The following is a 57,671-nucleotide window of genomic DNA, read 5'->3' on the forward strand; positions in this document are numbered from 1 at the left end:
AAACTTCTTATTCTGATGGTGCTTTCCACTTCCCCATTATTTTGTTATGCAAATAACACAATAATGATAAGAGGAAATATTGTTGAAGATACATGCTCAACACAACATAGCGAGATAGAATGTGTTGAGGTAAACAATTTAAATATTAAGCTTGATAGTGAATATTTAAATAAAAATAGTCTTTCTAATTTAGCTCAACATACTGAGAAAATGGACACTAGCATTGAAAGTATAGGTTCTAACCGCAAAGTGGTGGTTATCAACTATCACTAACTTAATAAAGCGTAGCTTTTGAGGCTACTCCTACAATAAGTATGATTTAAGAGTGATTTGTCGAATTCATCGCACATTTTGATGAATTAAATGATGAGTCGCTCTTTTTTCATAAAAATGACTATTTGTATGTTTTTTCTATATACATATGCATAAATTATTCTATATAATTGTATTGTAAGAATTTAAGCTTATTTTTCACATAATTTGTTCAATTCTTTTTTATTTACATAGTGTTCTTATGTAACTTGCTTATCTCTGTATCTCTTCTTTTTTAGAAAAAACAAAAATTATTTATAAACAGCTATATAGCCTGTAAAAGGCAGTCATTAAGCATTTATTTTTAGTGTGATTTAATTTTTATTATGAAAAAATAATGTGATCTAGTTTGCATTTTGTTTAAGAAGTGTTAATATCGCCGCATTACTTTTCAAGATGTCAAACACTGGAAAAGTAAGGAAATAAACTTTTATCCAGACTTTTGAGAAAACACTATGAAAAAACTTGCTTTGATCGCTGCTCTTTCGGTTGTAGGGATTGCGAATGCTCAAGCTGCTGATGGTACAATTACAATTAATGGTTTAGTTACAGACAAAACTTGTGACATCGTTACTCCAGCTGGTAAAGACTTCACAGTTACTCTTCCAACTGTTTCTAAGCAAACTTTAGCTGTTGCTGGGGATGTTGCTGGTCGTACTCCTTTCCAAATTAAATTAGCTAACTGTTCTGAAGGTAAAGTAGCTACTTACTTCGAACCAGGTGCTAACGTTGATTTTAATACTGGTCGTTTACTTAACAAAGACGCTACTGGTGCTAAAAACGTTAACGTTCAACTTTTAGGTAGCAACAACAACTTCATCCCAGTTCTTGCTGCTGGTGCAAATGGTGCTCAAGCTAACTCTCAATGGGTTGACGTAGCTGCAGCTGGTAGCGCAGACCTTAACTACTATGCTGAATACTATGCAACCGGCGCTTCTACTGCTGGTAAAGTAAACACTTCTGTTCAATACACTATTATCTATCAATAATTGATGGATGAGAGGGTTTCTATGTTTACATGGAAACCCTCTTTTTGTGACGCTTTCCCGAATCTTTGTTGGTTGAGAACTCGAAAAATGAAATTGAACAGTTATAATTTTTTGTTAGGTCTGGCATTTGCTTCAGCAGTTGTTGCACCTGCTACTCAAGCAGAAATTGTAATTCATGGCACTCGTGTGATTTATCCTTCGGATGCTCGCGAAGTTACACTACAAGTTAGTAATAACGGTTCAAAACCAGCACTTGTTCAAGCATGGCTTGATGAAGGCGACTCAAAAAGCACTCCGGACCAATCAAAAGTACCTTTTATGATTGCTCCACCTATTTCTCGTGTTGAGGCTACAAAAAGTCAGACCCTTCGTATTACTGCTCTGCCAACAGCTTCTCAGCTAAATCAGAAGCAAGAAACAGTTTTGTGGTTAAACGTTTTGGATATTCCTCCAAGACCAACTTCAAAAACTGAAAATACGACGCCTGATAATTTCCTGCAATTAGCAATTCGCTCACGTATTAAATTCTTTTATCGACCAGCTTCGATTAAAGACGATGCGAATTTAGCAGCTGATAAGCTTCAATGGGTTAAATCTGGTCAAAACTTAACGGTAAAAAACCCAACTCCTTTTCATATCACGATGACTTCTGTTTACCAAAAGGCAGGTGATAAAAAAGTTGATTTATTACCTCAAGGTTTAATGATTAAACCTTTTTCTGAAGAGTCTGTTCAGCTTAAGAATGGCAATCTTCAAGATATGAGTTTTATGAATGTCAATGACTATGGTGGTCGAGTCGAACACCAAATAAAACTTCAGTAATCAGATTTATCTTTTTAATAAATTTAAGCACCTATTATGTGAGTAGGCGGACTTAGTTATGCCAAAAAAAAGGCAAGAATCTTATAAATTATTAAAACGCCATATTTGTTACTACTTGGCTTCTGGTGTTGTCACAATGACAATGCCTGTATTCGTGCACGCTGAAGAAACAGTCGCGAGTGCTCCTGTAGAAGCTGAATTTGATTCTGCTTTTTTAATTGGCGATGCTCAAAAAGTTGATATTTCTCGTTTTAAATACGGTAACCCTGTTTTACCAGGCGAATATAATGTTGACGTTTATGTAAATGGCCAATGGTTTGGCAAACGTCGTATGTTCTTTAAAGCATTAGAATCGAATAAAAATGCTGTAACCTGCTTTACAGGAAATACTCTTGCTGAATATGGTGTAAAACAAGAGATTTTAGCGCAACACGCTTCTCTTCAAAAAGAAAATAGTAGTTGTTACAAAATTGAAGAGTGGGTTGAAAATGCATTTTATGAGTTTGATAACTCTCGCTTACGTGTAGATATCTCGATTCCACAAGTTGCTTTGCAAAAAAATGCGCAAGGCTATGTCGACCCAAGTCTATGGGATCGAGGGATTAATGCTGCCTTTTTATCTTATAACGGCAGTGCTTACAAAACATTTACTCAGTCTAATGACCAAAGCGAAACAACAAACGCGTTTATGGGCGTAACTGCTGGACTAAATTTAGGCGGTTGGCAATTACGTCATAATGGTCAATGGCAATGGCAAGACACCCCTGCCGAAAATCAATCTAAATCAAGTTACGAAGAAACAAGTACTTACTTACAGCGCGCATTTCCTAAATACCGTGGTGTTTTAACCTTAGGTGATAGCTTTACAAACGGCGAAATATTTGACTCATATGGTTATCGTGGTATCGATTTCTCAAGTGATGATCGTATGTTACCAAATAGTATGCTTGGTTATGCTCCGCGTATTCGTGGTAATGCCAAAACCAATGCAAAAATTGAAGTTCGTCAACAAGGTCAACTTATTTATCAAACAACGGTAGCACCAGGTAACTTTGAAATTAATGACCTTTACCCTACTGGTTTTGGTGGCGAGATTGAAGTTACTGTTATTGAAGCAAATGGTGAGATACAAAAGTTTGCTGTGCCTTACGCATCTGTTGTGCAGATGCTACGTCCTGGCATGAATCGTTATTCATTAACTGTAGGTCAGTTCCGCGATCAGGATATTGATCTCGATCCTTGGGTAGTTCAAGGTAAATACCAGCAAGGTATTAACAACTACCTGACAGGTTATACGGGCATACAAGCAACTGAAAATTATGCCGCTGTATTGTTAGGTGCTGCTTTTGCTACGCCAATTGGTGCGATTGCACTTGATGTTACACATTCTGAAGCTGAGTTTGAAAAACAGTCTTCACAATCGGGGCAAAGTTTCCGTTTAAGTTATAGCAAACTAATTACTCCGACTAACACAAACTTAACACTAGCAGCTTATCGTTACTCAACAGAAAACTTCTACAAATTACGTGATGCTCTACTTATTCGTGATTTTGAAGAAAAAGGTATTAATACCTACTCTGCTGGTCGCCAACGTAGCGAATTCCAAATTACCTTGAACCAAGGTTTACCTGAAGGTTGGGGTAACTTCTATGTAGTAGGTTCGTGGGTTGACTATTGGAACCGTAGCGAAAGTACTAAGCAATATCAGCTTGGTTATAGTAATAATTTCCATGGCTTAACTTATGGTTTATCTGCAATTAACCGTAAAGTTGAATATGGCTCAACGAATCAAACACACGATACTGAATATTTAATGACATTATCGTTCCCGATTGATTTCAAAAAGAATTCAGTTAACGTCAACGTTACTGCTTCTGAAGACAGTCGTACTGTTGGTGCAAGTGGAATGGTTGGGGATCGCTTTAGTTACGGCGCTTCAATGTCGCATCAGGATTATGCGAATCCATCATTTAACGTAAATGGTCGTTATCGTACTAACTATACAACTGTTGGTGGTTCCTATAGTGTGGCTGATTCTTACCAACAAGCAATGGTTAGCTTAACTGGTAGTGTGGTTGCACACTCAGAAGGTATTTTATTTGGACCTGAACAAGGCCAAACGATGGTACTTGTGCATGCGCCAGAAGCTGCCGGAGCAAAAGTTAATAATGCTGTTGGTTTGAGCGTGAATAAAGCGGGTTATGCGGTAGTTCCTTATGTTACTCCGTACCGTCTTAATGACATTACCCTTGACCCACAAGAAATGTCGAGCGAAGTAGAACTTGAAGAAACAAGTCAACGTATTGCACCTTTTGCTGGTGCAATTGCTAAAGTAGATTTTGCGACTAAAACTGGTTATGCAGTTTACATTAATAGTAAAACTGCTGATGGCAACAGTTTACCGTTTGCAGCTCAAGTATTTAATCAGAAAGATGAAGCTGTCGGTATTGTTGCACAAGGTAGTATGATTTACTTACGTACTCCACTTGCTCAAGATCGTCTCTATGTGAAATGGGGTGACGAAAGTAATGAACGTTGTTCAGTTGAGTACAACATTAGTAATCAGTTGCAAAATAAGCAACAAAGCATGGTAATGACTGAGGCTGTCTGCAAATGAAAAGAATATTATTAACAAGTTTCTTATTTACGGCTGGCCTTGGTGTGTATGGTGAGGCTAATGCTGCATGTCGTATATATAATTATGAGGCAAATGATGTCCTTATGTCTGTAGGGCGTGTTGTTGTACGCCCTAGTGACCAAGTCGGGGCAGTTTTAAGAAAAGCGACTTTTCCTATTAACCGTACTTCCACTGAAGCGCGCCTATGCGATAATTACGATACAGTAATTGCTGAATTAACCCAATCTTACCCTTTAAGTTCTTTAGGTAATAGCATCTATACCACGAACATTCCGGGTATTGGTATTCGCCTCTATCGTGAAGCAGACAATAATACGAATTTCTCGGGCTATTATCCTTATGTACGTGGTGGAATATCTGGTACTCGTTATTTAGGATCTGGTTATTTTGTGGTGGAAATTATTAAAATTGCTCCACAAACTGGCTCTGGAACGTTAGTACCGGGTAGATATAGTAGCTATTATGTCCGCGGTTTTCCAAATCAACCATTCTTAACAAGTACTGTTAATGCTAATGCGATTACCATTGCATCCTCTTCATGTGAAATTCAAGGGAATATTAACAAGGTAGTACAGCTTCCTACAGTTACAAAGGCTGGATTCAAAGGCGTTGGTTCTACTCAAGGCGAACAAACTTTTGATATGAACATTCTTTGTAATGGTGGTATTAACCCAACAGGTTATGAAGAGAAAAACCTCATTAGTTTAACTTATGACTTTACACAAGACGGCACAAACAATCAGGTTTTAACTAATACAGCTGCTGCATCTGAAAAAGCCAATGGTGTGGGTGTACAATTATTGTGGAATTATCAAAATAAGAATCAGGTCATCAAAAAAGGCGATAAATTAGCCCTAGGTACATTGTCTTCTAACCAGACACTTCAATATAACGTACCAATGACTGCTCGCTACTATCAAACAGCAGCAAATGTGACTGCTGGTAAAGTACGTGCAATGGCTACTGTAACTATTGAATATGATTAATCATATTCAATAGTTTATAAACTTAATAATTTCAAATATTTAAATATTAATAATAAATTTTACTTCATCGCTACTTTCTAAAAATTTAATACTTAACTTAATAGGAATATTTATGAAAAAAATAGGTATAGTTGCTGTTAGTGCAATTACATTATGTTGGGCAATGTATGAAGTATCTTCTGATAATACGAGTATCAGACCGCGTGATGAATCTAGCCAAAAAGTAGCATCTAAAAACTTTTCATCATCTGTAAAAAATGAAAAATTAGCACCTCAAATGCTCTTGGCCCAAACTAACTCACTTAATTCTTCTGCTCCAGTCTGCAAATATAATTTTGACTCGACTCAAGAAGATTATGAACTTTGGAATAATGAATACCCTGATTTTCCTAAAAAAATATTCCCATCGATAAATGGTCAAAAATTTGTTTTTACAGTGGAGCCTAGGTTAGAAAGTGAGTATGGTTACGTAGATTATATAGCTAGAAGTAAAGCTAGTCTTAATTCTACTAACGATATTGGTGATTTAACGATACCTCACACAGGTATTATCGCATTAGAAATGGAGCTTAAAGTGCCAACATCAGCTCTTGGCAACTCATCATTTGGTAACTCTTCTTATATTTCTAATATTGGTTTTATGGGTGTAACAAATAATGGTTACACAGTTAGATCCAACTATTGGTTTGATATGGGGACTTATGATCCAGATTTTGGTGAGAATCCCCCTAGATTAAGCTATTCTGTAGATTACCGACTTAGTGATAATAGCGGACCTGATAATCCTTACATCAAAAGTCAGAATATGACAAATAATACAAAGGAATACCAACGTTTAGGTATTTATATTAATCAGAATACTAAGCAAGTTGGCTTTATTATAAATGGGGTTGATCAAGGTTATAAAACTACATTACCTGCTCCACTTGAAAATATAAGTTTTTCTGTTTTAAGTGGTATATCAATTTATTCTCAACAATTATTTGGGAAAGAGTTTTCTAATGAACTCATTACTGACCGTAATGCGCTACAATTTAGCTATCCTCAGGGTACAACTGACATGTGCGGTAATGCTATTTAAGATATAAAACTATAAGTCGTAAAAAAGGGCTGAATCACAGCCCTTTTTTTATTTCATTTAGAAATGAATGACTGTACGGATTGATTTGCCTTCGTGCATTAAATCAAAAGCAGTATTAATGTCTTGTAAAGGCATGGTATGTGTTACAAAAGGTTCAAGTTGAATTTCACCTTTCATGGCATCTTCGACCATTTTTGGAAGTTGTGAGCGGCCTTTTACCCCACCAAAAGCAGTACCTAACCATTTACGGCCAGTAACAAGCTGGAATGGACGAGTCGAAATTTCTTGACCTGCACCAGCAACACCAATAATGACTGATTGTCCCCACCCACGATGTGCACACTCTAGAGCCGAGCGCATAACATTGACGTTACCAATACATTCAAATGAGTGGTCAACACCCCAGCCTGTCATTTCTACAATAACTTGCTGAATAGGTTTATCGTAATCTTTAGGATTTAAGAAATCTGTAGCGCCAAATTGCTTAGCAAGTTCAAATTTATCTGGGTTTGTATCTACCACAATAATTTGCCCAGCTTTCGCTTGACGTGCACCTTGTACAACAGCCAAACCAATACCACCTAAGCCAAATACAGCTACAGAATCACCTTCTTGTACTTTTGCTGTGTTATGCACCGCGCCAATACCCGTAGTTACGCCACATCCAAGTAAACAAACTTGTTCGTGATTCGCTTCAGGATTGATTTTAGCTAAAGATACTTCTGCAACTACCGTATATTCACTAAATGTTGAACAACCCATGTAATGGTAAATCGGTTCGCCATTATAAGAAAAACGTGTGGTTCCATCTGGCATTACACCTTTACCTTGAGTAGCACGTACTGCAACACACAAGTTGGTTTTTCCAGATTTACAAAATAAGCATTCTTTACATTCAGCTGTATAAAGTGGAATCACGTGATCACCGGGTTGAACGCTTGTTACGCCCTCACCGACCTCAACCACAACACCTGCACCTTCATGACCTAAAATGGCAGGAAAAACACCTTCTGGATCATCGCCAGATAATGTAAAAGCATCGGTATGACATACCCCTGTATGGGTAATTTTTATTAAAACTTCACCTGCTTGAGGTGGTGCAACATCAACTTCAACAATCTCTAAAGGTTTTCCTGGGGCAAAGGCGACAGCTGCACGAGATTTCATCTTTGGGTTTCCTTTAAATCATTCGGTATTTATAGTCGAGCAAAATAGATTATGTAACGCTAATACAAGAGCTTAATTTTGCTTAAATTAAAATTGGCTTTCATGACAATCCATCACAGCATAGCCAGTCATGTACCTCTAAGCAAGCTTCAGTTTCAAAAATAAGAAAACCTCTTACTTGAAGAGGTTTCTTATCAAATCACTTATCTTATAAAAGGGTTATGTTTACTTAGAGGTAAATATCTGGTGGATATGGTGTGTTATCGCTAATTGGCGAATACAGCGTGTTTTCAACAAAGAAGCCATTTGGAGCTTGAGTTGTATCGATCGTAATTGAATCAAACATAACCTGTGGATAGGCCCAAATAAATTGCTTCATCAAACCTAAAGAAACATTGTTTTTCATATCACCAAAAATTCTTTGCCAGATAGGCGTTCGATATGGCTTGGTTTTATCAAATCCATAAATATAGGCAATAGATGCATCAGGAACGAATCCGGATAGATAGATGACTTTATTGGCAGGATAGCCTAGTCCTTGTATTGGTATTTGTGAAACTGCCTGATGTGCTAAGTCTAAACGAGCTTCCAATAGCCAGTCATAAGCTTCTGTCATCATGTAATCAAAATTAGGATATGAATAATGTTGGCTTGGATAGTTAATATAAGTGGCTAAAGTCTGAATCGGAGATTGAATAGAAGGAAAGAAAATAAGGGGGCTAACTTTGGCAGCGGAGTATTTCGCTTTAATGACCGTGCGAATGTCTTGGCAGGTTTGACCTAATTTATTTCTGAGCCATGTTTTAAACTCATCATATGGCGTTCCTGTTTTATTCATTGCTTCATAGATTGTTCCCAAATCTGGTGCATATAAACCTGTATCTGCATTAAAGGCTAGTTTTGTTGGATAGTCATATACACAAGGTAGATTCGTATCGGTGTTATACCACCACCAAGGTTCCCCAATCTGCATGTTTACATCACATCCCCCTACTACCATTGCATCTGCAAATTCAATAAAGACTTTACGTAGATATGCCAAAGCATTCTGATGACTTAAACTAAAAAAATAGCTTGGTGGTTGGTAGCCTGTTTTACCCAAATTACTGTTCCAGTCACGCTGTGCCCAATATTCATTGGCCCCCAAGGAATACATTTCAAAACTTACCCCAAAGATGGGTTGCAGACTGGCGCTATGTAACGCCTGCGCATATTTCTCATGCCATTTACGCGTACATGAGTTAACGACCGCGTCACCTGTTACCAATGTATCCGGTATTTGCCATTTATTAATATCACTTTTCCATGTCATTTCAGGATAATGTGACATTCCACAATAGTGGTTAACCAAACCCTTATATCCCAAAGTCACCATATTGTTGACCAAGCGCTGAGGGTTTAAATCATAGTGGTCGTCATAGCTCGTACAGATACCATAATTGTGTTGAGGGACAACCACACGGCTCAAATTTAACTTCGCATTTGTACCAGTTACGACTGAATTGGTCAGACGAATGTAGCCATCTTCAGGCTGGCTTAAAGGTATGGCTGATTGGCTATTATAATGGCTCGTGAAACCTGAAAATGAAATCCGTTGAATGTTAGTTACAGGGAAGCTATCTGTAGCAGAAAAGCCAGCTTTTACTGTATCCCAGTTAATATGAATATGTGCCGTTCGCGATGAAGGATTATTTGCATAGTTAAATAAGACAACATAGGCAACTTTATCTACACCATTTTCATTATAGTACACCGTTAAAGTGGGCGTTAAACTTGGATTGTTAAGCACTGGCATCGTGGCAGATAACTCAATATCGAAGTCCCAAACCACCCCTGCATAACTATATTTGGTTTGGTACGCTAAAAATTTATGATCTTTAGTATCACTAGAATCCCAACTAATTCCTACTAGATCATTTGCCATTCGGGCTTTAAAAGATGCTTCGAAACCATTTCCATAATTCGTAATAGCAAAAGACATCGTTTGCGGACCGTCTATTCTCCAATAGATAGGACTAAACCGATCAATAAGTGTATTTTGAGTGATTGGATGTGGTGATGAATTAGAATTATTTTGTACATTTTGTGAGTTAGTTATCATGTCTACATTCTCTTAATGTATTAAGAGATTTTATATTAAATAATAATTTTTATTTTATTGTTCAGATAAGTAACAATGACGTTTAAATTATTTACAGTTAATATTTTTTATAAAGCTCAAAATATAGTTAAACAATTAAACTTAACATTATCCTAAAATATTTTTGCACCGAGGAGATAATAAATGTCAAATTTTATGCAGCCTACTCATTTTAGGATATTGTTTGTATTTACTCCTCTTGTTTTTGCGCTAACAGGTTGTAGTGACACTTTATATTCTCAAAGAACCACACCAGTAAAGACTTCTTCGGAAAATGTTATTTATCCGAAGATCGATTCATTTTTAGGAGAAAAGTTACAACCTAATGAGGAAGTGCTAGCTCAAAACATAGCTCAAGTCATTGAAAAGTCAATTCGTGAACAATACACGGCAGGAAATGCTTTGCGTGATGCACATCCAAAAGCGCATGGTTGTGTGCGAGCCGAGTTCCATGTCTCAAAAAATATACCTGCTCAGTTTGCTAAAGGGGTTTTTATCCCAGATCAAAGTTATCAAGCATGGATTCGTTTTTCGAATGCATCTAATGACGCCACGAGTGCCGACATTGACAAAGATGCGCGAGGCATAGCCATAAAACTTTTAGGTGTTTCTGGAGACAAAATTTTAGAAAGTGAAAAACAAGCGACCACTCAAGATTTTATTATGATTAATCACCCTGTCTTTTTTGCCAATGATGCAAAAAGATATCTTTCTTTTATGAATGATGTGAATAGTCATAATATGATCAGAAAACTTCATATTCCTTTTGCCTTAGGTTTTAAAGGAACCATGAATGCACTGGGAGCACGTAACTCACAAATTGCAAACCCACTCTATGCACGTTATTGGTCTATGGTTCCCTATCAGTTAGGACGAGGCAAAGATCGACAAGCAGTCAAATATTCAGTACGTGCTTGTTCTGTAACACCAAATAATCTACCTAAAAACCCTAGTCATGATTTTTTAAGAGAAGCTTTAAAAAATACTTTGCATAATAATGATGCTTGTATGGAGTTCCTTATTCAGCCGAGAACTTCAAGGAAAATGCTAGTAGAAGATGCAATGACAGAATGGGATGAAAAAGCAGCTCCCTTTTATCAAGTAGCAACTATTCACATTCCAAAGCAAAACTTTGATACACCTGAACAAAACCAGTTCTGTGAAAATCTTTCTTTTACGCCGTGGCATGCTTTACCTGAACATAAGCCATTAGGTGCAGTAAACAGAATGCGTAAGGTCATTTATGAAAATATAAGCAGAGTTCGACATGATATGAATTCAGCCCCTAGACAGGAACCTTAAATATTTTATCCCTCATGGTTTGATAATTTGAAATGGTTTTGCCTAAGCTAACTACCTTTAGTCAATTCCTTTGCTTGTATCTATAGTAATACGATCAATAAAATCTGCTAACCATAAAACAAAATCATCTTCACTTTTATGCTTTGGAATCAAACTCATATCTAATGTAATAGGTAGTTCATTTTTAAAGCTAACAACTGCACCCTCGAAATTCACAAAGTTATATAAAAATTTTAATTCTGTACCTGCAATGGCTTTTTTGATTTCTAAGATGAGATTATTTAAGTTTTTAAAATGATTGCTAGAGTATTTATATTTAATATTTTTATTAATTTTTTCTGCTAATAGTAAGTATTTTGGCATTTCTATCTCCTTATTAATTATTTATAAAATATAAGTATAATTTCAAAGTTATAAAAATAAGTTTTTAATTTTTATTAAATTGTTTCTGTATTTTTAATTTCAATTGATCAGTTATGCCGATAATAACAATATATTGCTTAAAAATGTGATTTCTTTTTAACTTTTTATTCTGATTAAATTAGTAGGTATTAATATCGACTAAAACACTCGGCTTTAAAATTTATACTAAATAGGCTCAATATATTTAAAAACACCATTAAAAAACCGCCCCAGAAGGCGGTTGCTGAATTTACAGCGACATATAGAAGTGTAGTGGACGATCACTTCTATATTTTTTGAACTTATTTTTCTTCTTTTATAATTTTAGTAAAGGCATCTGATTTGAAGTAATTAATAATCATCTCCCCATCATCACTTGTCGATGATGACACTTTAGGAGGTTCGTCATAGTTAAACTTAAAGTCTGGAGGAATAAATTTCGAGATTGGTGGAAGCTTGGCCTCTCCTCCCGTTGTAATTCTTTCGATAAAACCCGCGAGCCAAAGTATATATTCATCTTTATTTTTATGGTTGGGCATGAGGCTCATATCCAACTTAATCGCGCACTCTTCTAGTGGCTTGGTTAAGCACTCTTCAAAATCTATAAAATTATATTTAAGTTTAAACTTGGTTCCTTTAATTTCTTTGCGGATTACACTAACCAACTGATTTAAGTTCTCTGCTGAGCTTTCAGAAAATAAATTTTTGTCCTCAATTTTTTTATACACATTCTCAGCAATGATTAAATATTGTGGCATTTTATTTTCTCCCTTTTATTGTCAGGCTACTCACTCAGCCCTTTAAGGAAGTATGATAGATATCATGTTTTCTAATGTAATTGTTGTGCTGCCAATTGTAATTAGTGTGTTTTTGTGAAACCTGCAAGCATAACCATCCGAAAAAATTAAACTTAATGCAAACTGAGTCTCGTTTTTAGATAAAAATTTATTCTAATCAAAAAATATTTTTAGCTCATCTAAAGTTGGAAGCTGATTATAAGATTGATCTGCAATTACGGTATTTGCCCAGTTTGTCTTTGAAACTATACAAAAATTAAGCTTCTTTAGGACCTGAATGTCTTTATCTAATAGACCTAATGGAATCCACATAAAATGAGTAGTTCCTACCAAATTAGGTACAGGCGATCCACATTTACTACAAAATGAAGATGTGAAGCCTGTTTCTTTTTTATAAGTATGGATAAGCTCAAAACCTGAGAGCCATTCAAATTTATCCTGACTCACTAAAGTTGCTGCATTCGCGCCTGTTCCAGTTTGTTTACGACAAAGACTACAGTGGCAATGGTACACCGTCTTGATTTCGTTAATGACAGAAAATTTGACTTCACTGCATAGACAAGAACCTACATGACTCATCTCAAGCATCCTTCGAAAATAATATTAAATATAGCATTAGCCTTAAAAAGGTTAAATTTAACTTTATATGTTTAAATGGATAGGCTCTCTTAGAAGTACCTATAAATATAAGGAATTGCTAGAGTTGAGGCTTGGCAGAATGCATTTATACCGTTTAATATGAATTTTGACATATAAATTGAATATAAAAATGCTGTGATGTGCTTATCTTGGATGCGACTTAAAAGCTTACATGATTAATCAACTCTATCAGCACTACAGTAGTATGGCATTAAATGCCTGGGGCTTTACACATACACCTTCGTATAGCGCTACATACGACCCTGATGAGAATGATACAGTGACAAATAGCTTTAATTGGTTGAATGATGAACAAGCTACAGAAAAAACTAAACAAGGATTAACTGCTTTTGTTGCATTAGATGATGCTTTTATCAGTATCGCTTCTCGTATGTATCTAATTAGAAATGCAAAAGAAAAAATCGATTTACAATACTATATTTGGACAAATGATTTTGTTGGGAACCTAATGCTGCACGAGTTATTAACGGCGGCAGATCGTGGTGTAAAAGTTCGGTTACTCATTGACGATCAAAATGGAGTAAAACTTGATGGTGTTCTAAGAAGCCTTCTACACCATCCTAACTTTGAAATTCGTTTATTTAATCCATATAAATTCAGATATGTAAGAATTTTGGACTATATTTTCCGGTTCAAGAAAGTAAACCATCGTATGCATAATAAATTAATTATTGCAGATGGCGTGATTGCTGTAACTGGCGGTCGTAACATCAGTAGTGAATATTTTGATGCAAGCAGTAAGTTTCAGTTTACAGATCTAGATATTCTATTTTATGGGCATACAGTACGGCATGCTCAAGCAGTTTTTAATGATTTCTGGCAAAGTGAGTTAAGCCAAGATGCGACCAAGCTGGTCGGGACTTGCGCTGTCCACCACTTGCAATCGTTACGACAGCATTATCATGATTTGCTTCATGAAAGTGAAAATCATACTCAAACCGAAGACAAGCTTTATGATGCTCAAACTTATTTAAAAGAACTTTTAGAGCATTATCCAATTCAATGGTCAAAAGCATATTTTGTTGCAGATTCACCGAAAAAGATCTTAGGAATAGCCTCTAAAGAAGAAATGCTTTATGGGCAAGTTATGGCCATTATGGGTGAACCAAAGCAGCACATCGAATTGGCTTCAGCTTATTTTGTTCCTACACAACAAGGCTCTTACTATTTAAAACAGTTAAAAGTTCAAGGTGTTAAAGTCAGGGTTTTAACGAACTCTTTTGCTGCAAATGATGTAGCAATTGTGCATGCTTTTTATAGTCAATATCGGGTCGAAATGCTGAAAAGCGGTGTGGAACTATTTGAGTTTAAGCCATTTTTAGAACGCAGACGTAGAACATGGTATGAAGTGGTAACTGGAAGTGTGATTCCAGCAAAAGGTAAAAATAAATCGAGCTTGCATGCCAAATTTTTTGATGTGGACGGTAAAGTATTTATTGGTTCTTTTAACTTTGATCCACGTTCGACTTACTTAAATACTGAGGTTGGTCTTGTTATTGAGTCAAGTCAATTACAAGCTCAAATTTCGGTCATGCTTGATCAGCATTTACCTCAAGTCGCTTATCAGCTTAAGTTAAACAGTGAAGGTAAAATTATTTGGTTAGATTATCAGTCGAATGGACAAGTTGTTGAATATGAAAAAGACCCAGATACGAGCCTTTTCCAACGTACAATGATTAAAGCCGTTTCATATTTGCCAGTTGAATGGATGATGTAAGAGACTTCAAATTGGCTTATAAGATTCCAATCTCTTTAAAGAATTTTTGATAAGCCTCAGCTTTTTTCTCTAGTGCCAAAGGATAAGCTCGAGAAGAAGATGGTAAACGATATAAATTAATATCTCTTCCTGCAAAGTAAGTCGATGTAGATGTCCCTATAAGGGGTTTTTCAGTGTTCTCGGGTAAAACTGAAATTAAGGTATCAGTTGCTTTATCACCTGTGGTCATGATGGTCTGACATAGAGGAATCTGCTGAAGCAAAACCGTAAGATCTGTTGGGGTTACGATTTCAAGAAATTTATCTGCGGCATTCCCCTTCAACCGCTTAATTTGATAAGCCGTGTCAAAGATTGCAATACCTGTTTCAATTAAGAAATTTCGGATACGTTCTTCATTAAAATTTTTTTGGTTTTCACTTAAAAAGTAAGTTTTATCTTGGAAAAAGATTAAACCAAAAATTCGCCACATATCATTTTGGAAATTTGGATAGTAAAAATCCATCTTCCATTTATTACGCGGTGGTGGAAAGCTACCCAACATGAGTAAACGCGCATTTTCAGGTAAAAATGGTTCTAGTGGATGTGTTTCTATCTCAATTATCATAAAAAATCAGTGTTTACTTAAAAACTTTATAAACAAATTACCCTATTTTTTAGTTAATCACGAGTCATGAAATGCAATTTCTCTTAATTAAAGCGTTAATTGGAAAAATCAGCTCTTACTGAAAGACATTAAGGTGATACCTCTTTAGAAATCACCTCAATAATTTGTAACGTATAAGTGAGCTGGTGAACTCAAACTTATTAAGAGTTCAAGACTTTAAAAACCTTACCTGTTCTTGGATGAGCAAAACTGTTATCCGGATCTAAATTAATGACTTTATCCGAAATCACAATTTTAGAAAGTGGTAACCAGCTTTGCTCTTGTTCAGCTTGAACAAAGTTTTTTTGGTAAATATTTTCATAAATTTGTTCAACTACAATTTCCATACCACACATACTTTTGGCATTTACTTCTTTTAAAATATGGCGCTTTGACATTCTAGTCTCCTTTTTTATTATCCGCATCGCTAATAATAAAGACTCCACTGATACAATATGTAAATTTTAATAATGAAAGTGTTTTTTTTGTTTTAATCATACTTTTGTAATAATTAAATGAATAGTTGAGTAATTATTTAATTTAAATATTATCTTTAAGTTAAGCTATTTAAAATAATTATGAGTTTTAATAAAATTAAAGGGTTCATGATTTGAACCCCTTTTTATTTAATTTTAAACTTGTACAGCGTTATCAATTGAGCCGTCATCTTGATTTTGGACCCTGTCTTTACTGGTCACTGAGTCGCTATCGTGATCTGTGTTAAAACTCTTACTATTCTTTTGCTTCTTCTTGTAAACACACATCCCAATCGCAATACCTGTTCCTATCACTAAAATTGACTTTAACATTTTGCACCTCTTCGATTGACGGAGTAACTTTTGAAAAATCAGCTTTAATTAATAGCACATAATTTGTTATTTAACGGCTTTCATTTGCTCCGCTTTTGTAAGGTATTTAATTTTTATGTTAATTGAATAGTGTAATAGTTAAAAAATAAATTTTGATACAAAGCAAAAAGCCTATTCTATATTTTGAATAGGCTTTTTACTGTATTTCAGGATTAAGCAGTATTATGAATTGCTTTAAGCAATCTTATTATCTTTGAATACACTACAAATGTATTTAATGCTGAAGTTTTAGTCAAGATGGAGTTGAGTGGTTATACCAATAATTAGTAGTTCTTGTGATGGATATCACGTTTATTTGTTTCAGATAAGAAAAAACCCATTTCTACTTCTCATGAAGAAATGGGTAATGTGAAAACCACAAAAGACCTGAAATACCAAATGTTCTTACATTCAGTAAGGTTGAGTGTAGTGAATATACCGAATGGTTGACAATTAAACTATTTGTATTTTTTTTAGTCATTTCGGCCAATAAAAAAACTGTTATGATTCTGTAGATTAACTCTGTTTAGTCATTCATTATTAAGCCAAAATTCTATCAAGTACCCTCACCCAATTATTAAGACATATATTTTCAATCAGTGTTTTAGAATAACCACGCTGTTGCATACGCTCAATTAAGCGATGTAGCCCTGTCACATCTTCAAGTTCAGTACCAATAAGTGCACCGTCAAAATCAGAGCCAAAGCCCACATGTTCTTCGCCTAAATGATCCATTAAATATTCTAAATGTTCTAAAATTACATTGATGGGTGTATCAGCATTGCGCTGTCCATCTGACCGTAAAAACGCGACATCAAAATTTACACCTACCATACCTTTACTTTCTCGGATTGCTTTAAGCTGCTTGTCAGTTAAGTTACGTGCTTGAGCACATAAAGCATGCGCATTTGAGTGCGTTGCTACAATTGGCTGCTGCAATATATCTACCGTATTCCAAAAAGCTTGTTCATTCATGTGTGAAACATCAATCACCATCTTTTTATCGGCACAGCGTTTTATAAAGTCTTTGCCATCGCTGGTAAGACCCGCTCCGGTGTCGGGTGAATGAGGAAATTTAGCGTTTAAACCATGTCCAAAGCGGCTCGGTCTATTCCAAAGTGGGCCAATACTACGCAAGCCTCTTTCATAAAATACATCGAGTAAATCAGGGTTGTGTTGTAAAGCCTCTGCACCTTCCATATGCAATACAATTGCTAGCTTTTGCTCTGCTAAGCAATCCTGAATATTTTGAACTGATGTGCAAATTTTAATATTTTTAGAATGCTGAGCGAGTTGATGTGCTAAATCGAGTTGTTCCAAGCAAATTTGTTCAATTTGCTGTTGGGTAAAATCAAAAGCATTTTGATCAAATAGCTTATTAGGATGATGCTGTTGAACATAGCCATACGGAGGTAAAAAAATCGCAAAAATTCCTCCTATAAAACCAGCTTGTTGACAGCGGTTTAGGTCCAGATGACCCGCTAAGCGTTCATGAATAAAAGCATGTACAGGATCTGGATGTTCACTTAGCCATAAGCGTGTTAAAGCATCATTATGTCCATCAAAAACTGAAATATGGCTAGGCTTCATGAGCATTCCTACTTGCTATATGTCTGTAATTGTGTGGACTGGAATATTTTGTGTGCCGCTTAAAGATTTAGAGTTTCTACTATTACGGAAAACTAAATTTTGCAGTGGTGCGGCCAACTGACTTTCTGTACGTGCTTGTTCAATCATTTGATGATATGGCGATTTTCCACATACAGGATCAGCATTAGCTGCATCTCCAGTCAACATATAGGCCTGACACCGACATCCGCCAAAGTCACGATCTTTATCGGGGCAACTGCGGCAGCCTTCAGGCATCCATGTATCACCACGGAAATGATTAAATCCAGTTGACTTGTACCAGATATCTGACAATTTATGTTCACGGACGTTTGGAAATGAAATCGGCAATTGTCGTGCTGCATGGCAAGGTAGCGCCATACCATCTGGAGCAACTGTAAAAAAGATTTTACCCCAGCCATTCATACAAGCTTTTGGCCGTTCTTCATAATAATCAGGCACTACAAAAATGAGTTTGCAAGGATGATTTTGCGCTTTTAATTTTTCTCGATATTCATTGGTAATTCGTTCTGCACGTGTCAGTTGCTCTTGTGTGGGTAATAAACCTTGGCGGTTTAAAAAAGCCCAACCATAAAACTGACAAATTGCTAGCTCAACTGTGTCTGCATTCAGCTCTAGGCAAAGTTCAATGATTTGTTCAATCTGGTCAATGTTATGTCGATGAATAACAAAGTTAAGCACCATCGGATAATCGTATTTCTTAACCAGTCGGCACATTTCATACTTTTGTTCAAAAGCATGCTTTGAACCTGCCAAGGCATCATTTACCACAGGATCGCTAGCTTGAAAGCTCACTTGAATGTGGTCTAAACCCGCTTGTTTTAGATCAGCAATACGTTGTTCGGTAAGCCCCATACCCGATGTAATTAAGTTGGTATAAAACCCTTGGTGATGAGCATGTGCAACGAGCTCTTCTAAATCCTGACGTACCAGAGGTTCACCGCCAGAGAAACCGAGTTGAACAGCACCCATCTGACGTGCTTGATCAAAAACATCAAACCACTCTTGAGTGGTCAGCTCATTTTTATGTTGAGCATAGTCCAAGGGGTTTGAGCAATATGGGCATTGTAGCGGACAACGATAAGTAAGTTCCGCTAATAACCATAAAGGTAGGCCAACACCTTCTGTCATACTAAATCAATCCAGTGTTGTTGCTTTGCGACTAGCATGTAATCCACTACATCTTGATCAATCTCAGCAATATCACCAAATTTTAGCTTTAACTGAGCAATAATTGCAGAAACATTTTGCTGCCCATCAATATATTGCCCGATTGCTCCTGCACTTTCATTTAACTTGATCATGCCTTCAGGATATAAAATCACAAAACCATTTTGAGCTGGCTCGAACTGAAAACGGTAACCTTGTCGCCATGTCGGCACAAGGTTTAAATCAAACTGCTCTTTATTCATTTAAATAGTCCTTTGTGCCAAACTCGTTTGCTTGTCACAGTGTGATACGGCGCTTCATTGTGAACATGTGCAAGTGTTAAAGCATCTAGAATGCTCCATAAAATATCTAGTTTAAACTGCAATATTTCAAGCATTCGTTCTTGTTGTTTATGAGTCGTAAATGAATCAAGCGTAATTGTTAAACCATGTTCAACATCGCGGCGTGCCTGACTTAAACGAGAACGGAAATATTCATAGCCTTTGTCATCAATCCATGGGTAGTGTTGTGGCCATGAATCAAGTCGCGACTGATGAATTTGTGGAGCAAAAAGTTCAGTTAAAGAACTACTGGCTGCTTCACGCCATGAAGCACGGCGTGCGAAATTTACATAAGCATCTACTGCAAAGCGAACACCCGGTAATACCAGTTCTTCAGAAATAACTTGTTCACGACTCAAGCCCACAGCTTCGGCTAAGCGTAGCCATGCTTCTCGACCACCGCCATCTGGATATTCACCATCTTGATCGATCATGCGTTGAATCCATTCTTGACGGACTCGTTGGTCGGGGCAATTTGCCATAATCGCCGCATCTTTAAGCGGAATATTAATTTGATAGTAATATCGGTTTGCAACCCAAGCCTGAATTTGTTGCTGGGTGGCTTTACCTTCATACATCATCACATGAAATGGATGATAGATATGATAATACTGGCCTTTATCAATAATGGCTTGTTTGAATTGTTCTGTGGTTAAAGCTTCAGGTGTTTGAGTCATGTTTCACCTTAGAGTTCAATCTGCATGCCATCATAGGCAACTTCTACCCCATTTGCTTTAAGTTCAGCAAACTGGCTAGAGTTTTCATTTAAAATTGGATTGGTGTTGTTAATATGAATCAGCACTTTTTTAGGTGTACTCAGCTGGTTTAAATAAGACAGTGAACCACCTTCGCCACTAATATATAAATGCCCCATTTCACGGCCAGTTTTAGTTCCAACCCCTGTTTGTTGCATTTCATCATCTGTCCAAAGCGTACCATCAATCATGACGCAATCTGAACTCTGCATAATCTGCATGATTTGATCATCAATTTTTCCAAGACCCGGCGCATAGAATAACTGCTTCTGTGTCTTATGATCTTTGATAATTAAAGCAATATTATCGCCATCATGTGGGTCATTCCGATGCGGTGAATATGGTGGCGCAGCACTTTTAATAATTAAAGGCAAAAATTCTAAATTTTCGAAACCATCAATTTTAAAAGCTTGTTTAGGATTAATTTCATTGTATTGAAGACCACTATTCCAGTGTTTGAGCATATTAAATACTGGAAAGCCGCTTGTTAAATCTTGGTGGACCATTTCTGTACACCATACATTCATTGGACAACCTTCACGTAAGGTTAAAAGCCCAGTCGTATGGTCTAACTGACTGTCCATTAAAATAACGCTTGTTATTCCTGTATCACGCAATTTACGCGCTGGTTGAGCTGCTTTAAATTCGAAAAGTTGCTGGCGGATATCAGGTGATGCGTTTAATAAAACCCAGTCTGTTCCATTTTCAGAAACAGCAATTGATGATTGAGTACGAGCTTTGGCTTGGATTGAACCTGTGCGTATACCATGACAATTCGGGCAATTACAATTCCACTGCGGGAACCCGCCTCCGGCAGCTGAACCTAAAACATAAATATACATAAAATTAATATCTTATTAGAAAGAGATAAGCCCTAGAACAAGACTAGGGCTTATGACATATTTGGATGAAACTGAATTAACGTGCTTCAAAGTACATAGTAACTTCAAAACCAATGCGTAAATCAGTAAAAGCTGGTTTAGTCCATTGCATAAATTATCTCCGGTTCATATTAATCTTGTGAAATGAATCACTTGATTAAATCTTATAAGGTCATTAAAAATTTATTCTAAATAAAAAATTTGGGTTTGTAGACCACCCTTAACCAAGATATTGTTCGATAATTGTGTTTTTTGTCCAAATTTTAATATTTCGAACATATTTGCTCGTTGAAGGTTTCATCAAACATTCATACTAAAAGCGTATTTTTTATCCGTCTTAATTGATCAAATGATAAAAAAATGAAAAATTTAACAACACTTTTTAAAGTAACAACACTTTCTCTGGCAGTAACGTTATTGGCTGGATGTAATGACGATGATGATAATGGCACCGCACCACCTGCTCAAAGAAGCAATCAAACCGTAAATATTTTAGCTTTTAATGACTTTCACGGAAATCTTGAGCCACCGAAGCGTTACGTCGAAGCACCAAATCCAAATGATGCTGCTCAATCTGTGCGTATTCCTGTGGGTGGTGTGAGTTACTTTGCCGATGCGATTAAAAAACTTAAAGCAGAAAATCCAAATAATGCTGTAGTTTCAGCGGGTGACTTAATTAGCGCTTCTCCTCTAACCTCTTCTTTATTTTTAGATGAACCGACCATTGAAGTCATGAATGATATTCAAATTGACTTTAATGCTGTGGGTAACCATGAATTTGACCGTGGTACAGATGAATTACGCCGTTTAAAGAACGGTGGATGTCAGCAATATACAAGCACTGCGCCTTGCCAAATTAATAAAAACTTTAGTGGTGCAAAATTTGATTTCCTTGCTGCTAACGTAGCAATGAAAAATGACGCCAGTAAAACAATTTTTCCTGCTTATAAAGTTAAAACTTATGGTGGAATTCCAGTTGCATTTATTGGTTTAACCCTTAAAGCAACGCCAAGTATTGTTTCTGCTGCCGGCATTAAAGATGTTGAGTTTCGTGATGAAGCCGATACGGTAAACGCCTTGATTCCTGAATTACAAAAACAAGGAATTGAAGCGATTGTAGTGGTGGTACATGAAGGTGCAGCGCCAAGTACAAAGTTTAATGAAAAAACATGTGATGGCTTAAGCGGCCCGATTTTAGGAATTTTGGATAAGCTTAATCCAGCAGTTGATATTGTTGTTTCAGGCCACACGCATCAATCTTATATTTGTGACTATTCAACCAAAAATCCCGCAAAACCGTTCTTACTTACCTCAGCTGGACAATATGGCACGCTCATTACTGACATTAAGGTTGAACTTGATGGTAAAACTGGTGATGTAATTAAAAAGGATGCTAAACAAGTTCCTATACAAAGTGAGGCCTATACGTCTGGCACAACCACGGTAAGCCTTACCGATCTCTATCAAAAATTTAGTAAAACCCCAAGCATTGAAGCCATTTTAGATAAATACCGCCAAGCGGTGACCACCATTTCAAGTCGTGTGGTTGGAACTGCAACAGCTGTAGTCAGTCGTACTCAAGTTGAAAGTGGTGAAAGCCCATTGGGTATTATGATTGCAGATGCTCAGCAAGCGGCTGCGTTAAAGGCAAGTAACCAAGGCTCTGACTTTACGTTAATGAACCCAGGTGGTGTTCGTGCCGATCTACTCATTAATAGTAATAACCAGATTACCTTCGGTGATGTTTTTGCGGTGCAACCTTTTGGTAACTCTATTGTGACTCTAAGCTTAACTGGCAAACAAATTAGAGATGTAATTGAACAGCAATGGTCTGGTGCAAATGCAAACTCACCTAGAATTTTACAGCTGTCTAAAGAATTAACTTATCAATATGCGGCAAATACATCTGTTTCGCCAAGAGCAAGTAACATCATGGTTGCTGGTTCACCATTGGTTGACACCAAGGTATACCGCGTGACAGTAAATAGCTTCTTGGCAGATGGTGGTGACAACTTTACAGTATTAAAAGAAGGCCAAAACCGTGTAGGTGGTGGTCAAGATATTGATGCCCTTGAAAGCTATATTGCGGAAAACTCAAAGAATTCACCTTTAATTATTCCAGCGACTACTCGAATTAAAGTCATCAAATAGCAAATTTAATAAAAAAAGGACAGTTTAGGCTGTCCTTTTTTCTATCTGGACTTTTTATTCTGTATAGAGATTAAGCTCAATGCTACTGATATTAGTCCCTGTATTCGCAAAAATAACATCTATGACCTCATGCAGTAGTTCTTTCACTTTTTCATGTTCGTAGCTAGTTGCTTCTGCGGTTTTTAAACAAATCAAGTTACAGCTCATTTTATCTTTTCTGATCTTATAAATACTTTTACTTTTTCCTAAGAACACCCTTTTGATGAGCTTGCGATTTTCAAATTCAGATAAGATTCGATAAATTGTTCCAAGCGTAATTTTATGTTCATTTTTAATTTGTGCATAAATGCTCACCGCGCTTAAGCCTTGTGGATTTTGATTTAAAATTTCAAAAACCTGTATTCTCGATTTTTTTATTGGTAGTCCATTTAATAATGATTTTGAAGTTGCCGTCATGATTAATTAGCCTTAATGTTGAAAAGTATAGAAATTCTTAAAATTATTTTGTCTATACTGGTTTGAAAATTATGGATATTTGTTTAATAAAAAACAAAGCCTATTCCCCTACGAATAGGCTTTGTACTTAGTTTTAACTTAGAAACTATAAGTCGCTTTTACAAAGTAGTTACGTCCATAAAGTTTGGTATTAAATGATGCATCTTCATTTTCCAGATCAACATCGGTCAGGTTTTTTACGCCATAGTCCAATGTTAAACGTGGCGAAAGTGGTGAGGTAAATGTCACATCGTAAGTAGTATAGGCTGGTAACTCTTTACCACTAGATAACATTTGATGACCCACATAGCTTGCACCAAAATTCATACGATAATTTTCAACAATAGCCCATGAAAGTGAACTATTAATTAACCATTCGGGACGTTCAGTAAGGTCTTTACCAGTTACTTCATTTTTAGCATCCAAATATGTTGCATTAGCTGTTATCCCTAAATCATCACTAAAGTCATATGCTCCGTTGAGTTCCACACCTTTAAGTTTTGCTTTAGCAACGTTGTCCCATTTATATGGATATTTGGTTGGATTTGGAGAATTAGGATTAGAAACACGTTCAATTAAGTTCTCAACATCATTTTCAAATACTGTAACGCCAGCATTCCAGTTTGGTTTACGAACAATTAAAGATGCTTCATAGTTAGTACTTTCTTCGGGTTTTAGATTTGGATTTCCTGTAATAAAACAGCTCCCCCCACAAGAAATTAGCTCATAATTTGCATCTAACTGATATGGTCCCGGAACTTTATAAGCTTGACCAACACCACCTTTAAGAATAACTCCTTCAGCGAGTTGATAAGCTAAATATGCTTTACCAGTTGCTTTACCATCAAAATTATCAAAGTCGTCGTAACGACCACCTAAAGTTAAGGTCAGTGCATCGTTAATATGGGTATCGTTCTGAACAAATACTCCATAACTTTTCTGTTCAGATCCACCAGATGTGTATCCTACAGGATCTGTGATTTTCTGATCTTTATAATCAACACCAGCTGTGGTGTTATTCATCATCCAGTCAAAGTTAGCAAAAGCACGACCTAGTAAGTTTTCTTGCTTATAATTACGACTTTGTGGAGCATTATATTCGCTGTCATAGTCATAAATTTTAGCGGTTTCTTTTCCAATATAAGCTTCTGTTTTCCCCCAACTCCATTTCCCTCGATGAGTAATACCTACATTGGTTCGCTCATCTTCACCTTCTTGAATCGAAGATGCCGCATCTTGGGTAAGTGGTCTCTTATCTTTGGTATAACCTAAATCTAGGTCTAAAGTTTGTTGATCATTGATATCCCAACTTAAAGTCCCATGTACATTCTTAGTGTCTTTTTCTACAAAATAGGCGCCATTTGAGTCCGGTTTACCATTTCGATACCACGCATCACGGTTATAAGAATCACCTGAAAGAGAAAAACTAAGATTATCGGTTAAGCCACCGTATAGGTTAAAGCCGTATCGGAATTGATCTTTACCATTCCCACGGTCGGCTCGGTTATATTGCCCAAAGACCGAACCATGAAGCTGTCCATTTTCAGCTTTCTTGGTAATAATATTAATTACACCACCCATGGCATCAGAACCATAAAGCGATGACATTGGTCCGCGAATCACTTCAATTCGTTCAATACTATTTAATGGAATTGAACTCCAGTCGAAGTCATTGCCCCGCCACATTGCTCCCAAGGAAGATGTTCTTTTTCCATTGATTAGAATTAAAGTATAACTACCAGAAGTATCTTGCATCCCTCGGATAATAATTTTGTCCTGTCCACTATTATAGTTATAAACCCCAGCCTGCTTTTGTAAAACATCAGCAAGGCTCAGCGCTGCGCTGCGTTCAATCTCTTCACTCGTGATCACACTAATGGATGCAGGTGCTTTATCTACGTCTTGTTCTTTCAATGCGGCAGAAACCACAATAGTTTTAAGTTTTTGAACTGGTTCACTATTACCCTGCTGTTCAATATCTGTATTTGCTTGAACAGCGAAAGGAAGCAGTGTTGAGATGGCGACCACCAGCGCCTTTTTCGTTAACGTCATTTCTCGGCCCTTATTCTGGATAATGATTACCACATGATAATTATTATCATTTATGATGTGCCGAGCATCATATACGCATGACTTTTACTGATCAAGATAAAAATAATTATTAGTTATATAATGATAATCATTATTGTTTATGCTGTAAAAAAGCGTTACCATTACACTTTCGTGTGCCTAAAAACCTATTTAAAACAATCTTAAAGTAGACATAACAATGCTCTCTCGATTTTTTATCTATCACCCTATCTTTGTTTCTGTCATTGCAATCACTATTCTTATTTTTGGTTTTCTTGCCACTTTAGCCATGCCTGTCGAACGTTATCCCAACCTTGCTCCACCGGGTGTTACGGTTGTTGCGAACTATCGTGGTGCAGCTGCTGACACAGTCGAAGAAAGTGTGACCCAAATTTTAGAACAACAAATAAAAGGTCTGGATAATTTGCTTTACTTTACGTCCTATAGTGAATCGTCCGGAACGAGCAGCATTGATATTCATTTTAAAATTGGCACAGATATTGATAAAGCACAGCTCCAAGTACAAAACCGAATTAATGGTGCATTAAACCGTTTACCTGAGGAAGTTCAAAGACAAGGTGTAAACATATGGAAAACCACGGGCGATATGCTACTTATTGTGGGGCTATATGATGAAACAGGTAAAACCAGCAATATTGATTTGTCTGATTATATGGTGAATCACTTTGAACAGCCTTTAAGTCAGTTACAAGGTATTGGTGAAGTTAATGTTTTTGGTTCAAGCTATGCCATGCGCATTTGGTTAAATCCAAATCAACTTAGAAATTATCAACTTGTGCCGAGTGATATTGAAAAGGCCCTCGAAGATTATAATACTCAGATTGCTGCGGGTTCGATTGGGGCAATGCCCTCTGCTTCTGACCAAAATATTTATGCAAAAGTAAAAGCAGGTTCACGTTTAAAAACAATAGATGACTTTAAATCGGTGGTGGTTAAAGCAAATGTTGACGGTAGCCTTGTTTATTTAAAAGATGTCGCGAGAGTCGAATTAGGGGCAGAAAATTATGAAAGTATTAACACACTTAATGGCTATCCATCGGCAGGTTTAGGAATTTCTCTAAGTCCAGATGCCAATGCAATCGAGACTTCTGCTCTTATTAAAGAAAAAATGGCCCAGCTTAGCCAGCATTTACCAGCTGGATATAAAGTCGTTTATCCGAGAGATAATACACCATTTATTGAAGAGTCAATTAAGCAGGTCATAATCACTTTGCTTGAAGCAATCGTTCTTGTTGTTATTGTGATGTATCTCTTTTTACAAAATTGGCGTGCAACTCTTATTCCAACCATTACGGTTCCCATCGTCATTAGTGGCACATTTGTGGTGTTGTATTTATTTGGGATGAGCATTAACACACTTACGCTATTTGCTCTAGTTTTAGCGATTGGGTTATTGGTTGATGACACGATTGTAGTCGTGGAAAATGTTGAACGGCTTATGCACGAACAACAGCTAAGTGTACGTGAAGCTTGTTTAATGTCGATGCAAGAGATTAGCGGCGCATTGGTGGGTATTACACTGGTCTTAACCGCGGTATTTATTCCAATGGCTTTTTTTAGTGGTTCGACGGGTATGATTTACCGTCAGTTTTCTATTACATTAGCAGCAGCCATGTTGTTATCGCTATTTGTAGCCATGACCATCACACCTGCAATGTGTGCAGTTCTATTAAAAAAACATAATAAAAAACCCAAATGGGGACAACTGCTTGAGCTTGCTCTTCAAAAAATCAGATCAGCTTTTAGTTTTTTATCTGTTCTTTTAATCCGGTTCAAAATATTTTCCAGTCTGTTGGTTGTGGGCATCGCGGTTGTTCTATTTATGATTTATCGCAGTTTGCCTACAAGCTTTATTCCAAATGAAGATCAAGGATTACTTGCTGTTCCCTATAGTTTGCATAACAGTGCTTCAATGAGCCAAACCGAAGAAATTGGAAGACTTGTCAATAATTATTTCTTTGAACATGAAGGCAAAAATATTAATACTGTACTGGTCGTGAATGGACAAAACTTTTCAGGGAGCGGTCCAAATTTAGGTATGGCCTTTGTTTCGCTTAAACATTGGAATGAGCGTAAAGGAGAAGCCAATACGGCAAGTGCTATTCGTGAACGTACCCAAGCATATTTACAAAAAAACTTGTCAGCTAAAGTCATGGTAGGAATGCCACCAAGTGTATCTGGTTTAGGTCAATCTGATGCTTTAGAACTTTGGCTTAGAGATGTAAATGGTCAAGGGCGCGATGAACTCATTAAACAATATAAAGCCTTAGAAAAAGAATCTCGAAATTATTCGGCCTTTGAAAATCTAAGTCCTCTTGTGAGTGAAGATAAAGCCGAAGTATTTATTCAACTCGATCAAAATAAAGCCAAAATGTTAGGAATTGACCAACAAGCAATTCGTTCAACACTATCGACTGCTTGGGGTGGAAACTATGTTGGCGATTTTGTTGAACGAGGTCGAATTAAGAGAATCATTATGCAAGGTGATTCAGAGTTTCGTTCTAAACCCGAAGATTTAGCGTATTGGCATGTACGAAATAATACAGGTGGAATGCTTTCCCTCGCCCATTTTGCGCAAAGTCAATGGACAGGTGGCCCAGAAGCTCTTACCCGATTTATGGGACTGGCTGCGATTCAACTTGAAGCAAATGTAAGTTCTGGCTTTAGCTCAGGTCAGGCAATGCAACAGTTAAGTGATATGGTCAGTAAACAGTCTGGTATAGATGTCGCATGGAGCGGTCTTTCTTTACAAGAGCAACAATCAAGCCGCCAAGCAATTTATTTATATCTCATTTCTATTTTGTTTATTTTCTTATGTTTGGCTGCCTTATATGAAAGCTGGAAAGTTCCTTTTATTATTTTATTAGGGCTTCCTCTAGGCATTACAGGCACTATTATTTTTGCTTGGATTTTTAAGTTACCTAACGATGTTTACTTTCAAATTGCCCTATTAACAGGTATTGGCCTATCTTGTAAAAATGCAATTCTGATTGTTGAATTTGCGACTCAAGCACTCAAACAAGGGAAAAGTAAAATCGATGCGGCAAGTGAGGCTTTAAAGCTGCGCTTACGTCCGATTTTGATGACATCTCTTGCCTTTGGTGCCGGTGTGATTCCTTTGATTTTTGCAACTGGTGCAGGCGCTGCGAGTAGATATGAAATTGGAATGAGCGTATTTGGTAGTGTCGTGTTTGGTACTTTACTGGTACCGCTATTTACTGTGTTCTTCTTTGTTGTGGTTCATAGCTTACCGAGTTTGCAGTGGTCAATGAGCAAACCATGGTTAAGTCGAACTTTGAGATTTAACAGCCGTATCAAAAAGGACAATACATCCTTTTAAAAGTTAAAATAAAAAAATGGCAGATATTAAATCTGCCATTTTTTTATTCTTTCAATTTAAGCGACTAGCTTATCAATCCAAACTTCTAGGGTTGGCTGTTCAGCTAAATCTTCAAAGCTTACCTGTGCGCCGTACGCTTGCCATTTACCCACTAATGTCATGAGTCGTACTGAATCAAGTCCAAGCATGAGTAAATCATCATTTAACTGAATGTCTGATGCAGGAATTTGAAGCTGTTCACTCACTGCCAAAACAATACCTTCTTCAGTGAGTGGTGATGCAGCTTGTTCAAGCGCCCAAGCTCGTGTGACTTGCTGAGTTGTCATGACTTGCCCACAACGAGTACTTGTATACTTTAAAGCCATATCGTGTTCTTCACGGCTAAAGTCAGCAAGTGCATCTCCGCATAAAAACGGCTGAATATTTAGCATAAAGGCTTCTGCCGCACTCATGAGGCAACCAATATGGGCATAAACACCACAAATGATGAGTTGATCGCGGTTTGACTCACGCATAAGTTGTTCGAGTGGCGAAAATTTAAAAGCGCTATAACGCCATTTTGTTAAGACAGTATCATTTTTATCAGGCGTAATTTCCGGCAAAATTTGGGTAATATATGGGTCATCTTTTAGACCAGTTCCCCAAAAGTCCGTTAATAACTGGCGATGTTCAGGTGTCTGGTTACCGGGCTGTGCGGTATAGACGACAGGGATATTAAACTTACGCGCAGTTTCAATCAGTTCTTTGGTATTTTTAATAAGCTCTGGAATAGGCGCTTGAGTTTGATCATAAAAATCTAAAAAATATTGCTGCATATCATGTACTAATAAAACAGCACGATCAGTATGCAACTGCCAATGTGTTTTATTCGCTGTAAATTCGTGCGCTTGTGGCATGCTGTAACTAACAATTTTAGGAATACTCATCAAATTTTTCCTTTTTATCTTTAAGCAAGAACATTGGTATTGGTTTCAAATTGTTGACGTAATCTTTTTTTGTCGATTTTTCCAAAAGCTGTATATGGAAATTGCTCGATAAATTCGACTCGATCGGGAATTTTGTAGGTTGCAAGTCCATAGTCTTTCAGATGTTGACGAACTGACATTGCAAGACGAATTGGGCTTGGATCATCAGCGTGTGCTTGCCATGCAACAAACGCACAGCTCTTTTCACCCATGATTTCATCAGGCATAGCGACCAGTGCTGCTAGGCGAATTTGTGGATGAGTTAATAAAGCTTGCTCAACCTCTTCGGTCGCAATTTTTTCACCAGCGCGATTGATTTGTTCTTTTGAACGGCCTTCCACAACAATGCAGCCATCTTCGCGAATGCGTACTAAATCGCCTGTTCGATAAAAACCATCCGGTGTGAAAGAACGAGCGTTGTGCTCCGGTGCTTGATAATAGCCGCGAATGGTATAGGGACCGCGAGTCAGCAAATGCCCTACTTCTCCAGCTTTTACTGGCTGATCATTATCATCTAGCACTAAAATTTCATCATCCTGCGAAATTTTTAAACCTTGGGTATGAATAATTTGCTCTTTCGTCATGTCAAAATGGGTGTAATTCACCAGCCCTTCAGCCATGCCAAAAACTTGTTGTAGATTGACTTGAAACTCATCAATCAAGCGTGTGGCAACTGCATCGGGTAAACGTGCTCCTCCGACTTGCAGGCAACGTAAAGTTGATAATATTGGATCTTGATCTTTCGCTGCTTTATCCATCCAAGGTCGAACCAAAGCAGGAACCAAGCAAGCATCAGTTACACCGTGTTTTTTGATCAATGAAAAAGCAGTTTCAGGGCTTGGATCAGTTCCTAAAACCACAGCCCCGCCCGAATAAAAAATACCTAAAGAACCGGCCGAGCTCATTGAAAAGTTATGTGCCGCGGGTAAAACCATGAGTAGGCGTGATGACTGACTGAGACGGCAGATTTTCGCGCTCTCACGTACGCTATATAGATAGTCGTCATGGGTCCGTGGAATCAGTTTAGGAACACCGGTACTTCCACCTGAAAGTTGTAAGAAAGCAACCTGATCTGCCGTAGTTGGCGAGATGGCTTCATCTAAAATATGGGTTTCTTTTAATAGATTTTGAACCGCTACAAACTTGCCGGCATTTCCAAGTACAAATATATGTTGTAAGTAAGGAGCAGTTTGCTGAAGCTTTTCGGCAAGCTCTCGGTAGTCAAATTTTTGTGCACCAAAATCAGCACAGAAATAAGCTTTTGCTTGAGTTTGTTTGAAAAAACTACTGAGTTCTGCATATCGATGGGCAGGCAATGACATCACAGGTAAAGCACCAAGCCGAATCAGTGCAAAAAATAAAACATAGAACTGATAGTGATTTGGCATTTGTAAAACTGCTTTGTCACCCGCTCTTAGTCCATGTTGATATAAGTGGCTTGTACAGTAATCAACTAAATGATCAAACTCAGCGTAACTAACGGCTTTATCACCATCATATACCGCAATATTTTGCGGGTATTTTTGAGCACTTTCACGCAAGAAATCACTCAAGTTTTGTCCAAGCCAATAACCTTTTTTGCGGTAAATCTCAGCAAATTCTGCTGGATATGGCACTGCACCATCCAAATAAACCTGTGTTGTCATGTGTTTGGTCCTTGTATTGGCAATTGATTGGGTGAAATCTGGAATCCGTCCAGCACAGTGCGAAATTTAGCGGCAGTTTCAGCATGTTCAGCTTGTGGACGAGATGCCTCCACAATCCCTGCACCAGCAAATAAACGGGCAATGTTTTGATAGATTCGGGCACAGCGCACAGTTACCGACCATTCACCATTACCTTGTTCATCTGCCCAACCCATAGTTCCTGCAAATAATTCACGGTTAAATGGTTCAAGTTGCTGAATTAGTTCTTTCGCAATTGGACTAGGCTCCCCACAAATTGCAGGTGTTGGGTGCAAGCGTTCAATTAAGTCAAAAACATGTGTATCGGCTTTCTTAAGTTCGCCAGTAATGTGTGATGCCAAGTGCCAAAGGCGTTTGGTACGAATGAGTGATGGTTGCGTAGGTACTTTTAACTGCTTACAAAAAGGTGTGAGCTCATCGGCAATCATTTCGATGACGAGTGCATGCTCATGTTGATCTTTTTGTGAAGCAAGTAATGCTCTAGCGTTATTTTGGTCTAGGGTTGGATCGTCATCACGAGCCAATGTGCCAGCAACCGGTTTACTCCAGATTTTTGTATTTTGCTTTGCAATTAAAAGTTCGGGGCTTGCACCGACAAACCATCCTTCACTTTGAGGATGCCTCGCGACTGCATAGTTATAGCCTTCGGAATTATGCTTAGCTAAGTTATAAAATAGGTCCGAGACGGAAATATTTTGTTCAAATTCAAGTTGTAAAATACGAGCAAGTACGGCTTTATCAAGTTTTTTTGCTTGCATTTGCTGAACTAAATACTCAACTTGCTGTTGGTAATGTTCACCTAAAGGGAAATAATCAGCCTTTTCTAAAGATAAAGAACCAAAATCAATATCAGACTGTGCATAGAGTACTTTCTGATAGATTTTTGCATTTTGCATCAGCATTAAATTGACATCGGCTGCCGAGCAAAATGGTAGTCCACCCATAATTTTGACGTCTTTATGACCGTCATTCATTGCAAGTTCTAATTGAGCTCGTGCCTCATCTAACCAATCCTTTAAAAGGCTATTTTTAGCGACTTGAATATCTCGTAATTTTTGATGACTATTGATGGTGTATTCTGGCGTGGTAAAAATAAAACCTGCGTCATTTCCACAATTCAAAATTTCTTGTGCTAGTGCAACGCGGCTTTCAGTAAAATTTTCTCGTTGGATAAAATACGGATGCTGTGCCGACATCTCGCAACTCCTTATACAGTTATTTTGTTGTAATGAATGAATGTTTAAACGCCTAAAGTGGCTCCTCCATCAACCACAATTTCTTGCATGGTAATTTGTGCAGCTTGATCAGAAAGTAAAAAGCTGACCGTATTGGCAATATCTTCAGGCTGGGCTAATTTTCTTAAGGGAATGCCTGTACGGTATTGGCTTAAATCTCCATCGATTACCGCAGGCGGAGGTGAATTGTCTGTCCAAAGCTGCTGCTGCATTTGAGTTAGCGTAGAGCCTGGTGAAACAATATTAAGCCTTACTTGGTGAGGTGCGATTTCAAGCGCAAGATTACGGCAGTAATGGCTCAGCGCAGCTTTACTCGTTGCATACATGCCAAGTTGTATACGTGGCATACGTGAACTGTTCGAGCTAATCGTGACAATACTTCCCTGCTTTTTTTCACAAAAGTGCTTGGCAAGTTGTTGACTAATTGCGATGGGTGCCATGACATTTACAGCAAAAAGTGTTTGCCAGTCTTCTGTTTTTGCTTCAAGCATAGAACGCATAATCAAAACGCCCGCTGCATTCACTAAACCCGTTACGCTATGTTTGTTTAAAATATCTGTAATGAGCTTCGCTGTTGTTTCTTGATCAGTAATATCTTGTTGAAAGCCTTGCCAACGCGATATTTCACTGCTTTCTATCTTTTGTGTGATTTCCCATTGTTCAGGATTTTCCTGTCGGTCGATGCCGATCACTTGATACCCTTGCTGCAATAATTTTTTTGCAATAGCAGCTCCAATACCTCTTGCAGCACCTGTGACTACGATGGTAGAGCTCATGTTTTACTCCAGTTTGACTCGAATAGTAAATTCCGCCACATAATTGCAAATAATTATCATTATTATCAAGTGCGATAAATATCAAACATAAGATTACAATCTAAATCAAGTTATTTATTAACCAAGATTTCGGCCTATTTTATTGATTTTTAAAAATTTTAATAAAACGCATCTTTTTTTATTGATTATAATGATAATTGTTTTCATTTACTAATGAGAATCATTTTGTTAATTTGACCGCGCTTTCTTGTCGAGATGGACTCAAAATGAAGCCATTTTCTCATCCCTTACATCCCCTATTTCAACAACTCAATGTTGGGAGTGAGGTCTGGTGGAATACCGTTAAAAAAATAGGTAGTCCGCTAGTTAACCTACAAAAAAATAAAGCTCTCTGTACCTTTGTTTGGCGTGGTCCTGAGCCTAAAGAAAGTATCTTTGTCTATATTGATATTTATTCACAAAGCCCTTCTATCTATCAAAAGTGGAATCGTTTTAGCCATATAGCTGGGACAGATGTGTACTTCTTTGAAATAGAGCTGCCCTTAGCTTGGACTGGTAGTTATGTTGTAGTGACTGCTAGTGAAGAAGCGCCAGAAACAGATTGTTCGGCAACACGCCGCTTATGGTGGCAGACACAACTTAAACAAAATGCTCAAATTGACTCATTTAATCAAAATGAGTTTTATACGGGACATCTGGCCCGATACATCAATCAAATTCAACTCGAAAACACAAAATCTTTAATAAGCAATTGCCCAATTACAAAGACATTCCAATGGTCAAGTCGCTTATGCCAACAGGACTATTTAGTTGACGTTTTTATTAGTCATCAATCGACTCAAGAAGTCTTGCCACTCGTCATATTGCTTGATGGCCAAATTTGGAGTCGAGAGCTTTCAATTCTGCCCGAAATTCAACATTTGACTGATTCAAATAAGATTCGCCCAGCAATTTATGTTTTTGTTTATAGTTTAAATAGTCAACAACGCCAACAAGATTATGGTTGCCATGATGCATTTAGTCGGGCGTTGGTTGATGAACTCATTGAAACGCTTCTAAAAGAATATTCCTTTGTTTCTAAAACAGACATTACGTTATGTGGTCAAAGTTTAGGTGGATTATGCGCTTTACATAGCGCCTTGTTGTTCCCGACCATTTTTACTTCCCTGATTTTGCAGTCTGGATCTTATTGGTGGTCAGATTTTTCAAACAGTTTTTTAGGGCAAAAGCATAAAGGTAATATTTTAGAACTGCTTGAAAACTTATCTCATCAATTATCAAAAACAACTCAAATTTATATCAGTGCTGGCACGTATGAAACCGATATGCGGGACGATGCCCTTCAGCTTTATCAACAATTGCAATCATTCAATCAAGTAAGTTTTCACACTTTTCAGGGCGGACATGATGCCGTGAATTGGCGTACTGACTTGCTTAAGGCATTGCAAAAAACTCTTTCACTATAACCATTTGTTTCATCAAGGATAACAATATCATGAGTAACTTACAGGAAAACTATATTAATCCTTTCGATAATGAAAGTTTGTCTTTTCAGGTTTTAAAAAATCAACAAGGTGAGTTCAGTTTATGGCCTGCTCAACATCAGGTGCCATCGGGGTGGGATATTCAGCATGGGCCGGATACGCGGGCTTCATGCATTGCATATGTAGAAAAGCACTGGCTTGCAATTAACCCCTTTCAACAAGCGTAAAGGAGTATTGTCATGAATCAGGCATTAAATAATGAATTTACTTCCGATATTTCACAACCAGCTCGTTTTGAATTGGCCTCTACCCAGCTCGGTATTTTTCTTGCCGATCACTTAAGTTCTATTGAAGATTTATATACGATTGCACACTGCTTAGAATTACCAAAATCTATTGATATTTCAATGTTTAAGCAAGCAATTCAAATGGGGTTAAATGAAGCTGACACTGTCATTGCTTCATATTCATCAGATCCGGCAGAACCATTTATTGAGCTTAATAACCAAGTACAGATTCGAATAGAAGAATTTGATTTTTGCCATTTAACCCCTCAAAAAGCTCAGCAACGCTTATGGGATTGGATGCCATCTGACCGCCAATGCGCTAAATCGCTTAAAGCTGGTGAATCTCAACTCTTCCGTCAAGTACTGTTTACTACACACGACAAAGTGTATTGGTATCAGCGCTATCATCACATCATGCTTGATGGTTTTAGCATGATTAATCTCACAAAACGAATTGTTGAGTTATATCAACAATTACAAGCAGGAAAAGACCTTAGTTCTTCACCTTTTATTGATGTTAATGATGTCATCTTAGAGCGTCAGGCTTATGAAAATAGCCATCAATTTAAGATAGACCAAGCTTTCTGGAAGGCATATTGTGAAGATTTACCTAGTCCAGTTAGTTTAAGTACTCATCATTTAGCGGCAAAAACCACAGCGACATTTATTAAGCATCAACTCCGTTTTTCGACAGGAATTTTAGAGCAGATTCAAGCTTTAGCTGCACAATCTAAATTAGCTTTGAATGACATGATAATGTCATTGTCATTACATTATATTTACAAAATGACAGATAAAGCCGATTTGGTTAACGGTATTCCATTTATGCGTCGTTTAGGTTCAAAAGCGATTCGCTCAACTTTACCTACGGTAAATGTCTTGCCTGTGAAGTTTAAAGTTGCTGAAAAAGACAGTTGGGTGAGCTTGGCTCAACATATACAAGAGCAATTACGACAAATTCGTCCGCATCAGAAATACGATGCTGAACAAATTTTAAGAGATTTAAATAGTATCGATATTCATGAACGAATGTACGGTCCTATTTTAAACTATAAAGCTTTTGATCAAGATTTGGTGTTAGACGGTGAAAAGGTCAAAACACACCATATTTCTACAGGACCAATTGATGATTTTGAGTTTTCTTTTATTGTTCAAGATCATGAACTCATTATCGAACTACGTGCAGATTCGCAGCGTTATACACAAGATGAACTATTTAACCATGGTCAACGCTTAACTTTATTGCTTGAACAAGCTCTAATTCATCCAGAACAGGCATGTAGTAATTTTAATATTACGACACCACAAGAGCTTGCTACCCTTACGCAAAGTGGTATCGGTCCACGTGTTAGCCATCCTGAACAATATAATAATGTTCTAGATATTTTTTATGAGCAAATTAAAAAGTATCCCGAACGTACCGCAATTGTGAGTGGTGAACGTCCAAACCTTCAGCATCTTAGTTCTGCTGAACTTGCAGTACAAGTAAATCAACTCACTCGTTTTTTACAAGAAAATGGAGCCAAAAAGCAAACTGTCATTGCTGGAGCTATTCCTCGTTCGATTGACTCAGTTGTGGTGATGTTATCTGTACTCAATTCTGGTGCGAGTTTCTTGCCTCTCGATTTAGATTATCCAATCGATCGTATGCAAATGATGTGTGAAGATGCAAATCCATTATTTGTATTAACCACACAAGCTCTTGCACAGCAACTACCACAAAATATTCAGCAGTTATATCTTGATCATGAAGATGTTCAAACACAAATTCGAAAGCAAGATGCGAGTGATATTCCTGCCGAAAATCGTAAATTTGATTTCCAAGATGTTGCTTATGTGATTTTTACCTCAGGTAGTACTGGCCGCCCTAAGGGGGTAATGAACACACATGGTTCTTTACTCAACCTCATTTTGTCACATAAACCAACCATTTACTGGCCTGTATTAGAAGCTGTAAATGAGCGTTTCCCTGAGCGTCCGTTACGTGCAGCGCATACACACTCTTTCTCGTTTGACTCATCTTGGTTGCAAGTTTTCTGGATGCTCTGGGGCCAAGAGCTACATATTTTCGATGAAAACATGCGTCGTGATGCTTTTGGCTTAGTACAAGAAATTCAGCACCGACAAATCGATACACTTGATTTACCGCCATCTTTTTGTGCGCAAATGATGACGAATGGTTTATTTGCTGAAAATCAGCATCATCCAAGTCTTATTTTGATTGGTGGTGAAGCTGCACCGTTAGCTTTATGGCAACAGCTCAATGCTCAGCCAGCTCTTTTTGCTCATAATCTGTATGGCCCAACCGAATATACGGTTGATACTTTCCGAGCAGAATTAAAACAGACAGCTCGCCCTGTAATTGGTAACCCTATTGGTAATACACAGGCCTATGTACTAGATCGTCATTTACAACGATGCCCTACAGGCGTGATTGGTGAACTTTATATTTCTGGCTTTGGTATTGCCAATGGTTATTTAGGTCGAGCTGATTTAAGTGCTGCCCGTTTTGTAGCGAATCCATTTGAACATGGACAGCGCATGTACCGTACGGGTGATTTAGTCCGCTGGAATAGTTCGGGTAAACTTGAATTTATGGGGCGATGTGATGACCAGATCAAAATTCGAGGTTATCGAGTTGAGATTGGTGAAGTTGAAAATGCACTTTCGATTTTAGCCAATGTTGAAAGCGCAGTCGTGATTGCAGAACCGATTAATAACAGTCATCGTTTACTCGGTTATTGTGTGGTCAAAGACATTGAACTTGATGAAAAAACTAGTGAGCAATTAAGTCAGCAATATTTAAGTCAGTTACGTCAAAACCTACCTGAATATATGGTGCCTTCTGCCCTGACTGTTATGTCCGAATTTCCACGAAATGTAAGTGGCAAAGTCGATAAAAAGGCACTGCCAAAGCCTCAAATTCGTACCCATAGCCGAATGGCCGAAACGCCTGAACAACAACTTTTATGTCAAATTACTGCATCTGTTCTTAAGCTCGACGCAATTGGGATTGATGATGACTTCTTTATGACAGGTGGCGATAGTATTTCGGCCATTATGCTTTGTACTCAACTACGCCAACGTGGTTACGGCTTAAGACCAAGTGACGTATTCCAATTTAAAACAGTCGCCGCTATGGCACCGCAACTCACCCGTTTAGATGAACAACAAGCGGCTGTTTCAAAACCTTTATTTTCAGTAGATCTAGAACAAAAAGTTCAAGAAAAATATGGCAAAAACAGCACGATTTTGCCTTTGCTTCCTTTGCAAAAAGGCATGCTATTCTTATCTCAAGTAGAAAATCAATCGAACTATAATGCCTTTACTCGTCTTAGTTTAAATGGAGACATTGATCCGGTACGTTTACAGCAAGCGTTGATTACCGTATTAAAACGTCACCCACAATTAGGTGGACATTTTGATAGCGAATTAGCTGAAGAACCTGTTTTTATCTATTCATTACATCCTACTCAAGCTTGGCCAGTTCAGTTTTGTTCGGTCACTCCCGATTTGCTTGAGCAAACCATTCAAGAAGCATTGCAGCAACCGATTCAGCTCGACCAATCCTATGGCTTAATTCGGGCAACCTTAATTCAACATGCTCCAGAACAGTCAGAATTATTAATTATGGTGCATCATCTGTTAACTGATGGTTGGTCAACTCCGCTATTTTTACAAGACTTTATTAAAGCCTATCAGCAAACTAACCAACAACTGCCAGTGCTTGAACATAGTTATGAAACAGTGATTAAAGCTTTATCTGCACGTGACCATGAAACATCAAACTTAATATGGCAACGTGATTTAGCTGATTTGCAGCCACTTATTTTATTTAATCAAGCACAGCAAGCTGTACAGGAAACTTCATATCGTTTAAGTGCTGAGTTGGGCGCGAAACTTCAACACAAATTACGCCAGCAAGGCATCACGCTCAATGTCTTCATGCAAATGATTTGGGCAATGACTTTAAATATTTATGCTCATCGTGAAGATATTGTATTTGGTACACCTGTTTCTGGGCGTTCAGCACCTATTAATGGTTTAGAGCAGCAAATCGGATTGTTTTTAAATACGATTCCGGTGCGTGTAAAACTCAACATGCAGCAAACGCTTTGGGAACAATTGACTCAGTTACAACAATTACATGTTGAACATTTAGAACATGATGGTTTGGGTCTGGGTGCAATTCAGCAATTAGTGGGACAAGGTAATCTTTTCGATAGTTTGTTAGTCGTAGAAAACTATCCTGATAACCAGTATTTACAGCAAAAACTTGGTGATGCTACGATCTCCAAACTCACAAATCGTGGTTATAGCCATTATCCACTTGCTTTATTGGTTATTCCTGATCATCAAATTGAACTATTACTCGAACAGCGTGGTGTAATTGATCAACCTGAACATTTCCTCGAGCGAATGGTTCAATTGATTGAAATTGCATTAAATGAACCAGAGACTTCTCTAAGTCATTATCGCTTACAACTGGCCGAAGAACGCGATTTAATCCAGAAAACGAATCAAACCCAATACTATGTTCGCCAGAGCACGTTACAGCAATTACTCAGAGAACAAGCTCGAATTACGCCTGAACAAACGGCGTTATCCGATGAAAATCATCAGCTCAGTTTCAGTGAAGTGCGTTTGCAAGTTTGTGCTTTAGCACAGCAATTGCAAAGTGCGGGCGTACAGGCTGGAGATATTGTTGCTGTCGCCCTACCAAGATCAGTCAAACTGAGTATCGCTATTTTAGCGGTGATTGAAGCAGGTGCAGCTTATTTACCTATTGATTTACAACATCCGTCTGAGCGCATCAAATTTATGTTGCAGGATGCCAAATCTAAACTTGTGATTGGTGAACAAAAAGATCTAGTTGCTATTGCCCCTCCATCAATAGCCACCTTTGCTTTTAATGAATTGTTTGATGAAACAAAGGTTGATTTAAGCAGCTATAAAACGACAGTCATTACGCCACAGCATCCGGCCTATTTAATCTATACATCTGGTACAACAGGTCAGCCAAAAGGCGTCATGGTTTCGCACCAAGCTATTGTGAACCGTATTTTATGGATGCAATCGGAATATCCACTGTCAGCCAACGATACAATTTTGCAAAAAACACCATGTACTTTTGATGTTTCAGTATGGGAGTTTTTCTGGTCATACCTAGTTGGTGCACGATTGGTTATGGCACCTGTGGATGCACACCGTGATCCGTTGGTATTATTAAGCCTCATTCAAAAATATGAGGTAACAACATTACATTTTGTACCGTCAATGTTGGCTGTTTTTGAAAATGCTGCTACCGAAATTTTGTCATCTGCTCAGCGTCAAAGTTTGCCAATCCGCCGAGTGTTCTGTAGTGGTGAGGCATTACCAACGGCTTTAGCAAAATCATTTACTGAGCACTTTAGCTGTGAGCTACATAATTTATATGGCCCAACGGAAGCTGCGGTAGATGTGAGTTATATGGATGCAACACTGGGACTACATCCGAAAGAAAATAGCGTTGCAATTGGATATCCAGTCTGGAATACCCAGCTTTATATTTTAGATCAATACTTACGTCCTGTTCCTGTTGGAGTAGATGGTGAGCTTTATTTAGCAGGTCATCAATTGGCCATGGGTTATTTGCATCGAGCAGACTTAACGGCAACACGCTTTGTGGCAAACCCATTCGCAGCAGGTCAACGCATGTACCGCACTGGTGATATTGCCCGATGGCACGCAGACGGCAGTATTCAATATGTGGGCCGTGCTGATGACCAGTTAAAGATACGTGGGCAACGTATTGAATTGGGTGAAATTGAACAGCAATTACGCTTACTCAGCGATCTTGATGTGGTTGTACATCCTATCTCTTCTGAGCAAAATAAAGCAGATGTTCAATTGGTCGCTTACTTGCAAACAACAGCACCTGTAGACATTGAGCAGCTAAAGAAACAATTGGCGAAACAGCTTCCTGCATATATGGTGCCAACACACTATATGTTGGTCGAGCAATTTCCATTAAGTCATAATGGTAAGCTGGACCGTAAAGCGCTGCCACAACCACAACTTAATCCTTCAAATATAGAAAAACAGTACGCCACCACTGCTTTTGAACATGAACTGACACGTATTTTCCAGCAAGTTTTAAACACCAATCAAAATATTGGTGTGAACGAAGATTTCTTTGCCATTGGTGGACATTCCATTTTGGTGATGAAGCTCGCAATTGAAATCCGAAAAGTATTTAAGCGGACCATTCCAATTGGCCAATTGATGAGTCATGTCACAATTCAACGTTTAGCGGCTTTACTGCTTATACAAGAACGTTTAGCAGAAGTTGAACAAACTGGTATGCAACCTATTTTACCCATCCGTTCTGGCTCAGGGCATCCATTGTTCTGTTTCTCCCCTGGTTCTGGTTCGGCATGGCAATATACGGTTCTGAATCGTTATCTGCATTCTGATTTGCCTATTATCGGTTTGCAGTCTCCTCGACCAGATGGCCTATTGGCAAATAGCAATGACATGGACGAACTGGTTGAAAAACAACTTGAGATTATTCGCAAGCAACAACCAACTGGACCTTATACATTACTAGGTTATTCACTTGGCGGCACTGTGGCTTATGCAGTTGCAGCGAAGCTCACTGAACAAGGTGAAAAAGTTGATTATCTCGGCTTATTAGACACTTACCCTGCTGAAATTCATCAGTGGTTAGATTTGTCGGTAGAGGAAATGAATACAGAAGCCGAACAAGAACAGCTTCAATTCTTCAATGATATTTTAGCAGATGCAGATACGGCATTAAGTGAAGAAACCCGCCGTTTACAAGAGGATATTTTTGCGAACTATCGCGATGCCGTCCGTTTATTAAAACCTTATAAGATGCCGAACTTTGATGGTGAACTACACTTAGTTGTCGCTGAAAAAGACTTGCTGCCGTATATCCAACCAGAACAACAATGGTCACCTTTAGTTAAAAAACTCAATATTGTTCGACTGAGTGAAGCGGACCATACGGATATATTGTCTCCGAAGCAACTTGAAACACTTGGCCCGATTTTAAACCGTATGATTTGTCAGGCACGCGGTTTAGAGGAGCATACGCCATGAGCTTCAAATCTATATTGACCGATTTTAGTCTTTTAAAACGTAATGCACATTTCCGACATGTATTTATTGCTCGCACATTGTCATTGTTAACGATTGGCATGCTGGTAGTAGCTATTCCAAAACAAGTCTATGACATTACAGGTAGTTCGTTAAATGTTGCCGTTGCAATGGCTTTTGAAGGCATTGCCATGTTTATTGGCTTGTTACTTGGTGGTTTGCTGTCAGATCGCAAAGATCGGAAATGGCTGATTTTATTGGCACGTGGTGTGTGTGGTTTAGGCTTTGCTGGCCTCGCCATCAACGCCATGTTTGAGCACCCTTCGCTTTATGCCATTTATTTTCTATCAGCATGGGATGGTTTCTTTGGTGCACTGGGTGTAACAGCAATGATGGCGATCATGCCTGTGATTGTAGGGCGCGAAAATATTGTACAAGCCCGTGCGATCAGTATGGTATCCGTACGGCTTGCAACCGTTATTTCACCAGCAATCGGCGGTATATTAATTGCTGCTAGCGGTGTTGCGACCGTGTATTGGGTTTCAACCGTGGGCACTTTACTCACTGTGTTTTTATTAATGGGGCTGCCTGCACTTAAACCGCAACATTCATCAAATGGGGAAAGTCCTCTTCGCCAATTAGCTCAAGGGTTTAAATTTGTTTTTAAAAATAAAGTGGTTGGTAGCACCATTTTAATTGGAACACTGCTCAGTTTTAGCAGTGCTATTCGTATTATTTTTCCGCAAATGGCAGATGAAATTTTTCACGGCGGCGCATTTGAACTCGGACTTATGTATTCGGCCGTGCCTTTAGGCTCAACTTTAGGCGCCTTATTGAGTGGATGGACAACAAAGTTACTTCGACCCGGCTTAGTCATGCTCTATACGTGCTTAGGTGTTTTTAGTTGCATGATTATGATAGGACTTTCACCTTGGCTCATCGTGACTTTACCAATTTTATGTGTTTTCGGATATTTGATGTCGATTGCCAACTTGCTTCAATACAGCATTGTACAAGGACATACACCTGACGAATATCTAGGGCGTATTAACGCAATTTGGCTCGCACAAGATGCGTTAGGTGATTCGATTGCCACTACAACTTTAGGTCTATTAACTCGGTTTTTACCAATATCAGGAAGTATCCTCTTCTTTGGCATATTAAGCTTTGCCGTAGGATTTATGTTCTTATTCAACTCTCAAGATATGCGTAAAACAGGATTCCAAGATCCTAAATTACAAGAAAATTAAACCCTAAATAAAAGAAGGCAATTCGTTGCCTTCTTTTGCTTTAAGCAAAATTTCGTGCCTGAAAAACCCAAGTCATAATATAGTCTTGTTCTACAGCCCAGCCACCTTGATATTGTTCTAAGAGTTGATAGCGCTGCTGAATTTCTGGCAAAAAAGTTAGCGTTAATGTTTGATTTTTTAAATTAATATCAACGATAGATGCTTCTAAGAAATCGATATATTGCTTTGCAGTGGGATAAATCGCTTTATATAGACTTTCTTTTATAGAAAAAATTAAGCTCACGTAGTGAGCAAAATCAAAAAACTCAGCTGCTTTACCTTTCCATAAATCAAACTCAGATGGCGTTAAAATAAGATGTGCACTCTCTTGAGCAAATTCTGAGGTCACCCAATGCTCGATATCAATTCCCAAATAAAGCGCGCTATTAGATAGCCCAACAATTAACTTATTTTGTGAATGACTAATGCTCCCCAAAACATGAGATGGCCAGATGGGTAAATGTTCATGCATAGAAGTTATTGGCTGATCTATACCGAAATGATGATTTAAAACAGCCTGAGCTAAGACCCTGCCGCATAAGTACTCATTTTTACGTTCGACACGCGCTTGAGCAATTTTTAGTGGATGCTCTAATTGTTGGTCTATATGCAAATGCATTGTTTGCGATAAATCTAGCCCATAACAAAATAGCTCTGATGTAAAAAAAATAGGACTCGAAATTTCATAAATTGATTTGCTGAGTTGTTCAGGAATGTATAGATAATTGCTCACTGTATTCGACTTCAAAATAAATATTTTTAATGAGTTATCTCCTATCTTAACTTACTTACTGCAATTCCATAAATAATTATATTTATCATTTGATAATAATTATTATTTACTTATACTGTTGGGTAAATTTTGACTTTAATTTACTTATAAACATCGATTATGAAACTTATAGGACTTTTTTTGACCCTGTTGGGAGCGGTCAGTATCTATTGTAGTCATAGCAACCAAAATCTGTTGTCTCAACATCTTCCTACTTTCTTTAAGTATTTGGGTCTAGTGCTATTAGGCATTGGATTTATTACGCTCTTTGCAAGCTTACCGAAAGTGGTTGCCGCTTTTTGCTGGTTCATGCTCATCATTTTTGCGTGGTCTTTCCTCCCTTTTATGGCGCTTTTTAAACGGAAACTGATTTCATGAAAGCTAAAATTCAGTCTCCGATCCAGCCAGACTGGTGGAGTAAAACTTTTGCTGGTGGTGTTTTTGGTCTAAGTCTTTCTATCGCGATTGGTAATTTAATTGTTTTATTCGGCCAACCTTATGTCGCCATGGATTTATTGGTGCAAGTGGGTATGTGGAGTGTTCCTTGGTTTTGGATGCCTATTATGTTTGGCAGTTATTTTTTCACGACTGGACGAAAAGCGCTTATCTATTTATTCATTGCTAATGCCCTAGCGTATAGCTGTATTTTTGTCTTACGGGGTTAAACATGAAAGTACGTTCAGACATCATGAAATTAGCAAAAAGCATGCATACTTGGGTGGGTGTATGTGCAGGAATTTTGCTTTTTATCTGTTTTTTTGCTGGTGGGCTCAGCATGTTTCAGCACCATATTAGTAAGTGGGCTACGCCAACACAGCAAGTTTTACCGAAAGTCTCACCCAACCAATATAATGAACTCATTCAAAAAGTTCAGGCTGCCTATCCTGCTGCGCAAAAAAACTTCACACTAAATTTATCATCCAATGAATTTCACTATGCACCCATTACTTGGAGTGAACATGAACGTGGAGATGGCTTTAATGCTGCTCAGTCTACGTGGATGGCAAGCTTAGGTAACAAGGGCGAGTTAATTGTTGCCCAAGAAAACCTATCTAAAGCTGGCTGGCTAATCGAACAGTTGCATGAAACAGCAGGCATACCGGGCATGGCAGGCCATCACGGATTAGGTCTTTATGTCATGGGGGTAGTTTCGATATTATATTTTCTTGCTCTGCTTTCAGGCGTCATTATTCTTTTACCAACCTTGGTAAAGGATTATTTTGTTATTCGCCCTGGTAAAAATAAAAAGCGTTTTTGGCTAGATGCACATAACGTGATTGGAATTACCAGTTTACCGTTCCACATCATTATTAGTATTAGCGTTATTGTCTTTGCTTTTCATGACTTTTTTTATGATGCGATTGGACAACTTGCACTCAAAGGCCAGCCTGTTTTTCAGCGTTCTCCCCCTGCGCTTATTCAACCTAAAGAAACACAGATTGATGTGCAGCAAATATTAGCTCAAGCTAAAAAAGTAGCACCTGAATATTCAGTTGACTATATCCAGTTAAGTGGCCTAGACAAACCTGAAAAAGCCAATGCACGTATTGCCCTGTATAGTTCAGATCAGATGTTGCGCGGTGCGAATCAAGACTTTATGCGTATGAATCCATATGCAGTTGAGCACTTTAATCATAAAGGCATTAACACACAAACTGATGCTGGGAATAAGTTAATCAACGCCATGTTTAGTCTACATTTTGGAAGTTTTGGTGGTACGGGCGTACGTTGGATTTATTTTGTGTTAGGTGTTGGTGGTGCTTTCTTATTTTATACAGGTAACATCCTTTGGGTTGAAACTCGTGCACGTAAGCAAAAGCGTGCTGAAGATCCTGTTCCTGTTCAACGTAAAGATGTAGTGTTCCTTGCGAACTTAACGATAGGTGCATGTTTAGGGTGTGTTTTAGCTGTCGTAGGTACAATGTTGGCCAGTCGTTGGCTTTTCGCTACACTCAATATTGAAAGCATGAATCACCTCTTTATGTATGGTTATTATGCGATTTTCCTACTAACTATGATTTACACCTTTGTGATTGGCTATGCAAAAGCTTTACCACAATTGCTGTTAACTCTAGTTTTAGTATTATTTGCGATTCCGCTTACATCCCTTTTAGCCTACTTCATTCCTCAAAGTGGCTTATGGGTACATGGCGGAGAAATCTTAGTGGTTGATTTCTTAGCTATAATTTTTGCTTTCGCTTTCTGGCGTTTTTATCAACAAGCCCAAGATCGCCGAAAATCTGCTCCAACGGGTAGTTTATGGTCTAGCTAACAACCATAAATCGACTAGACTGAAATAATGTGTGAAATATGAAAAATTATAAAACCCACATTGTTTCGGTCAGTTGTTTAATTTCTTGAATATCATGACTCACATAAATCATCGGAATTTTTATTTCCTCTTTTACCTTCTGAAAAAAAGGAATAATTTCAGCTTTATGATTCGCATCTAGTGCTGATAACGGCTCATCAAGGAGTAACAGCTTAGGTGAATATAATAATGCTCGACCCAGTGCTACGCGCTGTTTTTCCCCTCCTGAGAGTTTGATGGGCATACGTTGTAATAAGTGCCCTAACTTTAATAACTCAATAATATAATCTGCCTCAAAGTGACGTTCTTGTTGGGAAAGATGCTTAAGACCAAATAATAAGTTTTGCTTTACAGTTTTATGAGGAAAAAGCTGAGCATCTTGAAAAACCAATCCAATATGCCGCTTTTGGGTACTCAAGTTAATGTTTTGATCTGAATCAAACCATGTTTGATCCTGTATCTTAATGAGTCCACTATGCGGTGTGTTCAACCCTGCAATGGCATGTAAAATCGATGTTTTACCTGACCCAGAGGCACCAAATAATCCAATAACAGCAGCATCTGACTGGAAACTAGGTTCAATTTGAAATTGACCCATGTGTAGCTGAAAACGGCAATCAATCAACATAACCTTACCGCCCTAAACGCTTTTTTTGATACCGATGAAACCACTGTGCAAACCATAGCGCTAAAAAAGCTACGCTTAGCGATAGAACTATTAGCCGTTGAATAGCAGCTTCTGTGTCGGGTTGTTGCATTAGACTATACATGGCTAAAGGTAAAGTACGTGTTTCATTTGAAATATTACCCACAAAGGTAATGGTCGCACCAAACTCACCTAAACTACGGCAAAAACATAAAATAGCACCAATTAAAATGCCACTGCTGGCAAGAGGCAAAGTGACATGAAAAAATGCCCCTAAAGATGAGGCACCTAATGTCTTTGCTGCCATTTCTAACCGCTGATCAACCAGTTCAATTGCTAATCGAATAGATTGAACCAATAGCGGGAAACCCATCACTGCTGATGCAAGAACTGCACCTTTCCAGTTAAATGCAAAATCAATTCCAAGCGGTGCCAAATATTGTCCAATAATGCCGCGGCTCCCAAAAACTTGTAAAAGCAAATAACCAGGAACCACTGGCGGTAGTACCAAAGGTAAAAACACTAAAGTTTCAATGAATGACTTACCCCAGAACTCTTTACGCGCCAAAAACCATCCCACGCAAATTGCAGGAATAATACTGACGACAAGACAACTTGCTGCAACCTTACAAGAAAGTTGCAGCACGCTGAGTTCTTCTGGGGTTAAAGAAAACATCATGGTTTTGCTGGAGCCAACACGCTAAAACCATACTTTTTAAAGACAGCTTTGGCTTGATTGCTTTGTAAAAATTGATAGAACCTTGTTGAGCTCGGATTCTTTTTAACTATCCCTAGAGGATAAATAATTGGTGAATGCGTATTTTCTGGAAATACCCCAACTACTGTTACATCTTTACTAATCGCTGCATCGGTTGCATAGACAATCCCAACCTGACATTCACCAAGCGCAACAAAATTTAATGCAGCTCGAACATCTTCTGTTTCAACTAACTTTGGCTCAATACGGCTCCACCAACCTAGGTTAGTAAAAGCTTGTTTGGCATATTTGCCTACAGGCACACTTTTGGTATCCCCTGTACAAATCTTGCCTGTAAATACTTTATTGGGATCAGTTGTTTTATCTAGTTTTATATTTAGTGACTTCCCTTTAGGGGTAATTAGAACCAAACGGTTGCCTAATAAATTTATACGGTCATTTGCTGCAACTAATTTTTTATTTTGCAGATAATCCATCCACTGGGTATCAGCAGAGATAAATACATCAGCTGGTGCCCCCGCTTCAATTTGTTTCGCTAATGTCGATGATCCTGCATACGAAGTTTTAACTTCTACTTTATTTTGTTTTTCGTAAATTTTTTCTAAATCGTTAATCGCATTCGTTAAGCTCGCTGCTGCATAAACGGTAACCGATTCAGCCTTAGCGGGAACATTAAAGACCAATCCTATACTGAGCACTGAACAGGCTAAAGCCAAATTTTTTATCTTCGTATCACTTACCATTATGTTTACCTTTTTGTCGTTTTTTGCAGCGATATATACCCAAGAATATAGCGATAACCATAGACGATGAAAAGTAGAAATTATTTATAAAGATGGATATTTTTTCTGAGCAACCGAAAACTATTGGTAGATAAAACTGATTCGCGCTTAAATTCTTTAATTTATAAAGTATTTCTCATCTTATTTCTTTAAATAGCTACTCATGATTTGATAGTCCTGTTCTAAGGCTTGTCGAGCATTGATTTCCATTTGTCGGTAATGCTCTAAGACTTTTTGGCCTATAGCTGTAACAGCTGCCCCACCTCCATGTGTTCCGCCTGTTTGAGTTTCAACTAAAGCTGTTTCAAAGCACTGGTTCATGGTGTCTACCAGCTGCCATGCACGGCGGTAACTCATATTCATAGATTTTGCAGCTTGTGAGATCGAACCAGTTTTCTCAATTGCTTCAAGTAAGTCTGCCTTACCCGGTCCAAATGCAATGTTCTGCTCTAAAAGAATTCTAATCTGTAATTTTAAGTTTTGTTCTTTCATAGACTTAGTTCACAAAAGTTTATTTTATGCTCGTTAACATTATAGGGAAGTTTAACAAGCTAAGACATATACAAATTTAAATCTCGATTAGCTCTTAAAAAGAGTCTTATTAAAAAATCAAAACTGCACAAAGTGGATAAAGATCTGGAAAAAACGGATAGAGGCCAAAGCCTAATCGCGGTTCAATCAGTTAAAAGCTGAATGAATAGGATTGAGCAAATGACCTCATCTAATTTAAAACAATGGAATGATTTTGTAGATGGATGTATAGACTTCCGTCCTAACGATGGCGTGTTTCGTATTGCACGTAATATGTTTACTGAGCCTGAACTATTTGACTTGGAAATGGAACTTATTTTTGAAAAGGTTTGGATTTATGCATGTCACGAAAGTGAGATTCCAAACAATCATGATTTCCTAACCGTTCAAATTGGTCGTCAACCGATTATTGTGAGCCGTGATGGTAAAGGCGAATTACACGCAATGGTCAATGCTTGTGAGCACCGCGGCGCAACATTAACACGTGTTGCTAAAGGCAACCAATCTACATTTACTTGCCCATTCCACGCATGGTGCTATAAGTCAGATGGCCGTTTGGTGAAAGTCAAAGCACCTGGTGAATATTGTGAAGATTTTGATAAATCAAGCCGAGGCTTAAAACAAGGCCGTATTGCCAGCTACCGTGGCTTCGTATTTGTAAGCCTTGATACTCAAGCAACAGATTCTCTAGAAGACTTTTTGGGCGATGCAAAACTGTTTCTTGATTTAATGGTTAACCAGTCTCCAACAGGCGAACTCGAAGTATTACAAGGTAAGTCATCTTATACCTTTGCAGGTAACTGGAAGCTACAAAATGAAAATGGCTTAGATGGCTACCATGTCAGTACTGTTCACTATAACTATGTCTCTACAGTCCAACACCGTCAACAAGTCAATGCATCAAAAGGTGAAGAACTCGACACACTTGACTATAGCAAGTTAGGTGCTGGTGATTCAGAAACTGACGATGGCTGGTTCAGCTTCAAAAATGGTCATAGCGTATTGTTTAGTGACATGCCGAACCCAACTGTTCGTCCGGGTTACAGTACAGTTATGCCATATATGGTCGAAAAATATGGTGACAAATATGCTGAATGGGCAATGCACCGTTTAAGAAACTTGAACTTGTACCCTAGCCTATTTTTTATGGACCAAATTAGTTCTCAGCTTCGTATTGTTCGCCCTGTGGCATGGAATAAAACCGAAGTCATTAGTCAGTGTATTGGCGTTAAAGGTGAATCTGCTGAAGCGCGCCGTAACCGTATTCGCCAGTTCGAAGATTTCTTTAACGTATCAGGCCTTGGTACACCAGACGATTTAGTCGAATTCCGTGAACAGCAAAAAGGTTTCCAAGCACGTCTTGAACGTTGGAGTGATATTTCGCGCGGTTGTCAGTCTTGGGAATATGGTGCGACTAAAAACTCACAAGATTTAGGCATTCAACCCGTCATTACTGGCCGTGAGTTTACCCACGAAGGACTGTATGTAAACCAGCATGGACATTGGCAACGTCTAATGCTCGACGGATTAAACAAGAAAGCATTAAAAATGCAGGATATTACTTTTGAAAACAATGCCGTAATGGATGAGGTGTAACCATGTCACAAGAACTAAATTTTGCTGTATCTCAGTTTTTGTACAAAAAAGCAGAACTTTGTGACGCTTATGACTGGGATGCCTATCTAGAGCTTTACGATGAAGATAGTGAATATCATATTCCACAGTGGATTGATGACCATAACTATGTTCAAGATCCAAATCAGGGCTTGTCTTATATTTATTATGCGGACCGTACTGGACTCGAAGACCGTGTATTCCGTATTCGTACCGGAAAAGCTGCGTCTGCAACTCCGTTACCACGTACTTTGCACAGCATGAATAACATTCGAGTTAAAACATTGGATGATGGATTAATTGAAGCAAAAGTTGCATGGCAAACGCTGTATAACCGTCAAGGCTTAGAAGGTTGTTTTTACGGACACGCTACTTATCTTTTACGCCAAACAGCAGATGGTTTCCGTATTCGTCGTCAGCACAGCATTTTGCTCAATGACAAAATTGATTCCGTTTTAGACTTCTATCACGTTTAAGGGGAATGAAAATGGGACATTCAGTTGCACTTAACTTTGCCGATGGCAAAACCTTTTTCATTTCGGTAAATAACGACGAATTGTTGCTTGATGCAGCAGTTCGCCAGGGAATTAACCTACCGTTAGACTGCCGTGAAGGTGTTTGTGGTACCTGTCAGGGTCAGTGTGAAACTGGTATTTATGAACAAGAATATGTTGATGAAGATGCATTAAGTGAGCGTGATTTGGCTGAGCGTAAAATGTTAGCTTGCCAGACGCGTGTGAAATCCGATGCAGCTTTTTATTTCGATCATGATTCTGCGATCTGTAATGCTGGTGATACTTTAAAAATTGAAACCAAAGTGACCGCTGTTGAGTTGGTTTCTGAAACAACAGCAATTTTGCATCTTGATGCGAGCAGTCATGCTGAACAACTTCAGTTTTTGCCGGGTCAATATGCTCGTTTGCAAATTCCAGATACTGAAGACTGGCGTTCTTATTCTTTTGCAAATAGACCAAATGCGACCAATCAATTGCAATTCTTAATCCGTCTCTTGCCAGACGGTGTGATGAGTAATTACTTGCGTGATCGTTGTCAGGTTGGGCAAACCCTACTCATTGAAGCACCACTTGGTAGTTTCTATTTACGTGAAGTACAGCGACCACTGGTTTTTGTGGCAGGTGGAACAGGCTTATCAGCTTTCTTGGGAATGCTTGATAACTTGATTGAGCAACCTAACTCACCTGCTGTTCAGTTGTACTATGGCGTAAATAATGAAACCGATTTATGCGAACAACAGCGTCTCCATGCCTACGCGGAGCAGCTACCAAACTTTAGTTATCACCCGATTGTGACTAAAGCAACCGAAGCTTGGCAAGGTAAAGCTGGCTATATTCATGAGCACTTAAATAAAGATCAATTGGCCGAGCAGGCTTTTGATATGTATTTATGTGGTCCACCGCCAATGATTGAAGCTGTTAAAAATTGGTTAGATGAACAATCTTTGCAAAACTATCGTATTTACAGCGAGAAGTTTTTACAGAGTAATACATCACGTTGAAGTATAAATAATTTAAAAACCACTAAAACCTGAAATGATTCAATATACTCTGTAGGGGGTATATTGAATTTTTGCATTTAAATTAAAAGTTTCTATATATCAATAATATAAAACAATAAATTCCGACAAAATAAATTGACCAGCTCACTCGGATTTGCTATAAATTTTGATAGATCTTAAGGAATAAGATCATGATGAGATTAACTTATAGCACCTTTTATATCCCCCTATTCTATTTCTCGAATTTACTAAATTGATGGACAAAATCCGATGTAAAAATTTGAGAAAATCACATTAACTAGCGGTTAAATTGGTCTGTATTTTGCTTATATCTCATTGTAATTTGCGAGTAACTTAATTTTTTAAGTGCCGTATTTACTTGCTGTGCAGCGAAGTTTTAAAGCTCTTGCAATACAAGTAAATACAGGAGTGAGCCAAAAGGGATAAATATGAACCAAGCCAACTCCCCAGAACTCAGTGGGCGTCATTTTCAAAATGAGTCTATCTTTACCAATCATAATCTGGTGTTTGATCACCACGATTTAAGCGAAACTTGCCGAAATGTAGGCCAAATTTTTAAACCGCATGATCTTAAAATCTCTCAGCAGAAGCGAGATTTCAGTGCAACCATGCACCATGTTAAAACAGGCGCACTGTCTATTAGTCGCTTGGAATATGGTGCGGATGTCATTATTGAACCAGATCACCTTGATAACTTTTACTTAATTCAAATTCCAACTCAAGGCTACGCAGAAATTGAGTTTGGTTCGCAAAAGTTTATTTCTTATTCTCAAGTTGCTTCTCTTATTTCACCTCAGCAATCTTTACGTATGCGCTGGCACGCGAACTCACCACAGCTCATTTTAAAAGTTTCAAAGGATGATTTTACTTACCATTGCCGTCAACATATTGCTGATTCAGAAAATAACTTACTTGTTTTTGACCCAAAATTAGACTTTGCTACACAAAGTGGAGCCTACTTTTTACAGCTCGTTAGAACATTGATGGATGCTTTGGGCTGTGAACAACATCCACTCCATCATCCTTTAGCCTTTAAACAGTTTGAGTCAAATCTATTTAATGCGCTCATTTATGGCCAACCCAATAATGCATTACATAAAATAGATCAGTATAAAGAAAAAACAGTCTCTCCTTATTTTGTGAAGCGTACAGAAGCCTATATTAAAGAACATTTACATGAGCCGCTTAACGTCGAAATTCTGGCCGAGCATGCAGGTGTGAGCGTAAGAACCCTATTTACTGGTTTTAAAAACTATTTGGGTACTACCCCAATGTCTTATTTAAAAGAATTACGCTTTGAACAAGCTCATTTAGAGCTGATGCACAATGAAAACCTATCGGTCACTGACGTTGCATTTAAATGGGGATTTACTCATTTAGGCCGTTTTTCTCAAGAGTATAAACGCCGTTATGGCGAATTACCTTCTTCTACCCGCCGCTCTGGTCAAAATGAAGGCTCAGGCTTAATTACTTCAATTTTTTCTTAAAACAAATAGAGAAAAGCCTTTTATATTTGTTGATATAAAAGGCTTTTTTTATGACTTAGAAATGATGAACATAACGAACTTGTAAGCGTGTTCCTTCTGGTCTGTTTTCAGCATCTTGCTCAAAATATGCATTTGCAACCAAGTGATCATTTTTAGAAAAACTGTACATCGCACCAGGACCAATTGCCCAAACTTGTTCACGTCGACCTTTGACTTTTTCACCATCGACTTCGGTATCAGTGACTTGTTTTAACCAGTAACCATTTAGTCCCAAGCGGAACTGTTCAGTAATGGCATAGTCTGTTGCGAAGTTTGCATGAATTGCTTGCCCTGCCTGCATATCATTAGCTCCAGCAAAAGCATAGCTTGGGTCATCATTTTTAAAGTTATAGAGGTAATGGATACGCGTTGAAGCTGTCCACTTTGGATTAAACCAATACGTTGCAGCCCAATAAGGATCAAATGAAACAGCGTTATTACTTGGGTTAATATCTTTTTGCTGGTCATATTCACCAGTAGGTAAATTCACCTGAAACTCAAAACGATGTAAAAACTTCGGTCCTTGTGAACCCATGACTGGATCGAACTGAATAAAAGGTCCAATCATAATGTCCCCAAAGCCACTTTGGGCTTTAATGGCAGCATTATTTAAGCCATCATCCATGTCCATTTTGCTGACAAAAGGAATTAAAAAATTCATACCTAGGCTGGCTTTATCTTTTACTCGGACATTCGATAAATAACTAATCTGTTCAACCAGTACTTGATAATTTAAATCAGTTTTAGGTAAACCGAGTTTTTGTCCATTGGAATCGACCAGTTTATTGCTATCGTAATTTTGAAAGTAAGTTTGAGCATACCAGCCGGGCCCTGCGGGTAAGCCGCCATCGAGAAAGCTGGTCATACCTAAATTTACGGTCGGTAAATCATAGGCATGAGAAACCAATGGCAAACCCAACAATGTCCCTGCTAAAAAGCCATGTTTAATTAATGTGCTTTTCATCTTCTTATTTCCTATAAAAAAATCACGACCGGATTGATCGTGATTATGGTGAATTAATGTGCTAATTCTGGATGCTCTGCGGCAATCCGATACTTTCCTGCGTGGAATACCAAAGGTTCGCCTTGACGTTGTTGATACTGTTCAATTTGACCAATAAAAATCAGGTGATCTCCGCCTTCATACTGATTGATATTGCGGCAAACCAAGGTTGCGAGTGCATCGGACAAAATTGGAACGCCTGCATTGCATTGTTGATGGGCAATACCTGCAAATTTATCTTCAGCACCTCGAGCAAAATGTCCCGAAAGCTGATGATGCTCTTGTGCCAACATATGAATGGCAAAATATTCAGCTTCTACAAAATCAGACAAACTTGGCGCTGTTTTTGAAAGACTCCACAAAATTAATGGCGGATCTAAAGACAGTGACGAAAATGAGTTGGCTGTCATGCCTATCTTCCGACCATCTTTACCACGAGTTGTAATCACGGTAACGCCAGTTGCAAATTGTCCAAGTAAGTTACGGATTTCTCTTGGATTTTCAGCATTAATCGCTTGTAAAGCTAAAGTTTCAATTGCGTCCATTTTTAAATCTCCCTTTGCTGTTTGCCCTTAAGCCACTTTTGCTATGGTTTTTGAAGCTAAGAATGCTTGAGCCTGATCTGCATCAAACCACCAAGGGGCAAAAGAGCGCGGGTCATCAAAGTTATTGGCCATAATGGAAGCAATGCTCTGGTTTTGGCTTGCAGCTGCTAATAGATCAACGACATGCGGTTGTGGCGGTACGAGCAAGCTATTGGTCCAAGCCACTACTTTTTCTGCATAAGCCCAATAACGTTCAAAAGTTTGAACCATCCATTGTTCGCTAAAGCTTTGATTATCATTGGCTAAAATGGCATCGAAATAGATCTTGCTACATTTGGCAGCATTGTTTGAGCCTTGACCAGTAATTGGGTCATTCACCACTAAAGCATCTGCCATACCAAAAATTTGCTTGCCAGAGGGTAATGTCAAAATTGGTTTGCGTACGGTCGGTGGGAAACGTCCTGCCAAATAACCGCCAGCATCGGTCAACTCAACATTTGCGCAACGTTCATATTCCCAAGGCACAAATTTCTTGAGTAAGTCCAAACTGCATTGCAGGTGCTGTTCAGGTGTTTTGACATCTTGCCAGCAGTCCATTGGACCGTTTGAAATACCTTCAAACACCATAATGTCGCAAGGTCCATTCACGGTGAGTGCCGGAAATGAAAAGTACTCGCCAACTTCGGGAATAATGTTAAAAGTCACACGAGAGTATGGAGAAATTGGCTTCATATTTTTGACATAGGTCAATGCCAAAGCACGTTGAGGTTTATCAAAAACACTACGTGCATCATCACGCTCAAATTGTTTAACGACTTCACCTTTACCAGCAGCGAGTAATACAAGTTCGTAGTCGTTTGCGAGTTGTTCTAACTCGTCTATTCCCACATCCTGAATTACCAATTGACCGCCACGGCGTTCAAACTCTTCCATCCAATATGGCATTTTGACGCGTTGATCGACCGATTGAGCGTAACGCTCAAGCCGAGCACTCCATTCAAATGCTTTACCACCATTTTCAGGATTAACTAAAGCTAGCCCAATGCCTTCTACCGCTGGACATTGTTCTTCCCAAAAATTTAGTCCCAAGTCACGTTCAGTTTGTAAAGCGGTATGAAACATACACTGGCTTGACATGACTTTACCTTGACGGATTTCATCGGCAGTTCGGTTGGTGATCATGGTCACGTCATAGCCTGTATCTAATAAACCTAAACCAAGCTGTAAACCAGACTGTCCTGCTCCAACAATTGCAATACGGCGCATAATCTTCTCCATAATTTTCTAAATGTGCTTTTAAAACGCTGTGCTATTCGGCTAAACGTGGAATAGCGGGCTGTGATCCTTCAGGGCCCATCACTGAATATCCGCCATCGACCGCATAATCTGCTCCGGTGACAAAACTTGCAGCGGGTGACAATAAAAACAAAACAACATTGGCGACTTCTTCGGGATGACCCAATCGGCCTAGCAAGTGATAATCGGCTGCCACGCTATCGGCCTTTTCACGGTTATTGCCACTGACTTC

General features: G+C 38.2%; 49 protein-coding genes and 1 pseudogene (1 of these 50 running past the window's edge). 20 read left to right on the forward strand and 30 right to left on the reverse strand.

The features are described from left to right. The 6 genes from I7H67_RS12905 to I7H67_RS12930 form a co-directional block, all read left to right on the forward strand. The coding region (locus tag I7H67_RS12905) for a hypothetical protein (RefSeq protein WP_198308013.1) at positions 1 to 273 on the forward strand (273 nt) is incomplete at its 5' end. Between the two features lie 494 nt (positions 274 to 767). Next, the gene (locus I7H67_RS12910) at positions 768 to 1,301 is read left to right on the forward strand and encodes a fimbrial protein (protein ID WP_000731817.1); all 534 of its coding nucleotides are present in this window, start codon (positions 768 to 770) and stop codon (positions 1,299 to 1,301) included. Positions 1,302 to 1,388: 87 nt separating this feature from the next. Continuing rightward, the gene (locus I7H67_RS12915; protein ID WP_004792379.1) at positions 1,389 to 2,123 is read left to right on the forward strand and encodes a molecular chaperone; all 735 of its coding nucleotides are present in this window, start codon (positions 1,389 to 1,391) and stop codon (positions 2,121 to 2,123) included. Between the two features lie 58 nt (positions 2,124 to 2,181). After that, positions 2,182 to 4,740: a fimbria/pilus outer membrane usher protein gene (locus I7H67_RS12920; protein ID WP_198308014.1), complete on the forward strand. Its 2,559-nt coding sequence runs from the start codon at positions 2,182 to 2,184 to the stop codon at positions 4,738 to 4,740. Next, entirely contained in the window at positions 4,737 to 5,747 is a 1,011-nt protein-coding gene (locus tag I7H67_RS12925) for a fimbrial protein (RefSeq protein WP_198308015.1), read from the forward strand. Before I7H67_RS12920 ends, I7H67_RS12925 begins: the two co-directional genes overlap by 4 nt. 112 nt (positions 5,748 to 5,859) lie before the next feature. Continuing rightward, a complete protein-coding gene (locus tag I7H67_RS12930; RefSeq protein WP_198308016.1) occupies positions 5,860 to 6,828 on the forward strand; it encodes a DUF4882 family protein in 969 nt (322 codons plus the stop codon). Positions 6,829 to 6,885: 57 nt separating this feature from the next. Here the strand turns inward: I7H67_RS12930 and I7H67_RS12935 are convergent, their stop codons facing one another. Both I7H67_RS12935 and I7H67_RS12940 read right to left on the reverse strand, forming a co-directional pair. After that, positions 6,886 to 7,995, reverse strand: coding sequence for an S-(hydroxymethyl)glutathione dehydrogenase/class III alcohol dehydrogenase (locus I7H67_RS12935; RefSeq protein WP_003651772.1), 1,110 nt, complete (start codon positions 7,993 to 7,995; stop codon positions 6,886 to 6,888). 229 nt (positions 7,996 to 8,224) lie between these two features. After that, positions 8,225 to 10,096, reverse strand: a complete 1,872-nt coding sequence (locus I7H67_RS12940; protein WP_198308017.1) for a phage capsid protein — start codon at positions 10,094 to 10,096, stop codon at positions 8,225 to 8,227. A gap of 183 nt (positions 10,097 to 10,279) precedes the next feature. Here I7H67_RS12940 and I7H67_RS12945 point away from each other — a divergent pair, with 183 nt between their 5' ends. Continuing rightward, positions 10,280 to 11,437 carry a catalase family protein gene (locus tag I7H67_RS12945; RefSeq protein ID WP_198308018.1) on the forward strand — a complete coding sequence of 386 codons (1,158 nt, stop codon included), beginning with the start codon at positions 10,280 to 10,282 and terminating at the stop codon, positions 11,435 to 11,437. A 57-nt stretch (positions 11,438 to 11,494) separates the two neighbouring features. Here I7H67_RS12945 and I7H67_RS12950 read toward each other — a convergent pair whose 3' ends face one another. The 3 genes from I7H67_RS12950 to I7H67_RS12960 all read right to left on the reverse strand — a co-directional run bounded on the left by I7H67_RS12950 (position 11,495) and on the right by I7H67_RS12960 (position 13,224). Then, the gene (locus I7H67_RS12950; RefSeq protein WP_198308019.1) at positions 11,495 to 11,800 is read right to left on the reverse strand and encodes a hypothetical protein; all 306 of its coding nucleotides are present in this window, start codon (positions 11,798 to 11,800) and stop codon (positions 11,495 to 11,497) included. Positions 11,801 to 12,141: 341 nt separating this feature from the next. Then, entirely contained in the window at positions 12,142 to 12,597 is a 456-nt protein-coding gene (locus tag I7H67_RS12955; protein ID WP_005305214.1) for a hypothetical protein, read from the reverse strand. Between the two features lie 192 nt (positions 12,598 to 12,789). Then, on the reverse strand, positions 12,790 to 13,224 hold the full coding sequence (locus tag I7H67_RS12960; RefSeq protein WP_198308020.1) for a GFA family protein: 435 nt from the start codon (positions 13,222 to 13,224) through the stop codon (positions 12,790 to 12,792). Positions 13,225 to 13,447: 223 nt separating this feature from the next. On the opposite strand from I7H67_RS12960, the gene I7H67_RS12965 reads away from it, so the two are divergent. Then, the gene (locus I7H67_RS12965) at positions 13,448 to 15,013 is read left to right on the forward strand and encodes a phospholipase D family protein (RefSeq protein ID WP_198308021.1); all 1,566 of its coding nucleotides are present in this window, start codon (positions 13,448 to 13,450) and stop codon (positions 15,011 to 15,013) included. Positions 15,014 to 15,029: 16 nt separating this feature from the next. Here I7H67_RS12965 and I7H67_RS12970 read toward each other — a convergent pair whose 3' ends face one another. The 9 genes from I7H67_RS12970 to pqqA form a co-directional block, all read right to left on the reverse strand. Next, positions 15,030 to 15,617 carry a uracil-DNA glycosylase family protein gene (locus I7H67_RS12970; RefSeq protein ID WP_087088664.1) on the reverse strand — a complete coding sequence of 196 codons (588 nt, stop codon included), beginning with the start codon at positions 15,615 to 15,617 and terminating at the stop codon, positions 15,030 to 15,032. Positions 15,618 to 15,817: 200 nt separating this feature from the next. Continuing rightward, a complete protein-coding gene (locus I7H67_RS12975; protein ID WP_198308022.1) occupies positions 15,818 to 16,054 on the reverse strand; it encodes a hypothetical protein in 237 nt (78 codons plus the stop codon). A gap of 234 nt (positions 16,055 to 16,288) precedes the next feature. Beyond that, positions 16,289 to 16,465, reverse strand: a complete 177-nt coding sequence (locus I7H67_RS12980; protein WP_004792403.1) for a hypothetical protein — start codon at positions 16,463 to 16,465, stop codon at positions 16,289 to 16,291. Between the two features lie 579 nt (positions 16,466 to 17,044). Continuing rightward, complete coding sequence (locus I7H67_RS12985; protein ID WP_198308023.1) at positions 17,045 to 18,094, reverse strand: dipeptidase; 1,050 nt, start codon at positions 18,092 to 18,094, stop codon at positions 17,045 to 17,047. Positions 18,095 to 18,109: 15 nt separating this feature from the next. Further along, positions 18,110 to 19,264 carry a pyrroloquinoline quinone biosynthesis protein PqqE gene (pqqE, locus tag I7H67_RS12990; protein WP_198308024.1) on the reverse strand — a complete coding sequence of 385 codons (1,155 nt, stop codon included), beginning with the start codon at positions 19,262 to 19,264 and terminating at the stop codon, positions 18,110 to 18,112. Next, a complete protein-coding gene (gene pqqD / locus I7H67_RS12995) occupies positions 19,261 to 19,545 on the reverse strand; it encodes a pyrroloquinoline quinone biosynthesis peptide chaperone PqqD (RefSeq protein ID WP_198308025.1) in 285 nt (94 codons plus the stop codon). Before pqqD ends, pqqE begins: the two co-directional genes overlap by 4 nt. Then, the gene (gene pqqC, locus I7H67_RS13000; RefSeq protein WP_198308026.1) at positions 19,542 to 20,300 is read right to left on the reverse strand and encodes a pyrroloquinoline-quinone synthase PqqC; all 759 of its coding nucleotides are present in this window, start codon (positions 20,298 to 20,300) and stop codon (positions 19,542 to 19,544) included. Before pqqC ends, pqqD begins: the two co-directional genes overlap by 4 nt. A gap of 8 nt (positions 20,301 to 20,308) precedes the next feature. Then, entirely contained in the window at positions 20,309 to 21,220 is a 912-nt protein-coding gene (gene pqqB, locus I7H67_RS13005; RefSeq protein WP_198308027.1) for a pyrroloquinoline quinone biosynthesis protein PqqB, read from the reverse strand. 76 nt (positions 21,221 to 21,296) lie between these two features. Then, entirely contained in the window at positions 21,297 to 21,371 is a 75-nt protein-coding gene (pqqA, locus tag I7H67_RS13010; protein ID WP_001982218.1) for a pyrroloquinoline quinone precursor peptide PqqA, read from the reverse strand. A gap of 248 nt (positions 21,372 to 21,619) precedes the next feature. On the opposite strand from pqqA, the gene I7H67_RS13015 reads away from it, so the two are divergent. Next, positions 21,620 to 23,410 carry a bifunctional metallophosphatase/5'-nucleotidase gene (locus I7H67_RS13015; protein ID WP_198308028.1) on the forward strand — a complete coding sequence of 597 codons (1,791 nt, stop codon included), beginning with the start codon at positions 21,620 to 21,622 and terminating at the stop codon, positions 23,408 to 23,410. 54 nt (positions 23,411 to 23,464) lie between these two features. On the opposite strand, the gene I7H67_RS13020 is transcribed toward I7H67_RS13015, so the two are convergent. Continuing rightward, positions 23,465 to 23,866 carry a transcriptional repressor gene (locus tag I7H67_RS13020; RefSeq protein ID WP_005305185.1) on the reverse strand — a complete coding sequence of 134 codons (402 nt, stop codon included), beginning with the start codon at positions 23,864 to 23,866 and terminating at the stop codon, positions 23,465 to 23,467. 138 nt (positions 23,867 to 24,004) lie between these two features. After that, complete coding sequence (locus I7H67_RS13025) at positions 24,005 to 25,957, reverse strand: TonB-dependent receptor plug domain-containing protein (protein WP_198308029.1); 1,953 nt, start codon at positions 25,955 to 25,957, stop codon at positions 24,005 to 24,007. Positions 25,958 to 26,174: 217 nt separating this feature from the next. Between I7H67_RS13025 and I7H67_RS13030 the strand changes: the two genes are divergently transcribed. Next, positions 26,175 to 29,336, forward strand: coding sequence for a multidrug efflux RND transporter permease subunit (locus I7H67_RS13030; RefSeq protein ID WP_198308030.1), 3,162 nt, complete (start codon positions 26,175 to 26,177; stop codon positions 29,334 to 29,336). Positions 29,337 to 29,392: 56 nt separating this feature from the next. Here the strand turns inward: I7H67_RS13030 and I7H67_RS19710 are convergent, their stop codons facing one another. From I7H67_RS19710 to I7H67_RS13050, 5 genes and pseudogenes are all read right to left on the reverse strand, one after another. After that, on the reverse strand, positions 29,393 to 29,581 hold the full coding sequence (locus I7H67_RS19710) for a phosphopantetheine-binding protein (RefSeq protein ID WP_235823111.1): 189 nt from the start codon (positions 29,579 to 29,581) through the stop codon (positions 29,393 to 29,395). 30 nt (positions 29,582 to 29,611) lie between these two features. Continuing rightward, positions 29,612 to 30,262 (reverse strand): annotated as a pseudogene (locus I7H67_RS13035) (isochorismatase family protein); the annotation flags it as partial. A gap of 20 nt (positions 30,263 to 30,282) precedes the next feature. After that, positions 30,283 to 31,947, reverse strand: coding sequence for a (2,3-dihydroxybenzoyl)adenylate synthase (locus I7H67_RS13040; RefSeq protein ID WP_198308032.1), 1,665 nt, complete (start codon positions 31,945 to 31,947; stop codon positions 30,283 to 30,285). Continuing rightward, the gene (locus I7H67_RS13045) at positions 31,944 to 33,182 is read right to left on the reverse strand and encodes an isochorismate synthase MenF (RefSeq protein ID WP_198308033.1); all 1,239 of its coding nucleotides are present in this window, start codon (positions 33,180 to 33,182) and stop codon (positions 31,944 to 31,946) included. The genes I7H67_RS13040 and I7H67_RS13045 overlap by 4 nt, the downstream gene beginning before the upstream one ends. A 44-nt stretch (positions 33,183 to 33,226) precedes the next feature. Beyond that, positions 33,227 to 33,997 carry an SDR family oxidoreductase gene (locus tag I7H67_RS13050; protein WP_013197939.1) on the reverse strand — a complete coding sequence of 257 codons (771 nt, stop codon included), beginning with the start codon at positions 33,995 to 33,997 and terminating at the stop codon, positions 33,227 to 33,229. Positions 33,998 to 34,263: 266 nt separating this feature from the next. Here I7H67_RS13050 and fes point away from each other — a divergent pair, with 266 nt between their 5' ends. Genes fes through entS form a run of 4 tightly spaced genes read left to right on the forward strand, consistent with a single transcriptional unit; the run spans position 34,264 to position 44,119 of the window. Next, positions 34,264 to 35,463, forward strand: coding sequence for an enterochelin esterase (fes, locus tag I7H67_RS13055; protein WP_198308034.1), 1,200 nt, complete (start codon positions 34,264 to 34,266; stop codon positions 35,461 to 35,463). Between the two features lie 29 nt (positions 35,464 to 35,492). Continuing rightward, a complete protein-coding gene (locus I7H67_RS13060) occupies positions 35,493 to 35,708 on the forward strand; it encodes an MbtH family protein (RefSeq protein WP_005305165.1) in 216 nt (71 codons plus the stop codon). 12 nt (positions 35,709 to 35,720) lie between these two features. Further along, a complete protein-coding gene (locus I7H67_RS13065; protein ID WP_198308035.1) occupies positions 35,721 to 42,872 on the forward strand; it encodes a non-ribosomal peptide synthetase in 7,152 nt (2,383 codons plus the stop codon). Next, positions 42,869 to 44,119, forward strand: coding sequence for an enterobactin transporter EntS (entS, locus tag I7H67_RS13070; protein WP_198308036.1), 1,251 nt, complete (start codon positions 42,869 to 42,871; stop codon positions 44,117 to 44,119). Before I7H67_RS13065 ends, entS begins: the two co-directional genes overlap by 4 nt. Before the next feature lie 40 nt (positions 44,120 to 44,159). On the opposite strand, the gene I7H67_RS13075 is transcribed toward entS, so the two are convergent. After that, positions 44,160 to 44,891, reverse strand: a complete 732-nt coding sequence (locus I7H67_RS13075) for a 4'-phosphopantetheinyl transferase family protein (RefSeq protein WP_198308037.1) — start codon at positions 44,889 to 44,891, stop codon at positions 44,160 to 44,162. Positions 44,892 to 45,304: 413 nt separating this feature from the next. Here I7H67_RS13075 and I7H67_RS13080 point away from each other — a divergent pair, with 413 nt between their 5' ends. Together I7H67_RS13080 and I7H67_RS13085 are read left to right on the forward strand one after the other, a co-directional pair. Then, positions 45,305 to 45,595, forward strand: coding sequence for a hypothetical protein (locus I7H67_RS13080; RefSeq protein ID WP_198308038.1), 291 nt, complete (start codon positions 45,305 to 45,307; stop codon positions 45,593 to 45,595). Positions 45,596 to 45,597: 2 nt separating this feature from the next. After that, positions 45,598 to 47,202 (forward strand): PepSY-associated TM helix domain-containing protein, encoded by a 1,605-nt coding sequence (locus I7H67_RS13085; RefSeq protein ID WP_198308039.1) that lies wholly within the window; start codon positions 45,598 to 45,600, stop codon positions 47,200 to 47,202. A 46-nt stretch (positions 47,203 to 47,248) separates the two neighbouring features. On the opposite strand, the gene I7H67_RS13090 is transcribed toward I7H67_RS13085, so the two are convergent. The 4 genes from I7H67_RS13090 to I7H67_RS13105 all read right to left on the reverse strand — a co-directional run bounded on the left by I7H67_RS13090 (position 47,249) and on the right by I7H67_RS13105 (position 49,879). Further along, positions 47,249 to 47,869 (reverse strand): ATP-binding cassette domain-containing protein, encoded by a 621-nt coding sequence (locus I7H67_RS13090; RefSeq protein WP_198308040.1) that lies wholly within the window; start codon positions 47,867 to 47,869, stop codon positions 47,249 to 47,251. Positions 47,870 to 47,873: 4 nt separating this feature from the next. After that, positions 47,874 to 48,566 (reverse strand): molybdate ABC transporter permease subunit, encoded by a 693-nt coding sequence (gene modB / locus I7H67_RS13095; RefSeq protein WP_000971585.1) that lies wholly within the window; start codon positions 48,564 to 48,566, stop codon positions 47,874 to 47,876. Next, positions 48,563 to 49,348 carry a molybdate ABC transporter substrate-binding protein gene (modA, locus tag I7H67_RS13100; protein ID WP_198308041.1) on the reverse strand — a complete coding sequence of 262 codons (786 nt, stop codon included), beginning with the start codon at positions 49,346 to 49,348 and terminating at the stop codon, positions 48,563 to 48,565. Before modA ends, modB begins: the two co-directional genes overlap by 4 nt. A 180-nt stretch (positions 49,349 to 49,528) precedes the next feature. Then, positions 49,529 to 49,879, reverse strand: coding sequence for a winged helix-turn-helix domain-containing protein (locus tag I7H67_RS13105; RefSeq protein WP_192836975.1), 351 nt, complete (start codon positions 49,877 to 49,879; stop codon positions 49,529 to 49,531). Between the two features lie 219 nt (positions 49,880 to 50,098). Here I7H67_RS13105 and antA point away from each other — a divergent pair, with 219 nt between their 5' ends. From antA to I7H67_RS13125, 4 genes are all read left to right on the forward strand, one after another. Then, positions 50,099 to 51,514: an anthranilate 1,2-dioxygenase large subunit gene (gene antA / locus I7H67_RS13110; RefSeq protein ID WP_019459119.1), complete on the forward strand. Its 1,416-nt coding sequence runs from the start codon at positions 50,099 to 50,101 to the stop codon at positions 51,512 to 51,514. Positions 51,515 to 51,516: 2 nt separating this feature from the next. Continuing rightward, the gene (gene antB / locus I7H67_RS13115; protein ID WP_004701688.1) at positions 51,517 to 52,008 is read left to right on the forward strand and encodes an anthranilate 1,2-dioxygenase small subunit; all 492 of its coding nucleotides are present in this window, start codon (positions 51,517 to 51,519) and stop codon (positions 52,006 to 52,008) included. A gap of 5 nt (positions 52,009 to 52,013) precedes the next feature. Beyond that, on the forward strand, positions 52,014 to 53,048 hold the full coding sequence (gene antC, locus I7H67_RS13120) for an anthranilate 1,2-dioxygenase electron transfer component AntC (protein WP_198308042.1): 1,035 nt from the start codon (positions 52,014 to 52,016) through the stop codon (positions 53,046 to 53,048). Positions 53,049 to 53,497: 449 nt separating this feature from the next. Continuing rightward, complete coding sequence (locus I7H67_RS13125; protein WP_198308043.1) at positions 53,498 to 54,556, forward strand: AraC family transcriptional regulator; 1,059 nt, start codon at positions 53,498 to 53,500, stop codon at positions 54,554 to 54,556. 55 nt (positions 54,557 to 54,611) lie between these two features. Here the strand turns inward: I7H67_RS13125 and I7H67_RS13130 are convergent, their stop codons facing one another. The 4 genes in view from I7H67_RS13130 to I7H67_RS13145 are tightly spaced (at most 53 nt apart) and all read right to left on the reverse strand, a layout consistent with a single transcriptional unit that may run on beyond the window. Then, entirely contained in the window at positions 54,612 to 55,559 is a 948-nt protein-coding gene (locus tag I7H67_RS13130; RefSeq protein WP_198308044.1) for a transporter, read from the reverse strand. Between the two features lie 53 nt (positions 55,560 to 55,612). Continuing rightward, entirely contained in the window at positions 55,613 to 56,143 is a 531-nt protein-coding gene (locus I7H67_RS13135) for a flavin reductase family protein (protein ID WP_198308045.1), read from the reverse strand. Positions 56,144 to 56,170: 27 nt separating this feature from the next. Beyond that, positions 56,171 to 57,409 carry a styrene monooxygenase/indole monooxygenase family protein gene (locus tag I7H67_RS13140; protein ID WP_198308046.1) on the reverse strand — a complete coding sequence of 413 codons (1,239 nt, stop codon included), beginning with the start codon at positions 57,407 to 57,409 and terminating at the stop codon, positions 56,171 to 56,173. Between the two features lie 43 nt (positions 57,410 to 57,452). Next, positions 57,453 to 57,671, reverse strand: the 3' portion of a protein-coding gene (locus I7H67_RS13145) for an SDR family oxidoreductase (protein ID WP_198078530.1). The gene runs 567 nt beyond the window's last position; only the last 219 of its 786 coding nucleotides appear in the window; its start codon lies off the right edge, out of view; the stop codon is at positions 57,453 to 57,455.

The sequence above is a fragment of the Acinetobacter sp. ACIN00229 genome (assembly GCF_016106645.1).
Classification (GTDB): domain Bacteria; phylum Pseudomonadota; class Gammaproteobacteria; order Pseudomonadales; family Moraxellaceae; genus Acinetobacter; species Acinetobacter oleivorans.

Excerpts from the sequence above, each read along its gene's own strand:
- I7H67_RS12960 (WP_198308020.1), bottom strand. The coding sequence starts at position 13,224 with ATGCTTGAGATGAGTCATGTAGGTTCTTGTCTATGCAGTGAAGTCAAA.
- pqqC (WP_198308026.1), bottom strand. The coding sequence starts at position 20,300 with ATGACTCAAACACCTGAAGCTTTAACCACAGAACAATTCAAACAAGCC.
- I7H67_RS12935 (WP_003651772.1), bottom strand. The coding sequence starts at position 7,995 with ATGAAATCTCGTGCAGCTGTCGCCTTTGCCCCAGGAAAACCTTTAGAG.
- antB (WP_004701688.1), top strand. The coding sequence starts at position 51,517 with ATGTCACAAGAACTAAATTTTGCTGTATCTCAGTTTTTGTACAAAAAA.
- I7H67_RS13050 (WP_013197939.1), bottom strand. The coding sequence starts at position 33,997 with ATGAGCTCTACCATCGTAGTCACAGGTGCTGCAAGAGGTATTGGAGCT.
- I7H67_RS13140 (WP_198308046.1), bottom strand. The coding sequence starts at position 57,409 with ATGCGCCGTATTGCAATTGTTGGAGCAGGACAGTCTGGTTTACAGCTT.
- modB (WP_000971585.1), bottom strand. The coding sequence starts at position 48,566 with ATGATGTTTTCTTTAACCCCAGAAGAACTCAGCGTGCTGCAACTTTCT.
- pqqD (WP_198308025.1), bottom strand. The coding sequence starts at position 19,545 with ATGAATAAAGAGCAGTTTGATTTAAACCTTGTGCCGACATGGCGACAA.
- I7H67_RS12985 (WP_198308023.1), bottom strand. The coding sequence starts at position 18,094 with ATGAAGCCTAGCCATATTTCAGTTTTTGATGGACATAATGATGCTTTA.
- I7H67_RS12980 (WP_004792403.1), bottom strand. The coding sequence starts at position 16,465 with ATGTTAAAGTCAATTTTAGTGATAGGAACAGGTATTGCGATTGGGATG.
- I7H67_RS12955 (WP_005305214.1), bottom strand. The coding sequence starts at position 12,597 with ATGCCACAATATTTAATCATTGCTGAGAATGTGTATAAAAAAATTGAG.
- I7H67_RS12925 (WP_198308015.1), top strand. The coding sequence starts at position 4,737 with ATGAAAAGAATATTATTAACAAGTTTCTTATTTACGGCTGGCCTTGGT.
- I7H67_RS13015 (WP_198308028.1), top strand. The coding sequence starts at position 21,620 with ATGAAAAATTTAACAACACTTTTTAAAGTAACAACACTTTCTCTGGCA.
- modA (WP_198308041.1), bottom strand. The coding sequence starts at position 49,348 with ATGGTAAGTGATACGAAGATAAAAAATTTGGCTTTAGCCTGTTCAGTG.
- I7H67_RS13060 (WP_005305165.1), top strand. The coding sequence starts at position 35,493 with ATGAGTAACTTACAGGAAAACTATATTAATCCTTTCGATAATGAAAGT.
- I7H67_RS13130 (WP_198308044.1), bottom strand. The coding sequence starts at position 55,559 with ATGAAAAGCACATTAATTAAACATGGCTTTTTAGCAGGGACATTGTTG.
- I7H67_RS13090 (WP_198308040.1), bottom strand. The coding sequence starts at position 47,869 with ATGTTGATTGATTGCCGTTTTCAGCTACACATGGGTCAATTTCAAATT.
- antC (WP_198308042.1), top strand. The coding sequence starts at position 52,014 with ATGAAAATGGGACATTCAGTTGCACTTAACTTTGCCGATGGCAAAACC.
- I7H67_RS12975 (WP_198308022.1), bottom strand. The coding sequence starts at position 16,054 with ATGTCAAAGCGCCATATTTTAAAAGAAGTAAATGCCAAAAGTATGTGT.
- I7H67_RS12945 (WP_198308018.1), top strand. The coding sequence starts at position 10,280 with ATGTCAAATTTTATGCAGCCTACTCATTTTAGGATATTGTTTGTATTT.
- I7H67_RS13080 (WP_198308038.1), top strand. The coding sequence starts at position 45,305 with ATGAAAGCTAAAATTCAGTCTCCGATCCAGCCAGACTGGTGGAGTAAA.
- I7H67_RS12970 (WP_087088664.1), bottom strand. The coding sequence starts at position 15,617 with ATGATAATTGAGATAGAAACACATCCACTAGAACCATTTTTACCTGAA.
- I7H67_RS13085 (WP_198308039.1), top strand. The coding sequence starts at position 45,598 with ATGAAAGTACGTTCAGACATCATGAAATTAGCAAAAAGCATGCATACT.
- I7H67_RS13065 (WP_198308035.1), top strand. The coding sequence starts at position 35,721 with ATGAATCAGGCATTAAATAATGAATTTACTTCCGATATTTCACAACCA.
- pqqB (WP_198308027.1), bottom strand. The coding sequence starts at position 21,220 with ATGTATATTTATGTTTTAGGTTCAGCTGCCGGAGGCGGGTTCCCGCAG.
- I7H67_RS13045 (WP_198308033.1), bottom strand. The coding sequence starts at position 33,182 with ATGTCGGCACAGCATCCGTATTTTATCCAACGAGAAAATTTTACTGAA.
- I7H67_RS12940 (WP_198308017.1), bottom strand. The coding sequence starts at position 10,096 with ATGATAACTAACTCACAAAATGTACAAAATAATTCTAATTCATCACCA.
- I7H67_RS12950 (WP_198308019.1), bottom strand. The coding sequence starts at position 11,800 with ATGCCAAAATACTTACTATTAGCAGAAAAAATTAATAAAAATATTAAA.
- I7H67_RS12930 (WP_198308016.1), top strand. The coding sequence starts at position 5,860 with ATGAAAAAAATAGGTATAGTTGCTGTTAGTGCAATTACATTATGTTGG.
- I7H67_RS13025 (WP_198308029.1), bottom strand. The coding sequence starts at position 25,957 with ATGACGTTAACGAAAAAGGCGCTGGTGGTCGCCATCTCAACACTGCTT.
- antA (WP_019459119.1), top strand. The coding sequence starts at position 50,099 with ATGACCTCATCTAATTTAAAACAATGGAATGATTTTGTAGATGGATGT.
- I7H67_RS13125 (WP_198308043.1), top strand. The coding sequence starts at position 53,498 with ATGAACCAAGCCAACTCCCCAGAACTCAGTGGGCGTCATTTTCAAAAT.
- I7H67_RS13020 (WP_005305185.1), bottom strand. The coding sequence starts at position 23,866 with ATGACGGCAACTTCAAAATCATTATTAAATGGACTACCAATAAAAAAA.
- I7H67_RS13040 (WP_198308032.1), bottom strand. The coding sequence starts at position 31,947 with ATGACAACACAGGTTTATTTGGATGGTGCAGTGCCATATCCAGCAGAA.
- I7H67_RS13105 (WP_192836975.1), bottom strand. The coding sequence starts at position 49,879 with ATGAAAGAACAAAACTTAAAATTACAGATTAGAATTCTTTTAGAGCAG.
- fes (WP_198308034.1), top strand. The coding sequence starts at position 34,264 with ATGAAGCCATTTTCTCATCCCTTACATCCCCTATTTCAACAACTCAAT.
- I7H67_RS13135 (WP_198308045.1), bottom strand. The coding sequence starts at position 56,143 with ATGGACGCAATTGAAACTTTAGCTTTACAAGCGATTAATGCTGAAAAT.
- I7H67_RS12915 (WP_004792379.1), top strand. The coding sequence starts at position 1,389 with ATGAAATTGAACAGTTATAATTTTTTGTTAGGTCTGGCATTTGCTTCA.
- I7H67_RS12920 (WP_198308014.1), top strand. The coding sequence starts at position 2,182 with ATGCCAAAAAAAAGGCAAGAATCTTATAAATTATTAAAACGCCATATT.
- I7H67_RS12910 (WP_000731817.1), top strand. The coding sequence starts at position 768 with ATGAAAAAACTTGCTTTGATCGCTGCTCTTTCGGTTGTAGGGATTGCG.
- I7H67_RS12965 (WP_198308021.1), top strand. The coding sequence starts at position 13,448 with ATGATTAATCAACTCTATCAGCACTACAGTAGTATGGCATTAAATGCC.
- pqqE (WP_198308024.1), bottom strand. The coding sequence starts at position 19,264 with ATGACAGAAGGTGTTGGCCTACCTTTATGGTTATTAGCGGAACTTACT.
- entS (WP_198308036.1), top strand. The coding sequence starts at position 42,869 with ATGAGCTTCAAATCTATATTGACCGATTTTAGTCTTTTAAAACGTAAT.
- I7H67_RS13030 (WP_198308030.1), top strand. The coding sequence starts at position 26,175 with ATGCTCTCTCGATTTTTTATCTATCACCCTATCTTTGTTTCTGTCATT.